Source organism: Mucilaginibacter sp. A5337 (assembly GCF_059690695.1).
This window is the reverse complement of record NZ_JCAWEC010000002.1, coordinates 749,730-807,400: the sequence shown is the minus strand read 5'-3', so window position 1 is coordinate 807,400 and position 57,671 is coordinate 749,730. Positions and strand designations below refer to the sequence as shown.

General features: G+C 42.7%; 55 protein-coding genes and 1 tRNA gene (1 of these 56 only partly in view). 36 read left to right on the top strand and 20 right to left on the bottom strand.

All coding sequences use genetic code 11. From position 1 onward, the window contains the following. Together AC59JO_RS08265 and AC59JO_RS08260 are read right to left on the bottom strand one after the other, a co-directional pair. A protein-coding gene (locus AC59JO_RS08265) for a response regulator transcription factor (protein ID WP_497304624.1) crosses the window boundary here: on the bottom strand, window positions 1-95 show its 5' portion. 280 nt of this gene lie to the left of the window's left edge; the window shows 95 of its 375 coding nt (coding positions 1-95); its start codon is at window positions 93-95; its stop codon lies beyond the left edge, outside the window. 241 nt (window positions 96-336) lie between these two features. Continuing rightward, window positions 337-1,005: a BON domain-containing protein gene (locus AC59JO_RS08260; RefSeq protein WP_413667939.1), complete on the bottom strand. Its 669-nt coding sequence runs from the start codon at window positions 1,003-1,005 to the stop codon at window positions 337-339. Window positions 1,006-1,233: 228 nt separating this feature from the next. On the opposite strand from AC59JO_RS08260, the gene AC59JO_RS08255 reads away from it, so the two are divergent. Continuing rightward, window positions 1,234-1,746, top strand: coding sequence for a flavodoxin domain-containing protein (locus AC59JO_RS08255; RefSeq protein WP_413667940.1), 513 nt, complete (start codon window positions 1,234-1,236; stop codon window positions 1,744-1,746). A gap of 51 nt (window positions 1,747-1,797) precedes the next feature. Here the strand turns inward: AC59JO_RS08255 and AC59JO_RS08250 are convergent, their stop codons facing one another. Together AC59JO_RS08250 and glgP are read right to left on the bottom strand one after the other, a co-directional pair. Further along, window positions 1,798-2,811: a zinc-dependent alcohol dehydrogenase family protein gene (locus AC59JO_RS08250; RefSeq protein ID WP_497304621.1), complete on the bottom strand. Its 1,014-nt coding sequence runs from the start codon at window positions 2,809-2,811 to the stop codon at window positions 1,798-1,800. A gap of 73 nt (window positions 2,812-2,884) precedes the next feature. Beyond that, the gene (glgP, locus tag AC59JO_RS08245; RefSeq protein WP_497304619.1) at window positions 2,885-4,537 is read right to left on the bottom strand and encodes an alpha-glucan family phosphorylase; all 1,653 of its coding nucleotides are present in this window, start codon (window positions 4,535-4,537) and stop codon (window positions 2,885-2,887) included. Between the two features lie 264 nt (window positions 4,538-4,801). Between glgP and AC59JO_RS08240 the strand changes: the two genes are divergently transcribed. Together AC59JO_RS08240 and AC59JO_RS08235 are read left to right on the top strand one after the other, a co-directional pair. Then, window positions 4,802-5,185, top strand: a complete 384-nt coding sequence (locus AC59JO_RS08240; protein ID WP_413667943.1) for a hypothetical protein — start codon at window positions 4,802-4,804, stop codon at window positions 5,183-5,185. A 264-nt stretch (window positions 5,186-5,449) separates the two neighbouring features. Continuing rightward, complete coding sequence (locus AC59JO_RS08235; RefSeq protein ID WP_497304617.1) at window positions 5,450-7,951, top strand: cation-translocating P-type ATPase; 2,502 nt, start codon at window positions 5,450-5,452, stop codon at window positions 7,949-7,951. 136 nt (window positions 7,952-8,087) lie between these two features. On the opposite strand, the gene AC59JO_RS08230 is transcribed toward AC59JO_RS08235, so the two are convergent. Together AC59JO_RS08230 and AC59JO_RS08225 are read right to left on the bottom strand one after the other, a co-directional pair. Then, on the bottom strand, window positions 8,088-8,540 hold the full coding sequence (locus AC59JO_RS08230) for a pyridoxamine 5'-phosphate oxidase family protein (RefSeq protein ID WP_413667945.1): 453 nt from the start codon (window positions 8,538-8,540) through the stop codon (window positions 8,088-8,090). Between the two features lie 137 nt (window positions 8,541-8,677). After that, the gene (locus tag AC59JO_RS08225) at window positions 8,678-8,947 is read right to left on the bottom strand and encodes a hypothetical protein (protein WP_413667946.1); all 270 of its coding nucleotides are present in this window, start codon (window positions 8,945-8,947) and stop codon (window positions 8,678-8,680) included. Between the two features lie 310 nt (window positions 8,948-9,257). Here AC59JO_RS08225 and AC59JO_RS08220 point away from each other — a divergent pair, with 310 nt between their 5' ends. From AC59JO_RS08220 to AC59JO_RS08195, 6 genes are read left to right on the top strand one after another with little or no spacing between them, the layout of a single operon-like run. After that, window positions 9,258-9,683: a QcrA and Rieske domain-containing protein gene (locus tag AC59JO_RS08220; protein ID WP_413667947.1), complete on the top strand. Its 426-nt coding sequence runs from the start codon at window positions 9,258-9,260 to the stop codon at window positions 9,681-9,683. An 11-nt stretch (window positions 9,684-9,694) separates the two neighbouring features. Continuing rightward, window positions 9,695-10,132 (top strand): thioredoxin family protein, encoded by a 438-nt coding sequence (locus tag AC59JO_RS08215; protein WP_497304614.1) that lies wholly within the window; start codon window positions 9,695-9,697, stop codon window positions 10,130-10,132. After that, window positions 10,119-11,066: an FAD:protein FMN transferase gene (locus AC59JO_RS08210; protein WP_497304612.1), complete on the top strand. Its 948-nt coding sequence runs from the start codon at window positions 10,119-10,121 to the stop codon at window positions 11,064-11,066. The genes AC59JO_RS08215 and AC59JO_RS08210 overlap by 14 nt, the downstream gene beginning before the upstream one ends. 3 nt (window positions 11,067-11,069) lie before the next feature. Beyond that, the gene (locus tag AC59JO_RS08205) at window positions 11,070-11,297 is read left to right on the top strand and encodes a DUF4266 domain-containing protein (protein WP_413667950.1); all 228 of its coding nucleotides are present in this window, start codon (window positions 11,070-11,072) and stop codon (window positions 11,295-11,297) included. Window positions 11,298-11,311: 14 nt separating this feature from the next. Next, window positions 11,312-12,535 carry a DUF3570 domain-containing protein gene (locus tag AC59JO_RS08200; RefSeq protein WP_497304610.1) on the top strand — a complete coding sequence of 408 codons (1,224 nt, stop codon included), beginning with the start codon at window positions 11,312-11,314 and terminating at the stop codon, window positions 12,533-12,535. Between the two features lie 6 nt (window positions 12,536-12,541). After that, window positions 12,542-13,231 carry a VIT1/CCC1 transporter family protein gene (locus tag AC59JO_RS08195; RefSeq protein WP_497304608.1) on the top strand — a complete coding sequence of 230 codons (690 nt, stop codon included), beginning with the start codon at window positions 12,542-12,544 and terminating at the stop codon, window positions 13,229-13,231. 3 nt (window positions 13,232-13,234) lie between these two features. On the opposite strand, the gene AC59JO_RS08190 is transcribed toward AC59JO_RS08195, so the two are convergent. Next, the gene (locus tag AC59JO_RS08190; protein ID WP_413667953.1) at window positions 13,235-13,897 is read right to left on the bottom strand and encodes a cytochrome b/b6 domain-containing protein; all 663 of its coding nucleotides are present in this window, start codon (window positions 13,895-13,897) and stop codon (window positions 13,235-13,237) included. Between the two features lie 138 nt (window positions 13,898-14,035). Between AC59JO_RS08190 and AC59JO_RS08185 the strand changes: the two genes are divergently transcribed. From AC59JO_RS08185 to mgtA, 3 genes are all read left to right on the top strand, one after another. After that, the gene (locus tag AC59JO_RS08185; RefSeq protein WP_413667954.1) at window positions 14,036-14,710 is read left to right on the top strand and encodes a response regulator transcription factor; all 675 of its coding nucleotides are present in this window, start codon (window positions 14,036-14,038) and stop codon (window positions 14,708-14,710) included. Continuing rightward, window positions 14,710-15,960: a sensor histidine kinase gene (locus AC59JO_RS08180; protein WP_497304605.1), complete on the top strand. Its 1,251-nt coding sequence runs from the start codon at window positions 14,710-14,712 to the stop codon at window positions 15,958-15,960. The genes AC59JO_RS08185 and AC59JO_RS08180 overlap by 1 nt, the downstream gene beginning before the upstream one ends. 211 nt (window positions 15,961-16,171) lie before the next feature. Beyond that, on the top strand, window positions 16,172-18,709 hold the full coding sequence (gene mgtA / locus AC59JO_RS08175; RefSeq protein ID WP_497304603.1) for a magnesium-translocating P-type ATPase: 2,538 nt from the start codon (window positions 16,172-16,174) through the stop codon (window positions 18,707-18,709). Window positions 18,710-18,802: 93 nt separating this feature from the next. On the opposite strand, the gene AC59JO_RS08170 is transcribed toward mgtA, so the two are convergent. Continuing rightward, entirely contained in the window at window positions 18,803-19,678 is an 876-nt protein-coding gene (locus AC59JO_RS08170; protein ID WP_497304601.1) for a universal stress protein, read from the bottom strand. 152 nt (window positions 19,679-19,830) lie between these two features. On the opposite strand from AC59JO_RS08170, the gene AC59JO_RS08165 reads away from it, so the two are divergent. The 5 genes from AC59JO_RS08165 to AC59JO_RS08145 all read left to right on the top strand — a co-directional run bounded on the left by AC59JO_RS08165 (window position 19,831) and on the right by AC59JO_RS08145 (window position 25,097). Beyond that, window positions 19,831-20,655, top strand: a complete 825-nt coding sequence (locus tag AC59JO_RS08165) for a universal stress protein (protein ID WP_497304599.1) — start codon at window positions 19,831-19,833, stop codon at window positions 20,653-20,655. A gap of 111 nt (window positions 20,656-20,766) precedes the next feature. Continuing rightward, a complete protein-coding gene (locus tag AC59JO_RS08160; protein WP_413667959.1) occupies window positions 20,767-22,110 on the top strand; it encodes a L,D-transpeptidase scaffold domain-containing protein in 1,344 nt (447 codons plus the stop codon). A 25-nt stretch (window positions 22,111-22,135) separates the two neighbouring features. Next, on the top strand, window positions 22,136-23,014 hold the full coding sequence (locus tag AC59JO_RS08155; protein ID WP_497304597.1) for a universal stress protein: 879 nt from the start codon (window positions 22,136-22,138) through the stop codon (window positions 23,012-23,014). Between the two features lie 13 nt (window positions 23,015-23,027). Further along, window positions 23,028-24,287: a glutamyl-tRNA reductase gene (gene hemA, locus AC59JO_RS08150; protein ID WP_497304595.1), complete on the top strand. Its 1,260-nt coding sequence runs from the start codon at window positions 23,028-23,030 to the stop codon at window positions 24,285-24,287. A 78-nt stretch (window positions 24,288-24,365) separates the two neighbouring features. Continuing rightward, complete coding sequence (locus AC59JO_RS08145) at window positions 24,366-25,097, top strand: LOG family protein (protein WP_497304593.1); 732 nt, start codon at window positions 24,366-24,368, stop codon at window positions 25,095-25,097. Between the two features lie 296 nt (window positions 25,098-25,393). Here AC59JO_RS08145 and AC59JO_RS08140 read toward each other — a convergent pair whose 3' ends face one another. Beyond that, window positions 25,394-26,254 (bottom strand): universal stress protein, encoded by an 861-nt coding sequence (locus tag AC59JO_RS08140; RefSeq protein ID WP_413667962.1) that lies wholly within the window; start codon window positions 26,252-26,254, stop codon window positions 25,394-25,396. Window positions 26,255-26,476: 222 nt separating this feature from the next. Here AC59JO_RS08140 and AC59JO_RS08135 point away from each other — a divergent pair, with 222 nt between their 5' ends. The 4 genes from AC59JO_RS08135 to AC59JO_RS08120 all read left to right on the top strand — a co-directional run bounded on the left by AC59JO_RS08135 (window position 26,477) and on the right by AC59JO_RS08120 (window position 31,257). After that, entirely contained in the window at window positions 26,477-26,908 is a 432-nt protein-coding gene (locus AC59JO_RS08135; RefSeq protein ID WP_413667963.1) for an Hsp20/alpha crystallin family protein, read from the top strand. 75 nt (window positions 26,909-26,983) lie between these two features. Beyond that, window positions 26,984-27,562 carry an HdeD family acid-resistance protein gene (locus AC59JO_RS08130; RefSeq protein WP_497304590.1) on the top strand — a complete coding sequence of 193 codons (579 nt, stop codon included), beginning with the start codon at window positions 26,984-26,986 and terminating at the stop codon, window positions 27,560-27,562. 95 nt (window positions 27,563-27,657) lie between these two features. Next, entirely contained in the window at window positions 27,658-28,845 is a 1,188-nt protein-coding gene (locus AC59JO_RS08125; protein WP_497304588.1) for an acetate/propionate family kinase, read from the top strand. Window positions 28,846-28,863: 18 nt separating this feature from the next. Next, a complete protein-coding gene (locus AC59JO_RS08120) occupies window positions 28,864-31,257 on the top strand; it encodes a phosphoketolase family protein (protein WP_497304586.1) in 2,394 nt (797 codons plus the stop codon). A 534-nt stretch (window positions 31,258-31,791) separates the two neighbouring features. On the opposite strand, the gene AC59JO_RS08115 is transcribed toward AC59JO_RS08120, so the two are convergent. Then, a complete protein-coding gene (locus AC59JO_RS08115) occupies window positions 31,792-32,076 on the bottom strand; it encodes a tyrosine-type recombinase/integrase (RefSeq protein ID WP_497305039.1) in 285 nt (94 codons plus the stop codon). Between the two features lie 162 nt (window positions 32,077-32,238). On the opposite strand from AC59JO_RS08115, the gene AC59JO_RS08110 reads away from it, so the two are divergent. Genes AC59JO_RS08110 through AC59JO_RS08080 form a run of 7 tightly spaced genes read left to right on the top strand, consistent with a single transcriptional unit; the run spans window position 32,239 to window position 39,195 of the window. After that, the gene (locus AC59JO_RS08110; protein ID WP_413667969.1) at window positions 32,239-32,601 is read left to right on the top strand and encodes a transmembrane 220 family protein; all 363 of its coding nucleotides are present in this window, start codon (window positions 32,239-32,241) and stop codon (window positions 32,599-32,601) included. Between the two features lie 36 nt (window positions 32,602-32,637). Further along, window positions 32,638-33,510: an EboA domain-containing protein gene (locus AC59JO_RS08105; RefSeq protein WP_497304584.1), complete on the top strand. Its 873-nt coding sequence runs from the start codon at window positions 32,638-32,640 to the stop codon at window positions 33,508-33,510. A 9-nt stretch (window positions 33,511-33,519) separates the two neighbouring features. Next, a complete protein-coding gene (locus AC59JO_RS08100) occupies window positions 33,520-34,506 on the top strand; it encodes a TatD family hydrolase (protein WP_497304582.1) in 987 nt (328 codons plus the stop codon). A gap of 38 nt (window positions 34,507-34,544) precedes the next feature. After that, window positions 34,545-35,399 carry a UbiA-like protein EboC gene (eboC, locus tag AC59JO_RS08095; RefSeq protein WP_413667972.1) on the top strand — a complete coding sequence of 285 codons (855 nt, stop codon included), beginning with the start codon at window positions 34,545-34,547 and terminating at the stop codon, window positions 35,397-35,399. A gap of 30 nt (window positions 35,400-35,429) precedes the next feature. Further along, complete coding sequence (locus tag AC59JO_RS08090; RefSeq protein ID WP_413667973.1) at window positions 35,430-36,602, top strand: 3-dehydroquinate synthase; 1,173 nt, start codon at window positions 35,430-35,432, stop codon at window positions 36,600-36,602. A 17-nt stretch (window positions 36,603-36,619) separates the two neighbouring features. Next, window positions 36,620-37,846 (top strand): metabolite traffic protein EboE, encoded by a 1,227-nt coding sequence (gene eboE, locus AC59JO_RS08085; protein ID WP_497304579.1) that lies wholly within the window; start codon window positions 36,620-36,622, stop codon window positions 37,844-37,846. Then, entirely contained in the window at window positions 37,843-39,195 is a 1,353-nt protein-coding gene (locus AC59JO_RS08080) for an alkaline phosphatase family protein (RefSeq protein WP_413667975.1), read from the top strand. Before eboE ends, AC59JO_RS08080 begins: the two co-directional genes overlap by 4 nt. Before the next feature lie 410 nt (window positions 39,196-39,605). Here the strand turns inward: AC59JO_RS08080 and AC59JO_RS08075 are convergent, their stop codons facing one another. The 7 genes from AC59JO_RS08075 to AC59JO_RS08045 all read right to left on the bottom strand — a co-directional run bounded on the left by AC59JO_RS08075 (window position 39,606) and on the right by AC59JO_RS08045 (window position 44,810). Next, entirely contained in the window at window positions 39,606-40,817 is a 1,212-nt protein-coding gene (locus tag AC59JO_RS08075) for a site-specific integrase (RefSeq protein ID WP_497304577.1), read from the bottom strand. A 244-nt stretch (window positions 40,818-41,061) separates the two neighbouring features. After that, window positions 41,062-41,151: transfer RNA gene (locus AC59JO_RS08070), tRNA-Ser, on the bottom strand. Window positions 41,152-41,249: 98 nt separating this feature from the next. After that, on the bottom strand, window positions 41,250-42,230 hold the full coding sequence (locus AC59JO_RS08065) for a YihY/virulence factor BrkB family protein (protein WP_413668180.1): 981 nt from the start codon (window positions 42,228-42,230) through the stop codon (window positions 41,250-41,252). A gap of 11 nt (window positions 42,231-42,241) precedes the next feature. Further along, the gene (locus AC59JO_RS08060) at window positions 42,242-42,649 is read right to left on the bottom strand and encodes an acyl-CoA thioesterase (RefSeq protein ID WP_413668179.1); all 408 of its coding nucleotides are present in this window, start codon (window positions 42,647-42,649) and stop codon (window positions 42,242-42,244) included. Beyond that, window positions 42,649-43,701, bottom strand: coding sequence for an endolytic transglycosylase MltG (mltG, locus tag AC59JO_RS08055; protein ID WP_497304575.1), 1,053 nt, complete (start codon window positions 43,699-43,701; stop codon window positions 42,649-42,651). The genes AC59JO_RS08060 and mltG overlap by 1 nt, the downstream gene beginning before the upstream one ends. Before the next feature lie 28 nt (window positions 43,702-43,729). Then, window positions 43,730-44,038 carry a rhodanese-like domain-containing protein gene (locus AC59JO_RS08050; protein ID WP_413668177.1) on the bottom strand — a complete coding sequence of 103 codons (309 nt, stop codon included), beginning with the start codon at window positions 44,036-44,038 and terminating at the stop codon, window positions 43,730-43,732. Beyond that, on the bottom strand, window positions 44,016-44,810 hold the full coding sequence (locus tag AC59JO_RS08045; RefSeq protein WP_413668176.1) for a PASTA domain-containing protein: 795 nt from the start codon (window positions 44,808-44,810) through the stop codon (window positions 44,016-44,018). Before AC59JO_RS08045 ends, AC59JO_RS08050 begins: the two co-directional genes overlap by 23 nt. Before the next feature lie 254 nt (window positions 44,811-45,064). On the opposite strand from AC59JO_RS08045, the gene AC59JO_RS08040 reads away from it, so the two are divergent. The 3 genes from AC59JO_RS08040 (at window position 45,065) to AC59JO_RS08030 (ending at window position 47,908) form a co-directional block, all read left to right on the top strand. Next, window positions 45,065-46,054: a D-alanine--D-alanine ligase gene (locus AC59JO_RS08040; protein ID WP_413668175.1), complete on the top strand. Its 990-nt coding sequence runs from the start codon at window positions 45,065-45,067 to the stop codon at window positions 46,052-46,054. A 109-nt stretch (window positions 46,055-46,163) separates the two neighbouring features. Further along, complete coding sequence (locus AC59JO_RS08035) at window positions 46,164-46,799, top strand: ABC transporter ATP-binding protein (protein ID WP_497304572.1); 636 nt, start codon at window positions 46,164-46,166, stop codon at window positions 46,797-46,799. After that, window positions 46,799-47,908, top strand: coding sequence for a hypothetical protein (locus tag AC59JO_RS08030; protein WP_497304570.1), 1,110 nt, complete (start codon window positions 46,799-46,801; stop codon window positions 47,906-47,908). Before AC59JO_RS08035 ends, AC59JO_RS08030 begins: the two co-directional genes overlap by 1 nt. A gap of 2 nt (window positions 47,909-47,910) precedes the next feature. Here AC59JO_RS08030 and prmC read toward each other — a convergent pair whose 3' ends face one another. After that, entirely contained in the window at window positions 47,911-48,774 is an 864-nt protein-coding gene (gene prmC / locus AC59JO_RS08025) for a peptide chain release factor N(5)-glutamine methyltransferase (RefSeq protein WP_497304568.1), read from the bottom strand. A gap of 33 nt (window positions 48,775-48,807) precedes the next feature. Between prmC and ribD the strand changes: the two genes are divergently transcribed. The 5 genes from ribD to bioB all read left to right on the top strand — a co-directional run bounded on the left by ribD (window position 48,808) and on the right by bioB (window position 53,972). After that, window positions 48,808-49,863 (top strand): bifunctional diaminohydroxyphosphoribosylaminopyrimidine deaminase/5-amino-6-(5-phosphoribosylamino)uracil reductase RibD, encoded by a 1,056-nt coding sequence (gene ribD / locus AC59JO_RS08020; RefSeq protein WP_413668171.1) that lies wholly within the window; start codon window positions 48,808-48,810, stop codon window positions 49,861-49,863. After that, window positions 49,864-50,742 (top strand): EamA family transporter, encoded by an 879-nt coding sequence (locus tag AC59JO_RS08015; RefSeq protein WP_413668170.1) that lies wholly within the window; start codon window positions 49,864-49,866, stop codon window positions 50,740-50,742. Between the two features lie 9 nt (window positions 50,743-50,751). Next, entirely contained in the window at window positions 50,752-51,366 is a 615-nt protein-coding gene (locus AC59JO_RS08010) for an IMPACT family protein (RefSeq protein WP_413668169.1), read from the top strand. Window positions 51,367-51,458: 92 nt separating this feature from the next. After that, window positions 51,459-52,814, top strand: a complete 1,356-nt coding sequence (gene mgtE, locus AC59JO_RS08005) for a magnesium transporter (protein WP_413668168.1) — start codon at window positions 51,459-51,461, stop codon at window positions 52,812-52,814. Window positions 52,815-52,964: 150 nt separating this feature from the next. After that, entirely contained in the window at window positions 52,965-53,972 is a 1,008-nt protein-coding gene (bioB, locus tag AC59JO_RS08000) for a biotin synthase BioB (protein WP_413668167.1), read from the top strand. Window positions 53,973-54,062: 90 nt separating this feature from the next. Here the strand turns inward: bioB and AC59JO_RS07995 are convergent, their stop codons facing one another. Both AC59JO_RS07995 and AC59JO_RS07990 read right to left on the bottom strand, forming a co-directional pair. Then, entirely contained in the window at window positions 54,063-55,574 is a 1,512-nt protein-coding gene (locus AC59JO_RS07995) for an MBL fold metallo-hydrolase (protein ID WP_413668166.1), read from the bottom strand. A 7-nt stretch (window positions 55,575-55,581) separates the two neighbouring features. Beyond that, window positions 55,582-57,642 carry a hypothetical protein gene (locus AC59JO_RS07990; RefSeq protein WP_497304564.1) on the bottom strand — a complete coding sequence of 687 codons (2,061 nt, stop codon included), beginning with the start codon at window positions 57,640-57,642 and terminating at the stop codon, window positions 55,582-55,584. Between the last annotated feature and the right edge of the window lie 29 nt (window positions 57,643-57,671).

The window sequence follows — 57,671 nt, the reverse complement described above, 5'->3', positions numbered from 1 at the left end:
CCAGCCGTCAGTACCTCGTAACCTTCCAGTTCCAATAACTCACTTGTATTTTCCCGGATATCCTGATTATCTTCAATTACCAAGACTTTTTTCATAGCGCCTCATCTTGTGGTCTTAGTGCCGCAAACAGAGTTTCAATAATAAAGATATAAAAGATTTCTTAAATACTCCTGTGAGTTGTGAGCTGGTATCAGCTGAGCTGCCTCGTTATTGGAAACGCCATTTTTAATAATCCTAAATAGTTATAATCATAATGTGAAGAGGATATAGCTGTGCCAAACTGACAACCCTATTCAATTAAATTAAGCGCTGCCATAAAGCGACAGCGCCTTCCTGTTAAAAAGCAAATTCAGCTTCTCCGATATCCAGTTTGTTTTTTACATGGAATATGCCGGGCGCGGCCCATGCTGCATTCTCGGCGTCGTCTTTCTCCGCAAGGGAGCGTACCCTGCCGGTCAGCGTTACGGTGTTTCCATCGATCTCCGCATGAACCTTCGCTGCATCTATACCGGCGCTTCTGTGAAAAGCCGCGCTAATTTTTTGCTCCAGTTCGTAAGGAGATAGCCTGGGTTTCAGCGCAATCCGGTTGATTACCGATTTTATACCCGTGAGGTTTTGAATAGCTGTTACTGCGCCGGCGCGCTGATATTCCCATTCCAATTCGCCCTCAAGTGTGACAACGCCGCTTTCTACCTTGATTTTGATCTTATCGTTGGGGATCGCTGAATGCCATTGCAGGGTGTTTAATATTGCCTCGGCGATTTCAGTATCGGTTCTGCGGTAGATTGGGGAAATCCCTATTTGGATGTCTTCGGCTACAGCCTTTACGCCGGCCACCTTTTTTACTGCCTTTTCCGCATCAACCTTTTTAGAAAATGTGTCTACGGTACCCGACAGCGTAACAATGCCGTTTTTAACGGCAACTCCAATTGTGGATGAGTTTAGGAATGGTTGCCATTTAAGTTCATCCATCACGTCTTTCTGAATTTCATGGTCTGTTTTCATAATTAATTATTAAATAATAGAGTTGTGTTAATTGATATTCAAATGACCTCATTTTCAGTAGAAAACAACATGACGGTGGACAGTACCCCGGATGATTGTTGTCACGATAATAACCCATACAAAAAAGGTAGGGAACAGCGATAGTTTGGACCATTTTCGAACATGACCCAGGTCATTTTTGTATTGGTATTTGCCAGGTAACTTGCCCGTACAAAATCGACAATTGCCATGAAAGGAATCATCATTTACGGGAGTAAATACGGCGCGACTAAACAATATGCGCATTGGCTGGCCAATATCTTGCAAATGCCGGTATCAAAAGCCGAGAGTGTAACTCCCGACTTGCTGGCTCTTTATGATATGATTGTAATTGGTAGCCCAGTTTATATTGGCAAGTTAGTGCTGCGTGATTGGCTGAGGAAAAATATCAATAGTCTAAAACACAAAAAGCTTTTTATATTCATCGTTAGTAGCACCAATGGTGAGGATATTGCCCAGCGCCAGACGCTGATAAAAAACAACCTCGACCACAACATCAGCAAAGTAGCCAAAATCTTTTTCCTCTCAGGAAGATGCGTTGTCGCTAAACTTTCGTGGAAAGACCGGTTATTATTAAAGATGGGCGCGTGGCTGGAAAAGGATCCGGAGAAAAAATTAGTTATGAAAAAGGGATTTAACTATATAGACCGCCACCACCTTGATGATATCATTGCGCAAATTCAGCGTTTAGCTGACGATTAGCGCGAGCTTTTTTGTGCAGATGTCAAACAGTTCAGAATAGCAGCTTTTAGATCAGGCTTCATCCATAACCAGCACTGCGGCGCCGCTGATTTTCCCTGATCTTAACATCGAGATTGCTTCATTAGCTTCGGCCAGTTTGAATACCTGGGTTTGCGTATGTACCGCAACATCTTTTAATACCGAAAAGAAGTTCAAACCATCCTGATGGGTTAAATTGGCGACTGATTTTACCGAGCGTTCGCCCCAAAGCAAATCGTATGAAAAGGCCGGGATATCGGTCATGTGAATGCCCCCGCAAATCACCTGCCCGCCTTTGCCCACCTCTTTTAAAGCTTTCGGAATTAATTCGCCGGCGGATGCAAAAATAATAGCGGCATCAAGTAACTCAGGAGCTGTTTCTGAACTGCCGCCTGACCAATATGCGCCCATTGTTTTTGCAAACTGTTTTGCCTGGTGGTCATTGTCGCGAACGAACGCGAACACTTTCTTATTTTGGGCTATAGCTATCTGGATAAGGATATGAGCCGCTGCCCCGAAGCCATACATGCCTATATTTTGGGCTGATGCCGTAATCATCTGATAAGAACGAAAACCTATAAGGCCGGCACAAAGCAAAGGGGCTGAAGATGGGCTGCGATACGGCTCATCTAATACAAAACAAAAGCGGGAATCTGCCACTGTATACTCGGCATAGCCCCCATCTATGGTATAGCCGGTAAATAACGGGGTATCGCAAAGGTTTTCCATTCCTTGCAGGCAAAACTTACAATGCCCGCAGGTACTCCCCAGCCACGGTATACCTACAAGCTGGCCAGCAACTGGTTCTTTGACCGCCTTTCCGGTTTCGATTACTGTTCCTAAGATCTCGTGCCCGGGGATTAGCGGAAGTTTGGGTTTATTAAGTTCGCCATCCATTATATGCAGGTCGGTACGGCAAATGCCGCAAGCCAATACTTTAACAAGCACCTGGTTATCAGAAGGCCGGGGGATCGGCAGCTTTTTGCAGATGAGCGGGTTGCCGGCTTTTTCCAGCACCATGGCGCGCATCGTATCGGGGTATATCATGAGTATTTCGGTTTTATTTATTAAGCATCGAAACAGCCGACGTCAAAATATAATTTATTGCATCGCTGATAGTTTATGAACTGTACATTTTCATGTAGTATTCATCAGCCATCCTTGCCGATTCAAAGGCTGGGAATATATCTTTTGCTGCTTGCTTCATGAAAGATAGCCATTGATCCTGGTTGCGATAATACATGGGCATTATTACGTTTTCTAACAAGTCCATCAGGTTCCGGTTTTCCAGAATATCTTTTTCTTCTTCTGATATCGTACCAGGCGCGGGCCTGATCAGGAAACAATTATTCATTTCACGGGCAAATTCGGGAACCCAGCCATCAGGCATCGAAAGGTTTATACTTCCGTTCATGGCCGCCGTCATACCGCTTGTGCCTGATGCTTCATGATAAAGTTTCGGGTTATTCAGCCACACATCCGATCCTTTTTTTAACATAGCCGATAGCGCAAGCTCATAGCCTGTCAACACCGCGCAGCACTTAAAAGGCTTGGTTTTAACCATGATCTGGTTAAATTGATCTATGGAATCCTTATCTTCGGGATAAGGTTTACCTGCCCAGATCAACTGTACAGGGTAATCGCTTTGTTCGAGCAAATGTGTAAAACGTTCCCAGTCTTTCATGATGAGGCCAGCCCGTTTATAGCCTGCAAAACGTCGCGCCCAAACAATGGTTAGTATGTTTTCGTCAAAAAGTTTACCGCATTGATCGGCTACGGCTTTGAACATGCTTCTTTTCATTTCTTTTTTCCAGGCTATGATGCGGTCATCATTATTATCAGCAAAGGCCGCGTTAAGATCAGTGTCGCTCCAGTAAGCCTTGTTTTGCGCGTTGGTAATAGAAGTGATTTCACAGATGCCTGGGTTTTTACCCCACATTTGCCTGGCGACTTCGCCGTGAAGCTTTGAAACTCCGTTGGCTTTTCCGGAAAATTTAAGTGCTGCTAATGTATAATTTAACTGATCGCCTTCCATGCCCAGCATTGCCCTTACCTCGGTGCCCTGTAATTGATAAAAGAACGACATTTCTTTTAACAGTGCATAGCTATGTGATTCGTTACCGGCCATTTCGGGGGTATGGGTTGTAAATACCACTCGTTTTTTTATCTCTGCAAGGCTTTTAAATTTATCAAACAGGTAAAAGTTGAGGGGTAGGGAATGCCCCTCATTCATGTGGTAAATATCCGGTTCAAACCCTAAAAGGTCCAGTAAAGCAGCTCCACCAATGCCCAATATGATACTTTGCGCAATGCGGGTTGCTTCATTCGGGTCATACAGGCAATGAGTGATGGATCGCGAAAGCTCATCATTTTCGTCAATATCGGTGCTAAGCAGGATTAATGGGGCTGTTCCGAACGTTTCAGGCGGCAGTAAATAAGCTTTAACATGTACCGGGGCGTCATGAACGGATACCTGGAAAACAATGCATAAGTCTTTCAGAAAAGCATATTCTTTCCGGATAAATTCTGCTTTCATCAAACCTTCACTATCTCTTACCTGGTCATAATAACCATATTTCCATAAAATACCTATCCCAATCAGGTTTTGCTTTAACTCATAGGCGCTACGCAAATGCGAACCTGATAAAAAGCCCAACCCTCCGCTGTAAATCTTCAGCGCCTGGTCAACAGCAAATTCCATAGAAAAATAGGCTACGTTGGTTTGATATTTTTTATCGGGCGTATAGCCGAAAATCTCGTCTTTGGTTATCATAAATAGTCGATTGGTGGCTTATTCTATAACAGGTGGCGCTATTGTTTGTGTTATCTGGTGCCGGGTATGAGTTTGCCTTAATTACTATGCTTAGGTTCAACAAAGTTAGGTTGTTGCTTCGCCCGCGAAATGATCGTTTCTCCTCAAATAAATGATATTGGTCATTTATTTGGTAAACAGTTGTTTAGTAATACATGATGAGTATCACCCTTGCAGCTGTTTGTAGTCATTCCGGCCATGGGCAGCGCGTTGCAATTTTGTATCATGAAAAATCATATCAATATCAAATACGTTAAAAACCTCAATAACGACGCTTTACGGGGCATTGTTTTTTATACACAGGAATTGGGTATCCTTCAGGAGAGGTTACAGGAAATAGCAGCAGATAATACCGCGCGAGAAGTGCAGGAAAAGGTTGAACATTTTCAAAATCAGTTCAGCATCCACCGGGATTATCTGACAAAGTTAAGGCAGGATATTCAAATCAATGATAAGGCAATCGAGGCCCAATTACTGGCTACCGATGCCGTGATCTCTGAAAGGACTGCAGCTGAGCATGCCGACATACATGAGAACTACATCACTGAGGAGAATATTTTTAACAACCTGCGACACGAATTTAACCGCTTCGCCGCACAATGGATGTAATCTAAGGAAATAAGAAGAAATAGGTGCAAACCTTGGTTTTTAAAAGGCATTTAAGGTTCTCCAAATGACGAGGATCACAAACAAAACTGATCATTGTCCTGTCCGGTCTTCAATATAGTAGATAGTTTTGTTATAACCGATGGATGGAATTTATTCCTGTTTCGGTAAATGATCCACGTCATGGGTTCAATACCGGTGACGGCGGCATTACGGAACCGGAGGTACCGGTTCCGTTTTTTTATTAAATACCCCCCCGCGTTGTCAATGACTAAAAATAATTTCCATATCCAGGGTTTGAGCCGGTTGGACGTTGCCGTTGCGCGGGAAAAATATGGTATTAATCGCCTTTCAATAGAAAAGAATAATGTTTTTTTTGCTGTTCTGAAAGACCTCGTGGCAGAGCCAATGGTTGTTTTACTATTGGCAACAGCCGTTATATATTTAATTAGAGGTCAGAACGGCGATGCAATATTTTTAGCGGTAGCCGTGATTTTGGTAGCCGGAATTTCTATTTTCCAAAACTCCAGGAGCAAGGCCGCCCTAAATAAATTAAAAGACTTTACACAGCCAAAGTGCAGGGTGGTTCGGGAAGGTTTGGTAACTGATATAAATAGCGACGAGCTTGTTGTAGGCGATAGCCTTATAGTCGAAGAAGGTATGTCTATCGCAGCAGATGGAAGGATCGTGCATTCCAATGATTTTTCTGTTAATGAAAGCACACTGACAGGAGAATCCCTTCCGGTTTTTAAGGATCCATTGTCTGTTGAACCCATCGTATTTCAGGGTACAACAGTAGTAAGCGGCCTTGCAGTGGTTTCTGTTTCTGCTGTAGGTGATCGGACCCAGCTTGGTAAAATTGGAAGGGGGCTGGAAGCAATCACGGTAGAAAAAACGCCGTTGGAATTACAGATCAACAATTTCGTAAAAAAGATGGTCATCATTGGCGTAATTGTTTTTGCGATTGTTTGGGCTATCAATTTTTTCCGCTCTGCTGATTGGCTGGCCAGCCTTACTAAAGCACTTACCCTGGCTATGAGCATTTTGCCGGAAGAAATCCCGGTTGCATTTACCACTTTCATGGCTTTGGGGGCCTGGCGATTGATGCAGATGGGAGTGGTGGTCAAAGAAATCAAAACCGTAGAAACCTTAGGCAGCGCATCGGTAATATGCACCGATAAAACAGGTACTCTTACTGAAAACAGGATGAGTCTTGCCAAATTATATTTAAGAGGGTCCAGGCAATTTTATGACGCCGTAGAGTTGACGGATGAAAAAAAAGTAAGGCAGTTGGTAGTATTGGCAATGTGGGCAAGCGAACCTATTCCTTTTGATCCGATGGAAGTGGCTTTACATGAAAACTATCAGAAAACCTGTGATATAGATGAGCGCCCCGGTTATCATATGGTTTATGAATATCCATTGGCTGGTAAGCCGCCAATGATGACACATATTTTTGAAAATAAAAGCGGCCACCGGATCATTGCGGCAAAAGGCGCGCCGGAGGCTTTGTTAGCGGTATCAGGATTAAATATTGAAGAAAAAAAAGTTATTGAAAGTGCGATCAGGAAACTATCGGCAGAAGGTTACCGGGTATTAGGCGTAGGGCGGGGACTTCTTGATGGCAATCAGTTTCCGCCTGTGCAGCAGGAAATCCAATTTGACTTTATTGGCCTGGTGGCTTTTTATGATCCACCAAAAAAGAACATAAAGGATGTACTGGAAGCTTTTTACAAGGCAGGCATCGTTGTGAAAATTATAACAGGCGATAATCCTTTCACCACCCAGGCAATTGCAAAGGAAATAGGTTTCCGCAACGGCAATGAAACCATCTCCGGCGACGCGTTACTCGCCTTGCCCGAAAAAGAGTTCGGGGAGAAGATAAAGCATGTCAATATTTTTAGCAGGATGTTCCCCGATGCAAAACTGAAGATTGTCAACACGTTAAAAGCCGCAGGCGAAATTGTTGCTATGACCGGCGATGGTGTTAATGACGGGCCCGCACTCAAGGCAGCGCATATTGGTATAGCCATGGGCACTAAAGGCACGGAAATAGCCAAAGATGCCGCTTCGCTGGTGCTTGTAAAAGATGATTTGTCAAAAATGGTTGACGCGATAGCCATGGGCCGGCGTATTTATACTAACCTTAAAAAGGCAATACAGTATATTATTTCAATTCATATACCTATCATTCTTACTGTATTTATTCCTTTAGCGTTTGGATGGATCTACCCTAATATGTTTTCCCCGGTTCATATTATATTTCTGGAACTGATTATGGGGCCGACATGTTCTATTGTTTACGAGAATGAGCCTATTGAAAAGAACACCATGCTTCGGCCTCCAAGACCTCTGGTCTCGACATTTTTCAATTGGAATGAGTTAGTGACCAGTGTTATTCAAGGATTAGTGATCACCGGGGTGACCTTGCTTATTTACCAATATGCAGTAAACGCAGGGTTTAGTGAGCAACTGACACGTACCATGGTTTTTAGTTGCCTGCTCTCCGCCAATATTTTCCTGACGCTGGTTAACCGTTCATTTTACTACTCGCTGTGGGTTACAATAAAGTATAAGAACCAGCTGATGTTTCCGATGCTTGGTTTTACCTTGCTGCTTGGGTTGGCGTTGCTTTATATCAGGCCATTAGCAATGTTCTTTGAATTTAAGTCTCCTTCTGCATTTCAGCTTGCAGTAAGTGCCGGCGCAGGTTCTCTTTCCGCCGGATGGTTTGAGGCATTGAAATGGGTTAAGAGAAAACGAGATTAGCGCGTCAATAGTTATGTGCTAATGATTTTGGGGATACTCCTGATCGGAGCAAATTAGGTTTTATTGACCATGAAAGAAACTATAAACAGTTACAATCAGCACGTATCTGCTCTTTATTTCGCACCCAACCGGATGATTAATTGTGCTCAAACCGACCGGTTGTTTTGTCAATTATTATTTTATAAACTATAAGGTCAATTTTATCTCCCAGGTCGTATTCACTTTCGGTGATCCCATGGGAGGGATGGCCAGAAGGCTGTTCAACCAATGGCATGATCCGGTGAATTAGCGCCTGCATAGCTCGTTCCTGTTCTCCAATTTCGGTAATCTCTTCAAATTTTCCCCAGGCGATGACACTTTTCCAGCTAAAGATGTTTTTTATTTCGTCCACCTCAAAACAAACTTCAGGGTTTTGCCGCATCATCTCGATCTTTTTTCCCGGCCCTGAGTGCGCATAGATAACGCCGTTTTTATATACGTAATTAACAGGCACAATATAGGTAGTACCGTTGGCGTGGCATCCCAGGCGGCCTGTAATTTGCCGGCTGAGCAAAGCTTCGATTTCCGGCTGTTCCAATTTTCCTAACATAGCTAAGAGCATTAAGTTTATCAAAACTAAACAAGCAGGGATTTAAATAAGATGTTCTTTGTCAGCGGGAGATATGATCTATATCACTCTTGTTGAATTGTTGCTGATATCAATTTTTTAACCGGTGCTTTGCCGCTCTAAGTTTTTGCGCGATACAGATACTTGTTATATCCGAATGAGATTTTTTCGATGAGGCCGGCCTCCACCAGTTTCTTCAACTTATTATTGAATGAGCTGTGTGAGATATCGAGCCCGATAGCTCGAACATCCAACCAGATAGATTCGGCATCCTTGCTTTCTTTTGATGTTAACATGTGATTGATAATGTAGCCATTTATCAACTGCATTTGTTCCTGCGGTTTAGTAAGCCGTGACTTTGATGACCTGAAGGGATATTGGATACTCATTGTTTTATATACTCAATGATTTATAGGTTAGTTCCAGTAAGCCAAAATAGCTTTCAAATTTGAAGCAAATCTGTACCTGGCTTTAATAACCGTTTTTTAAGGGCTTCAAATTGTTAAATTCTGTTAAACAATACGCATTTCATCTCAACTACAGAATGTTGCAATATTCTTGTTGAAAAAAGAAGAATGCAGATAACTATGCTACGTTGTTTACCGACACAAAATAGCCGTTTGTCCGCACATTGTTTGAAATACCTAATTGCTAATTAAATTTAAAGGAAACTTATTTATATACCCCGATCTTAAATTTATGGACAGAAAAGAATTTCTTTCAACGATTGGAATTACGGCCGCTTCATTTGCGTTGATCAATTGCATCGGATGCAGTAAAAAATCAGATAGCGCATCCGGCAGTATTACCGGGCCGACGGGCGTTGATTTTACACTTGATCTCAGCCTTTCGGCAAATTCGGCTTTACTGAGCAATGGTGGTTACCTCGCTTCAAACGGCGTAATTGTAGCAAAGACTACGGCCGGCGCTTACATTGCTGTTCAGCAATCCTGCACGCACGAAAGTTACCCACTCATTTATCAGGGTAGTAGTCAGCAGTTTTATTGTAATAACCATGGCTCCGCGTTTACTGAGGCCGGAGTGGTTAAAAATTCGCCGGCAAACCGTAACCTAACTGTTTATAAAACAACTCTAACAGGTACATCTTTGAGGGTATTCTCTTAAAAAACGTTAAAATGAAATTACTGATTTTTACATTTTTTTTATTTGTGGCTAAGCCGGTTACCTGGCTTGGCGATTTCAGCAAGGCCCAGGCCGAAGCTTCTGCATCACATAAACTGATTGTTATAAACTTTTCCGGTTCGGACTGGTGCGGCCCCTGTATCCGGTTACGAAAAGAGATACTGGAATCGGATAAATTCAATGATTTTGCCGCTGATAAACTTGTTTTGGTAAGGGCTGATTTTCCACGGCAAAAGAAAAACCAACTGAGTAAAGAGCAGGTGAAACTGAACGAGGCACTTGCCGACAAATACAACCCCGATGGTAAATTTCCGTTTACACTGCTTGTTGATGAGCATGGTAAAGTGTTAACAGAGTGGGACGGGTATCCAAATGAATCCACCGATCAGTTTATTGACCAGATCAAAGCCTTTACAAATGATAGCCATTGAAATTGCGCCAACCGTTTACAAACGCGTTCTGAAATTGATGGGCAACCGCTTTGAAATAAGCGTAGTAAGCGATGATGAGAACTGGGCGTCAGGTCGTATCGATTTGGCTGTAGCAGAAATAAGCCGGATAGAAAAATTACTCACCACCTTTAGCGACGATAGCCAAACCAACCAGATTAATGCTGCTGCCGGCATAAAGCCGGTAAAAGTGGATCAGGAGGTTTTTCAGCTTATTCAACGCTCGCTCAAAATATCCGCGCTTACGCAGGGGGCATTTGATATTACCTACGGATCAATTGATAAAAGCCTTTGGAACTTTGATGTAAACATGAAAAGTTTGCCTGATGCTGAAACCGCGCGTAATGCTGTTCGATTGATCAATTACAAAAACGTGATCATGGATCCTGAACACCTGACAGTTATGCTCAAAGAAAAAGGTATGCGCATAGGTTTTGGCGGGATAGGAAAGGGATATGCTGCCGACCGGGCAAAAGCCATTTTACAGCAAAACGACGTAAACAGTGGCATAGTAAATGCAGCCGGCGACCTAACCACCTGGGGAACACAGCCCAACGGCAAGCCATGGACTATAGCTATAGCCGATCCAAACAGGCAATTGACCCCGTTTTCAACACTTAATATTAGCGATATGGCTATCGCTACATCCGGCAACTATGAAAAATATGCAGTTATAGGGGGTAAAAAATATTCCCATACCATCGATCCTAAAACGGGCTTGCCTGTAAGCGGGATTAAAAGTGTGAGCATTATTTGCCCAAGCGCGGAATTTGCCGATGCTATGGCCACACCGGTAACCGTAATGGGTATCAGGGTAGGACTTGATTTGGTAAATCAACTACAGCAACTTGCTTGTGTGATCATCGACGACAATAACCGCCTTTACACCTCCAGGAATATCAACGTTAAAAATTAATACATGAAAAAAATACCCCTGATTAAATTAATGCTGGTGAGTAGCTTGCCGGCGCTTTGTCTGTCATCTTGTATGTCGGTAAAGGCTTATCAGAAAAATCGCCTTAATGATGCGGAGATGGAACTGTCAGCCCGTAAATCTCAGAAGTTTGAGCAAAGTTTTCAATTATACCGTGAAGGCGGCTCAGGAGCAAATGGCGGTAAAAGCGGCGGTGGCTGCGGATGTAATTAAAACGGCGGCCGGAAATGAGAAAAATATATTTATGCGTTGCCGCTTTGTATTTAGGAATAGTTGCCGCGCATGCGCAAACTAAAACCTTACCCGTTAAAGATAGCAGCAATTACAAGGCACGTAAGCTTAAAATTGATGAAATTAACATCGTATCAGCTTATTACCACCAGGATGGCAACAACTCTGCTGTTACAGGCGGTATTGGTACCGAAAAGCTGACTGATTTTGCTAATACCTTTGATCTGCAATTATCAAAATATGGTGTAGGAGGAAGTAAGCACACTTTTACTTTTGAACTGGGTGTTGACCATTATACGTCGGCCTCTTCAGATAAGATCGATCCTTATAGCGTTTCTTCGGCGTCCAGGCAGGACACCCGTGTTTATCCCTCACTAAATTGGACGGTATCCAACGATAAAACGGGAAACGCATTTGGCTTAACCGGATCTTATTCACATGAGTTTGATTACCAGTCTTTCGGCGGAGGGATTAACCTAACCCGAGTATCAAAAGATAAAAACACGCAGTTTGATTTTAAGGGACAGGTGTTCCTTGATACCTGGAAAGTTATATTGCCGGTTGAGTTACGACCGCCGGGATATGGGTCAGGGTCAGATAGGGATGGACGGGGTAACGTGGACCATAGTCCCCGCAATTCATTTAGTACATCATTTTCAATTTCGCAGGTGCTGAGCACGCGTTTACAGGCTTTGTTTATTATCGAGCCGTCCTACCAGCATGGTTTATTGGCAACAAAATATCAACGTGATTATTTTACCGATGGATCTGAAAGGGTTGAAAACCTGCCGGGCAGCCGTTATAAACTTCCCATTGCGGTAAGGTTCAATTATTTCCTGGACGACCATTTTGTGATCAGAACGTTTTACAGATATTACATGGACAATTGGGGGATCCAGGCGCACACAGCCGAATTGGAGATACCCATAAAGCTAACCTCTTTTGTGTCGGTAAGTCCCTATTACCGGTATAATAATCAGCAGGGTACACGCTATTTTGCACCTTATGGGCAACATGATCCAACTGCTGTATATTATACCAGCGATTACGACCTGTCAACACTCCATAGTAATTTTGTTGGCGCCAATATCAGGTTATCACCGCCAACTGGTGTATTTGGATGGCAGCATTTCAATTCGCTGGAAATCAGGGCAGGACATTACATGCGCTCAACCGGCTTAAATTCAAATATTGTAACTTTAGCAATGAAGTTTAAATAAAGTTTTATGCATCGTGAGCATCATGTAACAAGTTCAGAAGCCATCAGGGATATCGTTATCGGTATGTCTGATGGTTTAACCGTGCCCTTTGCGCTTGCAGCCGGGCTAAGTGGGGCTGTAAGTTCGTCAACCCTGGTGGTTACTGCCGGTATTGCCGAAATAGTGGCCGGATCTATTGCCATGGGTTTGGGCGGATATCTTGCCGGGCGAACAGAAGTTGACCACTATCAATCTGAGTTGAAGCGCGAATATGATGAAGTTGAGCGTGTGCCCGACGAGGAGAAGGCAGAAGTAAAGAAAGTATTTGCAAGCTTCGGTCTTTCAAAGCATCTTCAGGATGAGATTGCAGATGAACTGGCGAAAGATAAGACCCAATGGGTTGAATTTATGATGCGTTATGAACTGGGCCTGGAAGAACCTGATGCAAACCGCGCTACACAAAGCGCCATTACTATAGGCATTTCCTATATCGTAGGTGGCATCATCCCGCTTTCACCCTATTTTATTATTCATGAAGCACAAGAGGCACTTTATTACTCATGTGGGGTAACGATAATTTGCTTATTTATTTTTGGCTATTTTAAAAGTAAAATGACCGGCCAGCCTGCGTTAAACGGCGCATTAAAAGTAGTAATTATTGGGGCTCTTGCCGCGGGGGCCGCATTTATTATGGCAAAGCTAATCACCGGAAAATAATGTTTATTTATTATTACCGCCATTTATCATGTCTGAAACAATGCCCTTGTCATCTTTCCTTTCAGCTAAAAATACGCCAGCCAAATGCACAAGTATAAATGCGATAATCAGGTACATGCAAAATCCGTGAACTTCTTTAACACTATGCCTGATAGATTTAAATGGTGCTAAAAGGTCTTCAAATGCCAGGAATAAACCCGTTAGGGCCATTATAATAAGTAAGATATAGAATAACGCATAAATGGCTTTCACTGTAAGCTCATGTTTGGCAAGTTCACGCTCTTTTTTGGTGGAATGAAACTGACGGTAAAGTTCTTTTATCCGGCGGATGAATTTTTGATCAGCTAGTTGAAAAAACTCCAGAATAAGCCTGAACAGCAATAGGCTGACTAATACATAACCAAACCAGGTATGTATGCTCCAAACGCTATCTCCGAGAGCGTGCGCAACTGAGCCCGACTGCTCGTCGGTTATGGTAGCTCCACCGGCCTTAAGCTGTGTTTTAATTATGTTTGATACAGTCCTTCTATCGGTAATAGTGGAATTGATCAAAACAGTAATTAATGAACCGCTGATAACGATTGTGTTTGCCCAATGCCAAAAGCGCAAAGGGGCCGAGTATACCCGATGGATAAGGCTCTCATGATTAGGTTGGATTATTGCCATAGTTTTTTGACTGAAACAGGATTTGTTATGTCCTCACTTAAAATGTTTGTAAATTAACTGATGATTTTGAAGCAAGTCTGTAGTTTGTGACACTTCAGCTTCTCTTCAGTTTCCATATTTAAATTTGATCAAAAAGCTTTGAAAATCCTGGTAATAGAAGACGAGCAAGGTTTACGCGAAAACATCACAAGTTATTTGAATGTAGATGGCAATATCTGTGAAAGCTGTAGCACATTAACTACGTCACTGCAAAAACTTTCTGACTATGACTATGACTGTGTTTTGCTCGATATTGGCTTGCCCGATGGAGAAGGGTTTGGCGTGCTTGAATACCTGAGCATCAAACAAAAAACCGAAGCTGTTTTGATCATCTCGGCCCGAAACTCGCTCGATGATAAATTAAAAGGGCTTAATATAGGCGCCGACGACTATCTTACAAAACCCTTTCATTTGGCGGAGTTAAAAGCCCGGTTGATGGCTGTGTACCGCCGAAAAGCTTTCAATACAAGTAATAAATTGGTTTTCAATGAAATTTCTGTTGATATGCAGGGACGCACAGTTGAAATTAATCAAACTCCAATTGTCCTGACCAGGAAAGAGTATGATATGTTACTTTATTTTATGGCCAATAAAGGAAAAGTTATCTCCAAAAATGCCATTGCCGAACACCTTTGGGGAGATGAAATGGATATGTACGATAGTTTTGATTTTATATACACGCATATAAAAAATCTCAGACGGAAAATTCTGGAGGCTGGCGGGAAGGATTATTTGACATCTATATACGGTATGGGTTATAAATTTACTGATTGATGAAGCTGGCGCAGCATTATACCAGGACGAGCGTTTACGTCACCCTGACTGTTTTAGTGATAGGAGCAGTTATTTACTACTTTGCCATAAATTACATTGGCACACAGCAACTTGACCGGGCGCTTCAGCAACAGCTAACTGAGGCAGAAGAGTATATCAGGAGCAATAATGGTAACCCACAGCAATATGACGTTGACCGTGATCATGCTGTGTTTGTTAAAACTAATAGACAACTGTTACTAAAGCGCTTTTTTGATACAACGTATTTTAATCCAAAAGAACAACGAAGCGAAGCAGGCAGGGCGGTAGAAGACCTGGTAAAACAAAAAGACAGTAACTACAAGGTTGTGATCACTGTTTCGCGGGCAGGGCAAAAAAATCTTATCGAGCTTATTTCTATCATTACGCTTGTATTGCTGGCTGGTTTACTTGCAGTACTTTTTGTCATCAATAAATACATGTTAAATGGTCTTTGGAAACCCTTTCAACTCACCCTAAATGAAATCAAAAAGTTTAATATCGCCGACGTTGACCAATTTAAAGGCAAACCAAGTAAAGTTGACGAGTTTACAGAGCTTAATGAAGCTATAAGGGAGATGTCTCTAAGGGTAACCCACGATTATCTTAATCTGAAACAATTCACCGAAAACGCATCACATGAAATGATGACCCCGCTGGCTGTTGTTACTACTAAACTGGATACCCTCATACAGGATGAAACATTAAGTGCAGATCAGTTGGGACAAATAGCAGACATTTACAGTTCGATAAATAAGTCCAGTCGGCTTAATCAGTCGTTATTGCTATTGGCCAAATTGGAAAATAAACTGGTTACTGAAGAGGAACCAATTAAACTTGAAATGATAATTGAAACTAAAATACTCCAGTTTCAGGAGCTTATTGAAAAAAAAGAACTTACCATCCGGTATACCCTGCACCACAAGCAGATAGTAGCCAGTAAATACCTGGTTGATATTTTGTTGAATAACCTTTTAAGCAATGCCATCCGGCACAACGTGCCGGGTGGATCTATAATAATTGATCTTAATTCCGATCAGCTATCTATAAGAAATACCGGGACAGCAAATACATTAAGCGGGCTGCAAATTTTTGAACGTTTTCAAAAAGGGAAGGACTCACAGGGTACCGGATTAGGCTTAACATTGGTTAAAAATATCTGCCAGTTATATGGCTATACTATTCAGTATGAGTACGAGCCCGGCTGGCATAAATTTGCCGTTTCTTTTTAAGCCTGTCGCTGTTTTGTCACGTTTTTTATACACAGGGATCAACTACAATTTTGCTTCAGGTTATCGTAATAGCTTAGCACGAATACAATTTGTATACGAGTTGATCAAATAATGACGCAGATCATTTGTTGTGTTGATGCGGGTCAACATAATATCCGGCGATATGGGCTTAATTTGACAGGTATTTCCAAAATCTCTTCGGCCAAAACCAATGGAACATAAAAACAATCAATTAAATACCTTCTGGCAGCTTACGCAAGATGACGCATTGCACTTGCTTGACACTACAGTTACAGGGCTTAGTTCATCGCAAGCTATTGAAAGGCTTAAACAACACGGTGCCAATACATTAAAAAAAGCAAGCAAATTCAACAATCTGGTATTGTTACTCTCTCAATTTAAAAGCCCTGTAACATTATTACTTATAGCCGCAGCATTACTGTCTGCCGGTTTAGGTGACATGGCCGATACTTTAATTATCATGGGTATAGTGCTTGTTAGCAGTATTTTGGGGTTTTGGCAGGAGAGGGGGGCTGCCGGCGCTGTTAATGAATTGTTGAAAATGGTTCAATTACATTGCACCGTACTGCGTGATGGCAAAAAAACAGAGCTTGAAGTAACTGGTGTAGTTCCGGGGGATGTTATCTGTCTGTCGGCCGGGGATATTGTGCCTGCAGATTGCCTGATCATTGAATCAGATGCCCTGTTTGTTGATGAAGCAGCATTTACCGGCGAAACCTATCCGGTTGAAAAAAATCCTGGTATTGAACGCGCTAACACACCTTTAGCCAGGCGCAACAATTGTCTTTTCATGGGCTCGAGTGTAGTGAGCGGCATCGGAAAAGCGCTAATAGTACAAACAGGGCGAAATACAGAATTTGGGAAAATATCAAATGATTTGTTATTGAAAGCGCCAGAAACCGATTTTGAAAGAGGGATAAGAAAATTTGGTTATATGCTAATGGAGATTACTCTTTTATTGGTGTTGGTGATCTTTGCGATAAACGTATTACTGCATAAACCGGTGCTTGATTCCTTTTTATTTTCGCTTGCTTTGGCTGTTGGACTTACCCCGCAGCTTCTACCTGCAATTATTACCGTTAATCTTTCATCAGGCGCCCGAATGATGGCCAAACAAGAGGTAATCGTAAAGCGCCTTAGCGCTATAGAAAATTTTGGCAGCATGAATATATTATGCTCTGATAAAACCGGCACTATTACCGAGGGAAAAGTTAATTTAAAAGATACACTTGATTTTAAGGGCGATCATAACGATAAAGTGTTTACCTATGCCTGGCTTAATGCCAGATCCCAGCAGGGTTTTGTAAACCACATAGATGTTGCTATTTGCTCAGCCGGTACCGGACAAAAAGACTTAGAACCCTTTTCTGTAATTACTGAAATTCCATATGATTTTATCCGTAAGCGGCTCACCGTACAATTGAAAAGCCAGGCTGCTAACCTGGCTATCACCAAGGGTGCGTTAAGTGTAATTCTTGATATCTGTAACCGGGTTGAAGTGTCCGAAGGTGTTATTGAAGATATAGGAGATCGTAAACAGGCGATGTTAGATCTTTATCACAAATTAAGCGATTTGGGGCTTCGAACGCTGGGGGTTGCCTATAAAGAAGTGGCCGATGACCAGGTTTTTACGAGGGATAATGAAAATAATATGGTATTCCTTGGATTTGTAACGCTGTTTGACCCACCCCGGGTGGGCATGCTTCAAACAATTGAAAAGTTGCAAAACCTTGGTATAAAGCTAAAAATAATTACGGGTGATAATGCGCCGGTGGCCCTTAATCTCGCGCAGCAAATCGGCTTTCAATCAGTTCGGATACTTACAGGTCAGCAAATGCGCAATATGAGTAATTCCGCACTCCGGCATAGCGCACCACTTACCGATATTTTTGCGGAGGTTGAACCAAGCCAAAAAGAGCGGATTATAAGCATACTAAAAAAAGCAGGGAATGTTGTTGGTTTTATGGGCGACGGAATAAATGACGCCCCCGCGCTGCATACTGCTGACGTAGGTATTTCTGTAAATTCTGCTGTTGACGTAGCTAAGGAGGCGGCCGACATAGTACTGTTGAACCAGGACCTCAATGTATTAATCAATGGTGTTACGGAAGGCCGTAAAACATTCACCAATACCATGAAGTATATTTTTATGGCTACCAGTGCCAATTTTGGCAATATGTTCAGTATGGCCGGTGCATCGTTGTTTTTACCATTTTTGCCATTGTTGCCAAAACAAATATTGCTCACTAATCTGTTAACCGATTTTCCTGAAATGACTATTTCTTCGGACAAGGTGGACGATATTAATGTTAAAACACCTCAACGCTGGGACCTACGCTTTATTCAGCGTTTCATGATTGTTTTTGGTTTACTGAGTTCGGTTTTTGATTACCTCACTTTTGCGGTGCTCATTTTTGTGCTGCACGCCAATGAAAAGGTTTTTCAAACCGGTTGGTTCACCGAATCGGTGATTTCAGCTATTTTGATTGTATTGGTAGTGCGTACACGTTTGTCATTTATGAAAAGCCTGCCGGGTAAATATTTATCATTGGTAACTACCGGCATAATGTTCCTGGTATTGGCTATTCCATTTTCACCCTTTGCAGCAATGTTTGGTTTTATAACACTATCATGGAAGTATTATGTGTTGATGATGGGCACAGTAATAGCGTACATCTTATCAGCGGAACTTGCGAAGCAATGGTTTTATAAACGAATTGCTAAGTAGATATTTGCATACCCCGTAGTTTTAAGCAGAAACAACTAAATTATTGGGCTGGCAGCGTTTAAAAGTATGCTGCCAGCTTACCCGATGATATAGTTAATTTACCCGGGCATTGAATATTAATATGGGCACATTTACATTTTTAGTCATTTCAAGCGTGTGGCTGCCCTTAAATAAACGTTTTATAAAACCCAAATGATGATGCACCATAGCCAACATACCCACATGCTCTTCTACGCAAAGTGTTGCAAGCTCATTTTCAATTTCTTTAGATCTCAGAATTTTGGTGCTCAATAAATCGTTTTTGTTTTTTAATGCCATGGTGTTCAATATTTCCTGCATAAATCGTTCATTGAGAGCGAAGTAATTATCGTGCTCGTCAACTGTTGTTAATAGTATTTCGGCATTAAGCGGTTCTATTAGTTTGTTTAATGATTCAATAGCCTCAATATCGTCTTTAGTTGATGTCAGATCGGTCGCGAACGCTATCCGCCTGATATCGTCAAACCCCGCGGCGGGAGGAACAAGCAACAGGGGAAGGTCCAGATTATTCACCATGCTTTTCATGTTGTTACCCTGCAAAAAGGTATTTAATCGGTCTTTATCATGCGTGCCTGCCACAACCATAGCAACATCATTGGTTGATGAAAGGAATTTTATTACGCTGCACAAATTGCCAAAAGAACTATTAACAGATATTTGAGGGCTAAACCCATTGTCTGTATTAAGAGTCTCCCGCCAGGTTTCCAATTGGCTTTTCAAAAGGTTTAGCATGTTGGTGCTTTCTTCGCTTAACATATCATATTCTTCAACCGGCCAGCCAACGGTGTAAGGACTTGGAATTTCTGAAGGCAACAGATAAGCGTTGCACAATAGTAAATTGGCTTTTAGGCTCATTGCAAGTTTTAATGCAAAATGTGCCGCGTGTGTTGCATTGGGGGAGAAATCGGTGAGTGCTATAACAGTTTTCATGATCCGGTAATTTTTAAGGTAAAAATGCGATACCCGCGGCAGGAAAAGCATGATGAAAATCATATAAATGATTGATAGTCATCAGTGAATGAGGTTTTGCAGATAGCTTATTTTGCTGATGTTACCCGGTTATTAACCTAAAATGCATTATTATGAAAACGATCCTTGTAATTGACGATGGTTCCGCATCAGCAAAACATGCGGCTCATTTTGCCCTTAGCATGGCTCAGCAGGCAGAAGCAAGTTTGGTGTTGGCACATGTTTATCCATTAAAACGGCCTGCGGCATCCAGAAAACTCCAGTTGGCCGGCCAAAATATACCCGAATATGATATTACTGAACCAACGCAAGATCTTTCGGCTCAACTCAAATTGGTAGCAACAGGTGCTTTTGTGCCCCCAATTGATGAATTTGACGCATTGCTTGATACTGAAGCTCAATTAATCTCTTACATCAATAAAAATAATATCTGGCTGGTAATAAAAGGGGGGACGAAACCTGAACCTTTTGACGCGGAAATAAAAATTCAGTCGGTTTTAAATAGGATCACATGCCCGTTGATGCTAATCCCTGAAAAATATGACAGGCAGGGTTTTAAACAAGTTATTTATATCGCTGACTTAAGGTATTGCCGGTTAAGTGTGCTGCATTACCTTGCGGCGCTGGCCCGGCCATATAAAGCCAATTTGTTGCTCACACATCTGTCGGCAAAAGGATTGCCCCATATTGAACAAAACTATGCGCTCAGCCTATTCAATGATGAAATAAGTACAAGGATTAATTACGAACAATTGCATTTTAATAATACGAAAGAACGTGATGTTACCCGGGCAGTTGACGTTATGGCACACACTATGAATGCCGATCTGCTGGCCGTTGTTCATCATCGTTTTCATTGCGAAGAATTGGCTGCAGAAAGCAAAGGTAGTTCTGTGCCTGTTCAGGTAACTATTCCGGTTATAATCTTTCCTTATTGAATTTCAGTTGGTTATGGTTTATCCGGGTGTTGAGGATCAATCAGATAAGTGACGGCTGTCACTAATTTAACAATTGGTGCGTTGCAACTTTACATTATAAAAAAAGATGTTATGAAAACAGGTGAGATGAATAACGCGGTTATTAACAGAGTTGTAATTTTTCTTTTTATCTCATGCGTTCTTACTGCTGCCAATGTTCAGGCCAGGGGCTTAGCAATTTTAAAAACCGATACTTCGGTAAAAGCGGAGATAACCAGGCAACTGAATGACAGGGCGGTAAATAGCGTGTTATATTTCCCTTTGTCAACAAAGCGTTTTTATCTTAAGCGTAATTTTGCACCTGTTTGGACATTAGAGCAAAAAGACCAGAATAAAACCTGGGCCGCCATGCTGCTGGTTGATTGTGTATTACAGTTTGGTTTAAGGCACGAGGATTATCACCCTAAAGACCTATTGTACCCACTACTTCACAAAATACTTGAACAGCCCGAAAAAATAAGTAACAGCCAAAAAGCCAGGTTTGAAATACTGCTTACAGATGCCATGCTTACCTTCATGAATAACCTGCATTTCGGCAAGTTAAACCCATATTATTCACCTGCAAAAATTGATAGGGAAACTGTAAATGGTTTCAATGGCAGCGATATTTTAGCTAACGCGCTCAACCAACCTGCCTTTATGGACGCGATAGTAAAAGTGCAGCCAGCTAATGAAGATTATAAGATTTTTCAGCATCAGTTACACATGATAAAAGGGGTTTATGAAGGCGATTGCTATGAAACACCTGAAGCCGACGTGAGGAAAATAGCCGTCAATATGGAAAGGCTGCGATGGGCCGAGATTAATGACAGTACTTATATCCAGATCAACATTCCAACTTATTCATTAAGACTGGTACGGCCGGATACGACAATTAACTTTAGAGTTATTGTGGGAAAACGTGCGACACCAACTCCATTAATGGTTAGCATGCTTACAGATTTTGCAACTTCGGCAGGACCTCGGATTATAAAAAGCGAGAGCCGGGATAAATTTAATTCCGGAGATTTTTCATTCAAAGCCGCAGCACCTAACGAAGGAAAAGGGGCATATATATACTTTATGCCAGGCAATAAAGCAGGTATTGAACTACAGGGAGTATCAGATAAAAGTTTATTCGGCAAAGGGGGAAGGGCAGCAAGTGACGGAGGTATAAAGATTGAGCGAGGGGAGGAGCTTGCAAAGCAATTACTAATAACAGGCGGTGATAAAAATGATATAAAATCAGTTCATCGCGCTTTGATGAACCGTGAAGTTAAGGTTTTCTCATTAAAAAAGCCCATCCCAATCAGGATCACCTACATTACGGCGGCTATTGTAAACGGCCAGATTGTTAAATACAATGACGTTTACAATTTGGACAGCACGTTTGAAAACATGCTTTATGATATTAAGCCTAACAATAAAACTAAATGATCATATTATTAATAGTTGTTAAGTTATGAAAACGATCTTAGTACCAACCGATTTTTCAGCTCCTGCTCACAATGCGGCAAGCTATGCTTTAAACCTTGCAAAAAATATAAGGGCCGGGGTAACGTTGTGCCATGCTATTAAAGTGCCATCGGAAGCCCCCATGGCGGCGCAGGTTGCCTGGCCGCTGGAAGATTATGCCTCTTTGAAGGAAGATGCGGACCAGGAACTGAAGCACTTGTCGGTAACTTTACGACATGAAGTCCCTTTTGAGAAAATTGCCTCTGGTCGCGAATTTATCGGCACCCATAGCGCTACCGGTGAAGTAATGGATGTGATAAGAAACGCCGTTGAAGAACAAAAATGTGTAATGGTAGTAATGGGAATGTCGGGAGAAGGGGCTGTAAGCAGGTTTTTTTTAGGGAGTAATACCCAGGAGATCATTAATAAAGCAACATTCCCCGTACTGCTAATCCCGGCGGAGGCCCGTTTTCGTCCGATATTTAAAATAGCGTTTGCTACTGATTTGAGTAGGGGAGATATCGAACTGATTCATTCGGTAGCCAGCCTGGCTTACTATTTCAACGCCGAGTTGTTAATAGCCCATATTACCGACGACAAATTTGAAAAAGGTGATGATAAACGAAAAGTTGATGAATTTTTAAAAGAGGTTACCTGTAAAGCCAATTATCCCAAAATCTATTATAAGCACATAAAAAGTATAGATGTAATGCACGGGCTCGACTGGCTTAGCGAACACGGTGTAATTGATATGCTGGTTATGGTACACCGGAGGCTAAGCCCCCTCGGACAGCTTTTAGGTTTTAGTTACACTCAAAAGCTTTCACATCATATTGAAATACCCCTGCTAATGCTGCCTGAAGGCCTGCCTGCCGTACACTTTTAACTGAGCGAATATTTTGAAAACAATTAACAGCATGGCGGATATCCGTAATTTTTATGTCATTGGGATAAGTTACAAAAAAACAGACGCCGATAACAGGGGTAAATTTGCGATAAGCAGCGGGCAATATGAAGCTTTATTAAAAAGGGCAAATAGCTATGGTATCAATTCGGTATTTGTTCTGTCAACATGTAACCGTACCGAAATTTATGGGTTAACAGACAATGCAAACAAGCTTATTGATTTATTATGTGGTGTTGCCGTTGGCAAAAAGAATGAATTTACCGCTTATTGTTATGTGAAAGAGAACGTGAATGCAGTTAGGCATTTATTTAATGTTGCGGCAGGTTTAGACTCACAGATACTGGGTGATTATGAAATTGTAGGGCAGTTAAAACAAGCTGTTAAATTTGCCAAAGAACGTGCCTTTATCGATAGTTTTTTAGAGAAGCTTTACAACACCGCTTTGCAGGCATCGAAGCAGGTTAAAAATCAAACCGGCTTGAGTAAGGGAACTACATCCGTTTCTTTCGCAACCGCTCAACTCATAAAAAAACATAGCCTTTTTAATATTGATAGTAAAATATTGCTCGTGGGCGCCGGAAAAATGGCGCGGCTAACATGTAAGAATCTGACCGAATACCTGGGGAGGGTTAGTATTACTGTGGTTAACCGTTCTGTAGATAAGGCAAGCGAAATTGCAGGTGAAATGAATACTGATTACGCAGCCATTGACGATTTGAATAGCCTGATAAGATCTTCTGATATTATCATCGTGGCTACAGGGGCACCTTATCCCATTGTTTTAAAAGGAGACCTTGAATGCCCGGGTAAAAAACTGGTTATAGATTTGTCCATGCCCTATAATGTTGACCCGGAAGCAGCAAAATTGCCTCATATTGATTTAGTTAATATTGATGAGGTATCGCTGATTAATAGTAAAACGTTACAAAAAAGACAAGGGGACGTATGCGCCGCCCAAAAGATCAATGAATACTTTATTGACAAGTTTATGGAGTGGTGTGAAATTCGTAGAAGCCTTTTATTGGTAAATACTATTAAAGGAAAACTAACCTCCATTTGTATAAGTCAATCATTGCTTGCCCATGGTACAGGTAGCCCTATTGTTTTTGAAGAGCAACAAAGGATACAGCAAATTTTGAATGAAACAGCCACAAAAATGAAAAGCTCAAATCAAGCCGGCTGCCATTATCTTGAAGCTTTAAATGATTTTATGTCACCTCAGTTTTCGGTGCAAAAAACCGCTCTGATATGATATCTGTCAAATAAGTTATTGACTAAGATCATTTCAAAATTCTGTTTTAATCAACAGATTTGATTAAAACAACCTGTTATGGCTAACGGTATAAATAAATCAGAGATCGTATTCCTGGAAGGCCCCCACTCCAGGTTCAAGGAGTTGCGTTTTACTTTAGAAACCATGTGGGAATTTATAAAGGGTTTCCGTGCTTTGCATTTTATCGGCCCTTGTATTACCGTTTTCGGTTCTGCCAGGTTTAATGAAGACCACCCTTATTATGAACTTACCAGAAAAGCCGCGGCCGAATTTGCTAAACTTGGGTTTACTATAATGACCGGAGGGGGGCCGGGACTTATGGAAGCGGCCAATCGTGGCGCTAAGGATGTTGGCGGTAAATCGGTAGCTTGTAATATTCAGCTACCAGTGGAGCAGAAACCCAATCGTTACCTCGATAAGTGGGTTTATATGAAGCATTTTTTTATCAGGAAAGTATTGCTGGTCAAATATTCTTTTGCCTTTGTAGTAATGCCGGGCGGTTACGGTACCATGGACGAGTACTTTGAAGCGCTTACCCTGATTCAAACCCATAAAATAGAAAACTTTCCCGTTATTATTTTCGGCAAAGCTTATCACAGGGAGCTTGTGGAACATATCAACCTGATGAAGGCGAATGGAACCATTGGGCCCAACGACACGAAATTATACCTGATTACCGATGATATACAAGAAGCAGTTAGCCTGATAGCAGAGAAGAGCATCAAAGCTTTCGGTTTAAAACCCGCTAACCCCATAAAGCCAATGAAATGGCTGCTCGAGCACATTTAAATTATCTGCTGATATTTAACGGGATCAACAGGGACGATTTACCGGCTTAAACCGCAATATTGTTGAGCGTTATCTCGAATTAGTACAGAATACCATCAATATTGAAAGCCAAGTTGAGCCTGGTGCTATTTTTTTAATTAACTCTCTCACCACACAGTCAGTCGCCCATTGCCGAAAATTGTTTTTTCTGATATCTGCTTGTAATAAAGGCTTACAGCATTGGAAAGCCAGTTAAGTGTTCTAATGTTATAAGCCCTTATTAGTAAATAACAGATCATTAATAATGCCGGTACGCGTTATACAGTTGCAGGAAAAATGAATAATGGTAGTTTTAAATCTTCAAGAGCATCTTTAGTTGTGCTGTGCTCAAAATAGCGTCTGAAGAACGAATGCTGATGATGAACTACAGCAAGAATATCCGGTTTTACCTCAGCACAATGACGGTGCAGCCTGTCTGCAACATCATGACCTCCAAGGTTTCTGAACGAGATTTTATCATACCCAAATCTGGCTATGTGCTTTTGGAATGCCGCTTCCTTTTCAATCTGTTGCTGCTTGTCCTTAACCGGTTGATTTACGTGTACCACTTCGATGCTAAAATGAAAGGTTTTGCCAAGGTTTATTAAATAGTGCAGGGCCTGGATGTCGGGTTCATCAAAAGTTGTGGCGAATACTACATTTTTAATATCTGCTAAAGCACCATTGGCAGGTATAACAAGTACGGGTTTTTGAGCATGCCTTATTATTTTATTCGTTTCACTGCCAAAAAACAAATGGTCGATTGATGTACCTGATGGTGCGCCCATAGTTATAAATTCGATTTGGTTTTCATCAATTACCTGTTTGAGGTTGTCTTCCAGGTTTCCGTCACCACTCAAACCTTTGAGTGTTGGTTTACGATAGCTTTTATCAATGTCATCGGCAATGTATTGAAGGGTGTTTAGCTGGTGGTCAAGCTTTTTCTTTGTTTCAGTGGTAGCTAAAAAAAACTCTTCATCTACGTAAGGGCCGCCTGAGAAAGTAGAAGCTACAGCTATCGTTTCATAATTATGATACAACAGCATGTTGGCATGTAATTTACCCGCAAGCAACACAGCTGAGTTAGCCGCGTTTACTGAATTATCAGAAAAATCGGTAAGTGCAAGGATAGTTTTCATGATGACAAATTGGTTTAATGTTATTGAAATTGTTTATACAAATTTTTGCATAATAAGCCCCGCTGCAAATGATCGTGATCATCAGGAATACTGATATCGGACATCGATTATTCAGCCACTGCAACACTTTGATGTTGAATGTCATACCTTATTGTGACGGCCGTCATGTTACGTTAAATGGTTTGTTCCCAATTTTGGACTATAAACTTAATACATACCGCTATGTCAACATTAGTAAAATCAAACAACGCGCCTTCATTACGTTCAATGATGGAAGATTTTTGGAACAACGACAGTTTTTTCACGTTCCCTTTATTTAATCAGGAATTATTGCCCGCGGTAAACATTCGTGATACTAAGGATAATTATGAGCTTGAAGTTGCCGCTCCGGGTTTTAAAAAAGATGATTTTAATATCAGTACCGAAAATGGCTTGTTAAATATAAGTGCGGAAACCAGCGAGGAGCATAACGAAGAAAAGAAAAATTATACCCGTAAGGAGTTTTCTAATACTTCGTTTACCCGCACTTTTCGCTTGCCGGACAATGTGGACAACGAGCATATCAAAGCAAACTACAATCACGGATTACTGACTATTGATATCCGCAAAACAAAGCAGGACACAACGGAGAAAAAGAAAATCAATATTGACTGATCAAACCACGTTGCACCTGTGCCTGGTTGCACCGGTGCAACTTTTTCTTTGATCTAAAGCGAAAAAAATCAAGCGATGGAAGTAGTGGTTTATAAAAGTGCCAGAGTGCCCTCAAGATATTGGGTGTTGATGCTATTGTCAGGGATTTTACTTTCTGTACTTGGCATATGGGTCATTTTATCGCCGCTGCAGTCCTACCTATCGCTCAGCCTTACGTTTGCGATAGGTATAATAGTGACTGGTTTTTTTGAAGCTGCTGTATCCCTGATGAGCATCAGGCACATCGAGCGCTGGGGATGGCTTTTGGCAAGCGGACTTGTTGATATCGCTATCGGGAGCTACCTGTTTAGCTATCCTTCGATAACCATGATGCTGCTTCCGATCATTATTGGCTTTTGGCTGCTGGTTAGGGGTATAATGGGGATTGGAAGCGCTATCGACATGCGTGCCTACGGTATTTCAAGTTGGGGCTGGATCTTATTTAACAGCCTTGTTATTGTTTTTTTCTCGGTAGGGATACTGGCCTATCCTGCTTTTGGAATAGCAAATCTGATCATTTGGACCGGGCTGGCTTTTTTAGGGGCCGGAATATTCAGGATCCTTATTTCAATAAAGATAAAGGAAATAAGCCGGCGTATATCCGGCCATAGGTGACATTGTCATTAGTTTTCTTTCAATAATCAGTAGCCCGGTTTCATTTAACGAATATTGGGCGTTTAGTATTTGTTACAGTATTTAAATGTCTGAAAATGAACCCAGAAGTTCCAACCCCGGCAGCATTACTTGCAATTAATGCAGGTTCATCAAGTATCAAATTCTCTTTATTCCGCCTAAGTGATAATGTTCAGAAAATAGGAGACGGACGGATAGTCCGCATTGGCTTACCCGGAATGTCATTTGAACTTACAAGAAATCAGTTCTCCGAAATTGAACCACTCCCTAATGATGTTAGTGATTATGTATCGGCGATAAAATTCATTGTTGACTGGTTGGAATGCCAACCGTCATTCACCCAGGTTAAAGTTATAGTGCACAGGATGGTACATGGCATGGAGGATTGCTCACCCGCTATTGTTGATGACCGCATGTTATCCTCTTTAAAACGGGAGGCCGGTGATGATCCGGAGCATCTGCCAAACGAAATTAAGCTGATCGAAGCTTTCAGGTATCGTTATCCGCAATTGCCTCAATACGTTTGTTTCGATTCATATTTCCATCAGGATATGCCAGCCGTAGCCAAATTACTGCCATTGCCAAGGCGCTTTACACAATCTGGAATAAGGCGTTACGGTTTCCACGGCCTCTCGTATCAATATATCATGCAAAAGTTAAAGGCAGAGGGCAACGGGGAAGCCAAAATTATCATTGCGCACTTAGGTAATGGTTCGAGCCTGGCGGCGGTGAAGGACGGCAAAAGCGTGGATACCACCATGGGTTTTACCCCAGCTTCGGGGTTGCCAATGAGCACCCGGTCGGGAGATATTGACCCTGGCGTGGCCTGGCACATTATGAAGCATGAACGGCTTACTGCCGATCAATTTATCCACATGACCAACCATGAGTCGGGACTTTTGGGTGTCTCCGGAAGCAGCAGCGATATGCATGACCTGCTTTCGCGGGACGCAACGGATTATTTTGCAGTAGAAGCGGTAGATCTGTTCTGCTATTATGTTAAGAAATCTGTTGGAGCCTTCACTGCCGCTTTAGGTGGCATTGATACCTTGGTTTTCACAGGTGGAATAGGGGAAAATGCAGCAGTGATACGAAAAAAGGTATGCACGGGGCTTGAATTTTTAGGAATCGAGCTTGATTACGAAGCAAACCAAAAAAACGAAAATGTCATATCAGTAGCTGAAGCGGGGGTTAAAGTTTATGTAATGCCAACCGATGAAGAGCTAATGATGGCTGAGACGATTAGTGAATTAATGAACATTTAAATTTTTAAAAGTTAAGAAATGAAAATGATAACGGATATTACCCAAAACGAGAATGCACCGTTAACCGATGATTGTTTAACAAAATTGGATGCATATTGGCGTGCGGCAAATTATTTATCTGTTGGCCAGCTTTACTTGTGCGATAATCCGCTGCTGGATGAGCCTTTAAAGATAGAGCATATAAAAAAGATGCAATTGGGGCACTGGGGAACCACACCCGGTCAAAACTTTATATACACACACCTCAACAGGCTTATTAACAGGTACGACCTAAACATGCTTTATATTTCCGGTCCCGGGCACGGGGGGCCTGCTGTAGTTGCAGGCACCTACCTTGAGGGTACTTATAGTGAAATATATCCCGAAGTTAGCCAGGATAAGGCTGGGATGAGAAAACTATTCAAACAGTTTTCATTTCCCGGTGGTATCTCCAGCCACGCCTCGCCCCAAACACCGGGATCAATGCACGAAGGAGGAGAGCTGGGTTATTCGCTAAGTCACGCGTTTGGCGCGGTGCTTGATAACCCAGACTTGATAGTTGCGTGCGTCGTTGGCGACGGTGAGGCCGAAACCGGGCCGCTTGCAACTGCCTGGCACTCTAACAAATTTCTAAATCCGCTTACCGATGGTGCCGTATTGCCCATTTTGCATCTCAACGGCTATAAAATATCTAACCCAACCGTATTAGCCCGTTTACCTCACGATGAGCTGGAACAGCTATTTTATGGTTATGGTTATAGCCCGATATTTGTTGAAGGATCAGATCCTGAATTTATGCACCAGGCTATGGCGGCAGCCTTGGAGCAATCGATTCATTACCTTAAGCAAATTAAATATAATGCCGCCGAACACCCTGGAATGGAGAGGCCAAAATGGCCGATGGTTATTCTGCGGTCACCCAAAGGCTGGACAGGACCTAAAGTTGTTGACGGAAAACAAATAGAGGGTACGTTCCGCTCTCATCAAATCCCGCTTACAGTGTCACCAGCTTCCGAAAGCCATTTGCAAATGCTTGAGAGCTGGATGAAAAGCTATCGGCCTGAAGAATTATTTGATATCGACGGCAGCTTGAAAAAAGAGATAGCGGAGATAGCACCGAAAGGGAACCGCCGGATGGGGGCGAATTCTCATGCTAACGGCGGGCTATTATTGAAAGAACTCCGCCTTCCGGATTTCCAGCAATACACCGTAAATGTACCTGCCCCTGGTGTTGCGGGGGAGGGTGATGTACACGTATCCGGACGTTTTTTACGGGACGTTATATCCCTTAATCCCCAAAATTTTCGCGTTTTTGGTCCGGATGAAACGGTTTCGAATAAACTGGAAGCTGTTTTTGAAGTAACCAACAGGCAATGGAATGCCGATGTTGATTCAAATGATGAATACTTGGCTGCAACCGGAAGGGTAATGGAAATGTTGAGTGAACATCAATGCGAAGGCTGGCTGGAAGGATACCTGCTTACCGGCAGGCATGGCCTGTTCAACTGCTATGAAGCGTTTATTCATATTGTAGATTCGATGTTTAATCAGCATGCCAAATGGCTCAAAATGACCAGCGAGATCCCATGGCGAAGAAAGATAGCTTCATTAAATATACTGCTAACATCTACCGTTTGGCGGCAGGATCATAACGGTTTTACCCACCAGGACCCGGGTTTTATAGATCATGTGATCAACAAAAAATCAGAGATTGTGAGAGTTTATTTACCGCCCGATTCTAATTGCCTCTTATCTGTAATGGATCATTGCCTGCGGAGCAGTCATTATGTAAATGTTATGGTGGCTGGAAAACATCCTTCCCCACAATGGTTGAATATGAAAGATGCTGTAGATCATTGTACAAGAGGAATAGGGATTTGGGACTGGGCGAGTAATGATCAGGACTGTGATCCGGATGTAGTAATGGCGTGTTGCGGAGATATCCCTACACTGGAAACCCTTGCTGCGGTATCCATTCTAAGGGAACACCTGCCGGATTTAAAAATAAGGGTTGTAAATGTAGTTGACCTTTTGAAGCTCGAAAGGCAATCCGGGCATCCTCATGGCTTGAATGATCATGATTTTGACGCGCTATTTACTGCCAATAAGCCTGTGATTTTTGCTTTTCATGGATATCCATGGCTTATTCACCGGCTTACCTATAACCGCACCAATAATAATATTCACGTAAGGGGATACAAGGAAGAAGGTACAATTACCACCTCATTTGATATGACTGTTTTAAATGAAATGGACAGGTTTCATCTAACTATCGATGTTATAGATCGCGTGGCTACACTTGGCAGTAGGGGCACATATTTAAAACAGAAATTAATGGATAAGTTAGTTGAGCATAAACAATTTATCTGCGCTCATGGGGAAGATATGCCTGAGATAAGGAATTGGCAATGGAAAGTGGGAAGTAAATCATAAAAAACTACAAAATGTTTTCGCGAAGGTATTTTGCAGGAAAAATTACTTGATTCAGTACGGGTAATATGAAGGTGGGAGGAGCGCCGCTTGCTAATTTTGAGTCTGTTCAATCATTTTTCACTGGGCTATCCTGAAGCGCTGAAATCAGGCAGAATGGTAAGACGAAAGAAGCCGCAACGCTCCTTGAGTATACCCCAGGCTCAAGCCCGCTGAGTACACTTTGACCGATTTTCTTTTTTGACAGGAGCGGATGGCCATGCGGCTGCGGCAGGCGGCTGCATTACACCACGCGCTTCGCTCCAGGTTCCATTACGCTGCCAGCCTCGCCGCCGCTTATGCAGGAATGTATTCGTTCCTCATACACATCTGCCTTTCCCGCGCACGAACTGTCGGTTAGTCACAGCACCACAGTCACAAAGTTAGCTACGCATGAAAACAGTCAAGGCTATATAAACCGGCTATCGCCGGGCTTTGACAGTTTTCATGCTAACAGCTCCGGTTGTTTAAGCGGTGATATGACGGGGTGTGCGCAGATCAAAAGTCGAGAATTATCCGGTTCGCTGCTTCCTTTCTTGCCTTGTCTATAACACGGGTATACCGTTGCGTGGTTTTAAGGTGCCGGTGTCCTAAAAGTTTTGATATGCTATAAATATCTGTTCCGTGATCAAGCTGTAAAGTAGCATAGGTGTGCCGGAGACAATTGAAGGTTAGATGCTTATTTATACCGGCTTCTTTGGGCCAGGCTTTTAAAAGGGCCCTGGTGTAATTATAGTTGACCTTAGAAAAGACAAATGTACAAGGATCGCCTCGTTCACCCAGTAGATCGAATGCTTTGTTCGGAATGTAGACATATCAGCTCCCGATAAGCAATTATATACTGAAGGGTTCGGAATGTAAAGGACATATTGGTGAAAATATATATTGCGTTATGCGCACCACATTGCGATACATTTATTAATTTGTCAGCCCCAGTTGCCCATTATGATTATTATAATAAACGTTATTTTTTGCCTTTCTTTTTTGGTCTTCGCTTATCTTAACCTGAATGATATCGACCCCTGGCTTTGGGTGCCAATATACCTTAGCGCGGCAATTTGCTGCGGACTGGTAGTATTCCATCTGGTATACCCGCGGGTATATTTGTACCTAATTGCAATCTACCTAATTCATGCTACCACTATTTATTTTTCCAAAGATGGTGTACATGACTGGATCACGAAGTACAACAGGCCAAGCCTGGTGGAAACTATGCAGGCCGAAAAACCATATATTGAAAAAACAAGGGAGTTCTTCGGACTTTTGATTATTGCCGGCGCATTGCTGATCAATTATTTAGCGGCCTGAACAACTTGGATCAATTATTCTTAATTAATTGAATATATGTTCACTTATGAAATTGAAAAATTCAAACCCTTGCTTACTGAACTCATAGTAAGGAACATAAACGCGGAGGATGCAAACTGGCTGTTGGCACAAGGTGTCAATAGTGTATCGGCAACAGCATTTAACAGCGCCTTTGCTGCTTTACCACGCAGGACCGGAAAGAAGCCGGTTAATGCCAGTACTGAAATTGAAATTGGTTTATCGGCTATACGTAAAGGTTTCTCTACCATAGGATGGTCCGTTGATCGGCTATCACGTGTTTGGTTGTTATTAACAATTGACCCTTCAGAACAGGGGCGTTATTTACGAACAATTGAGAACCTGTATTTGGCTGCTGAAATGAACGAGTTGGTCGCCTTATATTCGGCCTTACCCTTGCTTGCCTACCCGGAGGCATGGGTAAACAGATGTACGGAAGGTAACCGTAGTAATTTAGGCGTGGTTCTCGAAGCGATCATGTATAATAACCCTTATCCTTCGGAAAATTTGCCCGAGTCCGCGTGGAATCAATTGGTACTGAAGGCTTTATTTACTGAAAAACGGCTGGAGTTGATCACAGGGATAGACGAACGTGCCAATGCCGCGCTTGCCCATGCACTGATCGATTACACCCTTGAGCGCCTGGCCGCAGGCCGCAATACCGATCCAATGTTGTGGCGCTTGATTGGCCGTTTTATTGATGATGGTATCCTGCACGATATCAGGGGCATGTTACCCCGTTTAGGTTTACCTGAAAAAGGGGCTGTGGCACTGGCGATCCGCGAAAGCGGGTTCCTGCCTGCCAAGGAATTGCTGGAAACCGCTCCATTACAAGCAATAGCCGGAAAGAAAACGAGTTGGAACAAATTTATCAACGATACAAAAAAATAAATTTAGGATATGTGTTGCAGTCATTTTGAGAACAGAGAGCAAGTAAGCGGCGAAAAGGCCGCATCTTTTGATTTGGCGTCGGTAAAAGGCATGCGTTTCTTTGACCCGCATGTGCATATGACCTCGCGTACTACTGATGATTATCAGGCTATGGCAGACGCTGGTGTGGTGGGATTGATCGAACCAGCCTTTTGGCTTGGACAGCCCCGAACTGGTATCGACAGCTTCCGGGATTACTACAGCAGCCTGATCGGCTGGGAAAGGTTTCGCTCATCACAATTTGGGATCAAGCATTACTGTACTATAGGGCTTAATTCAAGAGAGGCGAATAATGAAAGCCTTGCCGAACAGGTAATGGAGATTCTTCCGCTGTTTGTTTATAAAGAAGGTGTGGTCGGGATCGGCGAAATAGGTTTTGATGATCAGACAGCCGCTGAGGAAAAATACTATCGCCTGCAACTGGAATTGGCCAAAGAAGCCGGCCTCCCGGTACAGGTTCATACGCCGCACCGCGACAAAAAAAATGGCACGCGCCGCAGCATGGATATCGCGATAGAACATGGCATTGATCCGTCAAAAGTTATTATAGATCATAACAACGAAGAAACCGTTAAAGAGGTTCTTGATCGGGGATTCTGGGCCGCGTTTACCATTTATCCCTTTACCAAAATGGGGAATGAGCGTATGGTTGAGATAGCCCGGGAATACGGCGCTGACCGCATTATGGTCAACTCGGCTGCCGATTGGGGAATCAGCGACCCTTTGGCGGTACCCAAAACTGCCGCGCTGATGAAATTGCGCGGCATCAGCGAAGAAGCTATCCAACTGATCACCTACGGCAACGCTATTGCCGCCTTTGCACAAAGCGACCAGATCGATGAGGCGGATTTCACATCGGTCCTCAGTGTAGATCAGAGCGCGAAATTTGAAGGCAACAGTATATTGCGTGGTGGCCAGCAGCCCAGGATCGATAAATCATCTATTATTATCAGCTAACATTGGGCTACAGTAAACCATATCTTTATCTGCAGCTTATGAGGCCGGCCAATATTGTTACCTCTGTAGCTGATATTCTGGCAGGTATCGCCATTGTAAGCGTTCCGGTCAGCTCAATAAGAGCATTCTCGCCGGTAATACTGTTACTTTGCCTGTCAACAGCCTGTCTTTACGGGGGAGGTATTGTCTTCAATGACGTTTTCGATGTGGAGCTGGATAAGATCGAACGGCCAGAGCGTGCGATCCCATCGGGCAAGGTAAGCTTAAAGGAAGCCTTCATACTTGGCACGATACTGCTATGCGCAGGCGTCTTATCAGCCCTTTTCGTTTCGGTTGTATCAGGTATGATCGCAGCAGCTATCGCACTTTGTGCTTTACTTTACGATAAGTTTGGTAAACACCACCCATTTTTCGGACCGCTTAATATGGGTATGTGCAGGGGATTGAACCTGTTGCTGGGTATCAGTATAATTCCGATAGCGCTCATTAACTGGTTTTTGCTGGCCTTGGTGCCGGTGGCCTATATATTTTCCATCACACTCACCAGCCGCGGTGAAGTACATGGCGGCAGTAAAATCAGCCTATATACAGCGGCAACTTTGTATGCAGGGGTCATTGGCTTCATCAGTTATTTTTCCTATGCAAATAACCGTTTGCTATGGTCGCTTTTGTTCCTCATTCCCTTCACCTGGATGATATTCCGCCCGTTGCTTAAAGCGATCAGGGAGCCTATCGGTAAAAATATTGGTAAAGCCGTCAAGGCCGGGGTAATCTCCTTAATATTGATGGACGCCTCCTGGTCTGCCACATTCGGCTCGCTTACCTTCGCCGTGCTGATCGCTTGCCTGTTACCGCTCTCAATCTGGTTTTCAAAAACCTTCGCGGTTACTTAATAATTTTAATTAAAACAGACCTTCCCCCGCATGGAACATTTACAACAAAACTTCAGCGTCAAATATAGTTACAACGTTTTTTTTACTTCAAGCTTATTCAAAGCCAACAACCCGCTATTGAACCGGTTTTTAACAAACGCTGCCACCTCAGGAGCGTTAAAGAAGATTCTTTTCGTGGTTGACCAGGGAGTTGCGGACGCCCATGAGCATTTATGCTCGGAGATCAATGCCTATTTTCGGGTTCATACCGCCGTTGAGCTGGTACCTGAGATATTGATCATCCCCGGCGGCGAACAGGTGAAGAATGATGAGCGCTATTTTGAGCTGATCCTTGAAGCGGTCAATAATTACAGTATTGACAGACACTCCTACATAGCCGCTTTGGGCGGAGGTGCCCTTTTAGATATGGCAGGGTACGCAGCAGCTGTAGCGCACCGCGGTGTGAAACTTATCCGGATACCAACAACCGTACTTTCACAGAACGACTCAGGTATCGGCGTTAAAAATAGTATCAATTATTTTGGAAAGAAGAATTTCCTGGGCACTTTCGCGCCGCCTGCAGCTGTATTTAACGATGATCGTTTTTTGACCACGCTTTCCGAACGTGACTGGCGCTCCGGCATATCCGAGGCGATTAAAGTCGCGCTGATCAAAGATCAAATGTTTTTTGACTGGATAGAGGAGAATGCTCCTGCCCTTGTAAGCCGGGATGCGGCAGCTATGAACTACCTCATTTGGCGTTGTGCACAGCTGCACATGGAACATATTGCCGGTGCCGATCCCTTTGAAAGCGGTTCTTCACGCCCTTTAGACTTTGGGCATTGGAGCGCACACAAACTGGAGTACCTCAGCAATTTTGACATCCGGCATGGTGAGGCAGTCGCCATGGGCATTGCCCTTGACACAGTCTATTCCTTCCTTGCAGGCCGTTTAACAGCTTTGGAAAGTGAACGTGTAGTAAACCTGATCCAAAACCTGGGTTTTGATATCAGCCATGAACTTTTAAGGTTCAGCGGAGAGAACGATCCTTTACTAATGGGACTGGAAGAGTTTCGCGAGCATCTGGGCGGAGAGCTCACGATCACGCTGCTGGACGGGGTCGGCAAAGGTACAGAGGTTCATGAAATTGATACGCGGCTACTGAAACAGGCAAGCCTCGCGCTGTACAACAGGCAACGCGAACTTCAGCAATCAAAATTTTAATCAAAACAACTGCTGTCATGAAAATTAATACCGCGTACCTTACCTATTGTACGAATATCCATCCCGGGGAAACCTGGCCGGAAACATTTCAGGCGTTAAAAAAACATTTCCCGGAAATCAGGGCCTCCGTAGCCGGAGACGAGCCAATGGGTATTGGCCTGCGCCTTTCGAATTTAGCAAGCTTAGGGCTGCTGGCCAACGAATATAAATTAACAGAATTCGGCCGATGGCTTTCTGATAATCATGCATATGTTTTTACAATGAATGGCTTCCCCTACGGCGGATTCCACGATACCATTGTGAAGGACCAGGTACATGCGCCGGACTGGACAAGTCCCGACCGCTTGGAATACACCTTAAGGTTGTTTGATATATTGTCCAAATTACTGCCGGATGGCTTGCAGGGGGGCATATCAACATCACCTTTAAGCTATAAGCCATGGCATACCGCCGGCGAAGCCAGGAATACAGCGAAGGCTATCGCCACAAAAAATATTTTAGCGGTTGCTGAAGCCCTTTTCAAAAAACACCGCTCGACCGGAATACTCATGCACCTGGATATTGAACCCGAGCCAGACGGGTTCCTGGAATCGGGCCCGGAATTTATCGATTGGTTTGAGAAAGATCTTCTGCCGCAAGGTATTTTATCGCTGAGGGAAAAGTTTAACCTATCCCCAGCCGATGCCGAAGCAGCTATCAAACGTCATATTAACCTGTGTTATGATGTTTGCCATTTTGCAATAGGTTATGAAGAGCATGAGCGCGTTATCGACGAGTTACTGGCTAAGGAAATCCGGGTTGGCAAGATACAGATCAGTGCTGCCTTAAAGGCATTCCTTCCCGAGAAAATGACATTGATGGAGGAAGTGACCAACGCGCTTGCCAGGTTTAATGAGCCTACCTACCTGCACCAGGTGATCGCCAAAACAGGAAATGGTAATTTGATCCGCTATCCTGATTTGCCGGAAGCTCTGGCAGATAGCCGGAACAATGCGGTGAGGGAATGGCGGTCACATTTCCATGTACCTATTTTTGTGGAAGATATGGGACCCGTGCAATCCACGCAAGCCGATATTGTCAGGGTGCTCAATAAATTCAAGAATATGCCTTTCACCCAACACCTGGAGGTGGAAACGTATACCTGGACCGTGTTACCTGAAGAACTGAAAGCCCCATTATCACAATCGATCATCCGGGAGTTGAATTGGGTCAAGGAACAACTTTGTAAAGGAGAGAAAATATGAATAAAACGGTAGTCATCGACGTGGTGGGGTTATCTTCCTCTCTGATCGGCAAGCATACGCCATTCCTTGAAACGTATATTAACGAAAGGCATCTGGCGCATATTAAACCGGTGTTGCCTGCTGTCACAACATCCATGCAGTCGGCCTATCTCACCGGTAAATTTCCGGCCGGGAACGGTATTGTTGGTAACGGTTGGTACGACCGTATTGATTGTGAAGTGAAATTCTGGAAGCAATCAAACAAACTTGTGGATGGGCAGAAAATATGGGAAAAAGCCAAAAGTGAAGATCCATCGTTTACCAGTTCGGTAATGTTTTGGTGGTATAATATGTATTCCTCCGCGGATTACTCTGTGACCCCAAGGCCTAATTACCTTGCAGATGGGCGAAAAATGCCGGATTGTTATTCGGAGCCGGCCGACCTGCGCGACCATCTTCAGGCCAAGCTCGGCCAGTTTCCACTTTTTCAATTTTGGGGGCCTGGTGCAAATATCAAGTCAACCCGTTGGATAGCGGACGCGGCCATGGAAACTGATAGATTGCATAACCCGACACTTACACTGATATATCTGCCGCATCTGGATTATTGCCTGCAAAAATCCGGTCCGGATTTGGAGCTTATTGCCAATGATCTCAGGGAAATTGACAAAGTGATCGAGGATCTGGTGCGTTTTTACCAGCAAAAAGGTGCGAAGGTGATCATTCTTTCTGAATATGGTATATCTCCGGTGGATCGCCCGGTACATTTGAACCGGGTATTGAGGCAAAACGACCTGTTAGGCATCAGGATCGAGCGGGGGCTCGAATTGCTGGACCCGGGAGCTTCAAAAGCTTTCGCGGTAGCCGACCACCAACTGGCACACGTGTACATCAACGATGAAAGTATAAAGGAAAAAGTCAAAGCGCTGCTTGAAGCTGTTCCGGGTGTTGAACGGGTCCTTAACCGTGAAGAGCAGGCGGAATATCACATCAACCATCCAAGGGCTGGCGACCTCGTCCTGATCGCTGATGAAAAAAGCTGGTTCACTTATTATTTTTGGCTGGATGACGCGCTTGCTCCTGATTATGCACGTGTAGTTGATATTCATAAAAAGCCTGGTTATGACCCTGTTGAGATGTTTATGAGCTCGAAACTGCGTGCCGGCTATAAATTGCTGCGCAAAAAAGCCGGATTCAGGTATGTAATGGATGTGATTCCGCTCGACGCCAACTTGATCAAGGGTTCACATGGCCGTGTGGATGTGGCGCGGTGTTACCAGCCGGTTATCATCACCGAAAAAACTTTAGATAAACGGGAGATCATCGCTACCGATGTTCACGATATCATATGGAGTCATCTTAAATGGTGAATATTTGATTAAGCATTACTGTGGGTTGATCAGGAAGGTGGCTAATCCCGAACGTTGATTGAGAACACTACGTGACATCCAATTCAAATCTTAGACAAAACTAAACCTATCAACAAGCCATTGTAAATAGTAATATTCTAATAACCGGAGGCACACAACTGACAGTAATTGATTATAATTCAACAATTAGATAAAAGCTTTATTATGACACTTACCGCTTTCTTAGATGCCGCAGTTTGATGCTTTAAAGCCGTTAGTTTGCCTGTTTCACAGCTTCAGTTGATGCCAGACATTACTGCATTCTGCCTTGGGCGGTATAAGAAAGTTGGTCACAATGCATTCCTGAAAACTATAATAGATTGTCAACATAGAGCCATATATAGCTCTATGTTGATCAAATAGATAACCTATTAATAAAGCTGTCTCAGCTTAGACATGTCTTGCGCTACTTTCATATCAAGGATTTTCGCGTAATGTTGGGTTGTTTTGATGTTCGTATGACCGAGCATCTTAGATACACTTTCGATAGAAACGCCATTTGCAAGTGTTACGGTCGTTGCAAAAGTATGGCGGGCTATGTGGTAAGTCAGTTCTTTATTGATGCTACAGGCATCAGCTATTTCCTTCAAATAGCTATTCATCTTTTGATTGCTCAATACAGGAAGCAATAAACCATCATTTACGCATTGTGGATGCTCTTTGTATTTTGCCATTAGCTCCATCGCCTGTGGAAGTAAAGGAATTCGGGAAGAAGTATCTGTTTTCTGACGACTTGTGTAAACCCATTTTTGCCCGTCGATTCCGGTTACGATCTCCGTACGTTTTAACTTCTTTACATCTGCATAAGCCAAACCTGTGTAGCAGCTGAAAAGAAAAATATCCCTCACCTGTGATACCCGGTCGCTGACAAGTTTTTTATTTGCTATCACCTCCAGTTCTTCCGCGTTTAAGAAGTCTCGTTTAACCTCTTTAACTTTGGGTTTATATTTGACAAAAGGATCTTTATCAAGCCACCCGTTTGCTATACAAATGAGTATTATCTTTTTAAAGTTCTTCAAATATTTGACCGTTGAATTATTGTTACAGCTTCTTTCTGAACGCAGGTAAAAATCATAGGCCATGATAAACTCGTGATCAATTGCCCGGATATCAATATCAGATGAATTAAATTTCCATTGCAGAAACGCCTGTGTATGTTTGAGGCTTGTTTCGTACCGATCAAGCGTCCCCTTTGCATATTCTTTGCCAATAAGCACAGCAACCTGACGGTTATGTTCCTGGAATATCGGCACCAGCATTTTTCCGGGCGAGGGTTTTCCGCCGAGAAGTCTGTCTTTTAAGTTTGGAGAAGTGATCTGTAACTTACGTTCTATCATATCCCGGTGAACATCATACACCTGGTGTTCTAATGTTTTCAGGTAGGCATTGACGCTTTTTGTATCCTCATTGTTCCCGGTTAACTTTTGGCCGTTTGTACTCCATTTGTCGGGATTGACATAGCGTTTAGAGGAGATTTCGATACGCACACCATCAATAGTGATACGCAGGTAAACAGGGGCGAGGCCTTCGGCATTTGTTTTTGATCTCTTTACGTAAAAGAGGAGGTTAAAAGATTTGTTCATCGCTGAAGCTTTAAGTGAATAAAATTAGTTACATATCCTTCTGTAATCAAGATGTTTAAATACTAAACCAGCTCAATAACAGTAACTTATAAGCATTCCGGTGACCTGCAAAAGTACCTTGAAAAAGGTCACCGGCAGGTCACTGGAGCAAAGCGATTCATTGGTTTATTTTGGTGTGGGCTAAAAACAGAAAGCGCCGTAAATGATTTATTTACAGCGCTTTTGATCCTAATTGAATAATACTTGGCGGAGAGTTAGGGATTCGAACCCCAGGAACCTTTCACAGTTCAACAGTTTTCAAGACTGCCGCAATCGACCACTCTGCCAACTCTCCGGCGACAAAAGTACAAATCTGAACCGAATTGCCAAATTTGAATTGTACTTTTTTTAATTTAGTTAAATAATCTATATAAATCACTGATTAACAAAAAGTTAATTTTTAGATTGATCGGTTTTTTTTGCCCGAAAAGTATTGAATCTGGGTTTTACGATTCGGATTGTGCGCTTGGAAAGTTCTACGGATGCATTTAATTCAAACCCGATGATCAAAATTAATGAGTTTATATACATCCAGATCATCACAACAATGAGCGTACCGATAGACCCGTAAACTTTGTTATACGATGAAAAATTGTTGATGTAGTAAGAGAACCCCAGCGAGGTTAAAACTGCCAGCGCTGTAGCCAGTATGGATCCGGGATTTACAAAATTCCATTTCTTTTTATGCGCGGGGGCGTAACGGTAAAGGCAACCGATAGTTACAAAAATAATCACGACAATAATCACCCATCTGAACAACATTACGGGGTAAACCCAAAAGTGATTTGTGGATGCTACATGCGATTGGATAAAATGGATGATAGATTGCCCCAGGATAAGTATGGCAATTGCCAGCAGTAACGCAAAGCTTATGGCTACTGTAATCCCCGTGGCCACCAGGCGGCGTTTAAGCCAGCTCCGTTTATCTTCAATTAATGAAGATTTATTAAAAGCTTTCATCAGGTTGATAACCCCGTTGGTTGCAAAATATAAAGTTGACAGGAAACCAAATGAAAGCAATTTGCCATTTTGGTTGCTTACGATATCAAAAAGAGTTTCCCTGAAGGCCATATAGGCGTTTGTAGGCATTACAGAGGCCAGCACCATCATCAGGTTACCCCTGAAATGTTTAATGGGTACGTAAGGGATAAGCGTAAACAAGAAGATGGTAGCCGGAAAAATGGCCAGCATAAAGCTGTAGGCTAAAGCATAAGCACGGTTAATAAGGGAGTTGTTGGTGATCTCCTTAACAAAAAAATCAATAACGGTATATAGCGGCAACGGCCTGAAACCCGGAATGATAACAGACTTTGTCCACTCAATGATGTACCTGTAAAACGTAAACCGTAATAAAAAGCGGTGCAGCCATTTCATTTACACCAAATCTACTTAAAAAAGGGCATTAATCTATCAGTAAAATCCTGTGGTGGCAGGCATGGGCGGTTGGCCTTCATGTTGATAAAAACCAATAGTGTTTCGCCGGTATTAATAAGTTCACCTTTGGGGTTTGTAAGCTCATATTTGAAATGGATGCGGATACCGGGCAGTTTATCCATGATTACCCTAATGCTGATCTCCTCGTCATACAAAGCCGGTTTAAGGTACTTACATTTAAGTTCAAGAACAGGCATCATAATACCTGATTCTTCCATGCCTTTATACGTAAGGCCAAGACTACGGAGCATCTCAACACGGCCAACTTCATAAAACTCGGCATAGTTGCCGTAGTACATATAACCCATTTGGTCGGTTTCGCCGTAGCGCACCCTTATTTTGGTAGTGTGCTCAAACATTACCTGCGGATGTTACGCTCGTTAAGGGCTTGCTGAAATTTATGTGCATTCACCAAATGGTCGGCCACATTGGTTGCAAATGCATGATAGCCCGAAAAATCGGCTTTGGCACACATGTATATGTAATCGCTTTTTTGATAGTTCAATACTGCTTTTACAGCGTTAACAGATGGCATCATGATAGGGCCCGGAGGCAAACCAGTATGCAGGTAAGTATTGTATGGTGAATTATATGAAAGGTAACGGGTAAGCACGCGTTTAATGGTGAAATCATTCAGCGCGAAGATCACAGTAGGGTCAGCTTCCAGTTTCATGCCTTTTTTAAGGCGATTCAGGTATAAGCCTGCAACTGCCGGCATTTCATCGTCATGCAGCGCTTCTGCATCCACTATGGATGCCAGGATGGATACTTCCTGCGGAGTCAGATTAATAGCAGCCGCCAGTTGTTTACGTTCTGGTGTCCAAAAGGCTTCATAATGATCATACATCCTTTTAAAGAACTTTTCCGGGCTCGTATTCCAATACATCTGGTACGAGTCGGGCATGATCACAGTATAAACATTATCAGTAGTAAAACCGTACTTGCCTACAAAGCTTGCCGAATCAAGCAGCCTGATGATGGCCATTGAATCAGGTTCGATTTTTTTTGAGATAAACCCTGCAAATTGTTCTTTTAGCCTTAAGCCGTGAAATTCAACCTTAACAGGTTCCTGTGTTCCTGAGGCCAGCATATTGATAAGCTTACGGTTACCTAATCCTTGGTGAAGGCGATATTTACCCGGTTTAACACGGGTGGTATAATTCATGTTACGGGCTGCCCACGCAAACGAAGCAGTATCCTTAACAATGCCCTCATCCTGAATGGTTTTAAAAACATCGCTGAAAGTAGCACCTGTGTGGATGTATAAATACTCCTGCTTGTCGGTAACGTTAGGGCCAAAGTATTTAAGATAATAATTAAACCCTGTAAAACCCAAAAGTACTACGATAACGACTACAAGCGCTATGATAAATTTCTTGAATATGCCTGATCCTTGTTTTCCCGCGGTCATGATATTGAATAGATGATATTTGTTGTATTTATTTTAATTTTTGAACAGCTATTAGTCCGCCGCTTAAATTCCTCACGTTGGTATAGCCGTGTTCTTCTAATATAGCTCGTGCGGTTTCGCTTCTTAAACCAACCTTGCAGATAACGATTATCTCATCGGTTTTGTTGTAGCGTAAACTGTTAAGTGCACTCTCCAGATTCGACAGCGGGATATTATCACCTCCTATATTATAGGTGTGGTACTCAATAACCTCGCGCACGTCTACCAGGTTCAGGTTTTCGCCTTTCCCTAAACGCTCAAGCAATTCAGTAGCTTTAATTTGCCGGTGGGACTGCATCTGTTTTGGTACCTTGTGAAACAGTAAGGTTAATACGCGTACCAATACTTGTTTTGCTTAACGAGTCGGTTTTCATTGGATATTGCGAAACTACAACTACGTTGGTCGAATCAGTAATAGTCCCCTGGTAAGTTATAATACCTACAGTTAAACCGGCACCTTTTATTGCAAAACGGGCGGCATCAAGATCAAGGTTTACCAGTTCAGGGATTTCCACTTCGCTCGCACCCTCGCCATCGCCCAAAACCAAATCTATTTTCGATCCCTTAGGGAGCTTGGTTCCCGGTTTTATGATCTGGCCGCCAAAACGCACTTCGAGGATCCTGTCGCGGGCGATATCCGAACGATAGGTGGTGTCACCCACTTTTAAACCGTAATTTGATATGGTAGCGATAGCTTCGCGGTAATTACTTTGTTCAAGATCGGGCAGGCTCACGGGCGGTGCCTGAAGCGTTACCATGGTGAGGTAAATTACCCGGTTTTCTTTAACGTTGGTTCCCGGATCTGGATCTTGTTCAACAATAGTGCCGGGGGGCACATCCTGCACGTAAACGGAATCTATCTTATAGCCAAAGCCCTGTTCTTTTAAAATATCCATAGCCTTATCAATAGTGAGGCCTTTAAGCTTTGGTACCGGTATGCCCGATCCATGGCGGGTGTAATAACCAAGACTGAAAAATGCTATTAAAACAACGGCTATTACGGTTACAATAGCCATCAATAAGTTATTCCGGAATGATTTTGATTTTAAGTAAGCCCCAAATTTGCTCATCAGTATATATAAGGATAAACCTTTTAATTAAGTATCAAACATAGGAATTATTTTGGATATGGGTGTTAGGATGTCGGATTTCGGATGTTCGATTTCGGAATTAATTATTGCAGAATTTCGGGAGTTTTAAACTCAAAATTTAAACTTTAGTATTACTTGCAATGATATTTATTCTAATTTCGACTTCGAAATCAGGTCGCTTTCATTGCTCCTGGAAATAAATTCGAAATCGAACATCCGAAATCCGAAATAAAATGAGTGTTAAAAATATTGCCCTTTTGGCCGGAGGCTTTACCGGCGAATATGAAGTATCCCTGAACAGTGCAAAAAATATAGCTGCAAACCTTGCATCAAACAGCAACTATAAAGTTTATACTATCCTGATCACCCGCGACAGGTGGTTTTTTGAAGCCGATGATACCACGGTTGATGTAGATAAAAACGATTTTACCATCATCTTAAACCAGGAAAAAATAAAGTTTGATTTTGCTTTCATCACTATTCACGGTACCCCTGGCGAGGATGGCAAGCTGCAGGGCTATTTTGATATGTTGAGTATCCCTTATAATACATGTGACGCCACAACTTCGGCCATTACCATGAACAAGGCTTATACCAAAGCCATTGTAAATGGGATCCACGGCTTGCACACTGCACATTCTATGCGTTTATTTGAGCGCGATGTGCATGATGTGGCTACCATTGCCGCTAATTTGAAGTTCCCGCTGTTTGTTAAGCCTAATAATGGCGGAAGCAGTGTTGGCATGAGCAAAGTGCAAAACATAGCTGGTTTGCCCGAAGCATTGAACAGGGCCTTTCAGGAAGACGCACAGGTACTCGTTGAAGAATTTATTAAAGGCCGCGAGTTTAGCATTGGCATAGCCCGCCTGCACGGCAAAATAAAAGTGCTGCCTGCTACAGAGATCATTACCTCAAAAGACTTTTTTGATTATGAGGCTAAATACACCTCCGGGGTAACACAGGAAATAACGCCGGCGGACCTGTCTGCCGAAAAAGTCCAGGAAATTGCCGGTATAGTTACCGAAGTATATACCCGCCTTAATTGCCGCGGCATGGCCAGGATCGACTTTATTTTATTAGAAGGCAGTAATGACTTTTATTTTATTGAGATCAATACCACACCGGGGCAATCGGCTGCCAGTTTGATTCCGCAACAGGTGAGGGCAGCAGGTATGGACGTTGGCGAGTTTTACAGCGCACTGATTGAAGGAGCTGCACTATAATTTCGGAATTGAGGTTTTCGATTTCGGATTTATTCGGATAATTAATTTAGAGACGCATTAGGCGTCTTTTTTTGTGTAACAACGGGTTCATTTTGTTATCAAACCAACGATGCTGCAATTTCAAAACTTTACAAAATCATACGGTACTTACCCGGCTTTAAAAATTGAAAACCTGCAATTACAGGCCGGAATCTACTGGATAAAAGGTGTAAACGGATCGGGTAAAAGTACTTTGCTAAAATCCATTGCCGGCATATTGGCTTTTGATGGTGACATATTGCTTGGGGATGGCATCAGCATCAAAAAGCAGCCAGTGGCTTACCGCAAGCTGGTGAACTTTGCTGAAGCCGAGCCTGTTTTTCCGGACTTTTTAACCGGGACTGAAATGATCAGGCTGTTTGCTGATGCCAAAGATGCCTCGGTAGGGCAGGAAGATAAGTACATTAAAAGCATGGGGATGCAAAGTTTTGTCGAGCGCCCTGTTGGTACTTACAGTAGTGGTATGATGAAAAAGCTTTCCTTATTACTTGCCTTTTTAGGTAAACCCAAATTGATCCTGTTAGATGAACCATTAATCACCATTGACACGGCATCCTTAGCAATACTCAATACCTGGATCAGGGAGAGATATGAGCAGGAGGGAACCAGTTTTTTATTATCATCGCACCAAATACTGGAAGACGGCTCACTGCCCGTATCAGGTGAACTCCTCGTTGAGGATCAAACCCTAAAGTTTATCAGCTAATGAAGCCGCTAACCAATGTATTGTTAAAGATATTCGCGGGCGGTTTTTTCCGAGTGCATGCGGGAATCCTGTTGTTCGTATTTTTAGCGATGGTTGGCGTTGTGCCTCCTCAATATTTAATCAGCTACCATAAAGCCTTAATGCTGGCTATGGATAGCAGTTCGGCGGTCATGATTCTTGTGTTTGCGACTTGGTTGATATACGCCATTAAAAGCTGGCATTATATATCCGGGCAGATCTTCGCCTCGGGTCAGCATTTTTTATTTTACAGCAGTAATGCCCTAAGTAAACAACAACAATTAAAAAGCTGGTTTTGGGCGCAGGCTGCTATATTATCGCCAATAATGGTATACGCCTTAATTACAATTGCTGTAGGTTTTGCCAACCATTATTATGTATTGCCAATTTGCATTCTGCTATATTTAATAGCGCTTGCTTATTTAAGCGCAGTAATCTACACAAATCAAATTGCCCGGCTTATAAATGGTAATGATCAATCGCTGCTATTAAAACTAAGCAGCAAATGGCGAAAACCTTATTTCAGCCTTTACATATATCATCTGTTTGATAAACGGAAAGTGCCTTATTTTATAACAAAAGCGCTGTCATGGCTTATTATTACAGGTGTGTTTTATGTATTTGCAGATGTTAAAACAGATTTGCGCGTAGCCGGCATTGCTATCCTCGCCGTAGTTACAGCACATATTGTTTTGATATTTGAGGAAAGAAAATTTGAAGAGAATGAACTTGGCTTCTCCCGCAATTTTCCATACAGCAGGCCGCAGCTTTTCCTGAACTTTGTTCTTGTCTATTTCTTTTTGCTCCTCCCCGAAGGTGTTTGGCTTTTCAGCAGGTTTAACCCTTTAATGGCTGCAGAGCTGTTGCTTGTAACTATAAGTATCGCAATGTTGTTTCATTGCCTGCTTTATTGGTTCGGACTTAATATGGATAAGTACCTGCAATGGATCCTGGGTTTATTTATAATACTATTCTGGATCATTATGTTCAAGTTGGTTTGGATGCTTATCCCGTTAAATTTAAGTATAGCTTACTGGTTATTTTACAGCAACCATTACAAGTTTGAAGGCGTAGTAAGCGATAAGCTTTAGTTTTATAGCTGTGCTTTAATCATTCTATCCCTGCCGCTCATATCTTTTCTCAACTCAATGTTTTTAAAGCCTTTATCAGCCAACAGTTGAACAGTTTCGTTGCCGAGGTTTTCATTGATCTCAAAATAAAGCAGACCATTATCCATTAGGCTCTTTAACGCGAAATTGGCTATAGCCCGGTAAAATACCAGCGGGTCATGCTCGGGGACAAACAATGCGGTATGCGGCTCAAAATCCGTAACATTACTATGCATTTGCTTTTTATCCTCAAGCGTAACATAAGGAGGGTTGCTCACAATGATGTTATATTTCGTAATTCCATTTCCTGGTTCGATATTCAGAATATCGGCATGAATGAAATTAACCTCAACTTTATTTAGTAGCGCATTTTCCTTAGCAGTTTGCAAAGCTCCCTCAGATATATCTATTGCGGATACGTCAGCATTAGATAAATTCTTTTTCAGGCTGATAGCTATACAACCGCTCCCGGTGCCTATATCCAACACAGAAAACCTTTCGCCTTTCACCTTTAACCTTTCACCTTCAATGATCCATTCAACCAGTTCCTCTGTTTCCGGCCGCGGGATAAGCACATAATGGTTCACCTTAAATGGTAAGCCATAAAATTCAGTAACACCGAAAATATATTGAATGGGTTTACCTGTTTTTAGCTCTGTGAGGATGTTTTTGATCTGGGCAGCCTGTTCTGCAACTAACTCCTTTTCGGGAAATGCTTTTATGGAAGCTCTCGACAAGCCGGTAACTTCGGCAACAACAAGCAATGTAACAGCTTCTGTTTCATTGGTATCGTAAACGCCATTTATCTGCTGCCTGTAATCTTCAAAAACATCCTTAATCGTAATCATGCAACAAAGTAACATAAAAGCTACTTTTGCAGCATGCTTGAATATGAAAAATATATGCGCCGCTGTCTGGAGCTTGCCCAACTAGGAGCAGGTTATGTTAGCCCGAATCCCATGGTTGGTGCGGTTGTGGTTCACGATGGCAAAATAATAGGAGAGGGCTATCACCAGAAATATGGCCAGGCCCATGCCGAGGTTAATGCCATTGCACAGGTTACCCAAAAGTTTGATAACCATGCCGAACTGCTCAAAAATTCAATTATATATGTTTCGTTAGAGCCTTGTGCACATTATGGCAAAACACCGCCCTGTGCCGATCTGATCATCAAGCACCAGATCCCAAAGGTTGTAGTTGGCTGCCGCGACCCTTTTGCCCAGGTTGACGGTAAAGGCATTGAAAAACTACAAGCTGCCGGTATTGAAGTAATAACCGGAGTATTGGAGCAAGAATGTCAATGGCTCAACCGTCGTTTCTTCACTAAAGTACAAAAACACCGTCCTTATATTATCCTGAAATGGGCGCAAACGCAGGATAGCTTTTTTGCTCCTGCCGATGGTAGCCAATTTTGGATCACCGGCCCCGAATCAAAAAAACTGGTTCACAAATGGCGCAGCGAGGAAGACGCCATACTGGTTGGTAAAAACACGGTATTAAGTGATAACCCGCAATTAAATACCCGTTATTGGGATGGCCCTTCGCCTAAGCGGGTGGTGATTGACAGGAAACTAGAATTAAATAAAGGGTTGAATATATTTGATCAATCTTCCGAAACGTTGATATTTAACGAGGTTAAGTTTGATGTGGACGGTAAAAACAGGTATATAGCGCTTGAAGATTTTGAGCGTTTTGTACCTCAGTATATTTTGTACCAGTTATATCTTCAGGATATTCAATCAGTTATTATTGAAGGTGGTGCGCGAACGCTCGAATCATTTATTGAAGCCGGCCTTTGGGATGAGGCCCGGGTGTTTACCGGCAATAAAGTTTTAGGGAAAGGTATAAAAGCGCCGCAAATAACCGGTATACTTGCCGAAGAATATCCTGTAGGCGCCGACCGCTTACAAATGTTATACAATAAGCCAGTTATATAAATGCTGTTCGTTTTTTTAAGTATTTGCTGTAGTGTTATCGTATCTATTTTGCTAAAACTGGCAAAACGTTACCATGTAGATGTTTACCAGGCCATCACCTGGAATTACTCCATGGCTATTTTGCTCACCTGGTTCTTTTTCAAACCTCAATTGAGCATCATTCAGAACGGGCCCGTTTATAACTATTTGGCTTTAGGTATCCTGTTTCCGGCGGTGTTTGTAATTATGGCTACATCGGTACGCAAGGCTGGTATTGTACGAACAGATGTGGCCCAGCGGTTATCCCTGTTTATTCCAATATTAGCAGCCTTTGTTTTATTTGGCGAAGCAACAGGTACAGTAAAAGCCATTGGCATTATACTGGCTTTCATTGCTATTATCTGTTCTGTCCCGTGGCAAAAATCGGCTGGTAATAAAGTTGAAAAAGGTTCATGGATTTATCTTTTAATAGTTTTCCTCGGTTTTGGCGTTATTGATGTACTATTAAAACAACTTACCAAGGTTAGCAATGTGCCTTTTACCACGGCCATATTTGTGATTTTTATTATTGCATTTGTATTAACCTTTGCAGGTTTAATTTACCAGGTATCCATTAAAAAAACTAAGTTCTCCCTGCCGCAGATTGTTATAGGCTGGATCCTTGGGATTGCTAATTTTGGTAATATCCTGTTTTATTTAAAGGCACACCAGGCTTTGGCTAATAATCCATCCACGGTATTTTCATCAGTAAACATTGGCGTTATTGTGGTTGGCACGCTGGTGGGCATTTTTGTATTTAAAGAAAAACTAAGCTTGCTCAATAAAATAGGTATAGCCGTAGCGTTGTTGGCTATTGTTATTATTTATTTTCCGCAAACGTTGGGCTTCCTGCACTTGTAATATTTTTGAATGCTTTTTGACGATACTTATAAAACTATAGAAAATCCTGCCGAAGGTATTTTCCGCGACCGGGGCAGCAAATTCCTGGCCTATGCTTTCCCTATCAATTCTGAAAATGATATCAAGGCTCTTGTTGCCCAATTAAAATCCGAACATCCAAAGGCCAATCATCACTGCTGGGCCATGCGCTTAACTATCGACCGTTCGGTGTTCAGGGTTAATGATGATGGGGAGCCTTCGGGTACCGCGGGCAGACCAATCTTAAATACACTTTTATCTAAAGATCTAACCAATATATTGGTTGTAGTGGTTCGGTATTTCGGAGGTACGCTATTGGGTGTCCCCGGTTTAATTAACGCCTATAAAGTAGCAACTGAAGAGGCGATAAACCAGGCTGTTGTCATTTCAAAAACAGTGAATGACGTTTACACTGTTTCGTTTGATTACCTGCAGATGAATGATGTAATGCGCATTATTAAAGATGAGAATCTTATTGTACTTAACCAGGCTTTTGATAATGACTGCAATATCCAGCTTTCCATCCGTAAAACACAGGTTGAACAGGCGCTTTATAAGCTAAGTAAAGTTAATGGCACTAAGATTAAATACAACCACAGCATCTAACGGTTGCGTTGCATTATTTTACTACTTCAGGCACTGTTTTTGTGCCGATTTAATTCCTTAATTGTGGTGTAATTGTCTTAATTTAGTCGGGTATGCAATCTTTTGATTTAGATAAAACCGACCTGCTCCGCATTAAAACAGCGCTCGAAGCCGATGATGCTGAGTTAGAGACTGTTCTGAAGGAATACCACGCTTCGGAGATTGCCATACTATTTGAAAAACTTCAGCAGGAGGAAAAAGAAAGGATCATCAATATCCTTCCGGCCGACGTTGCTTCGGAAGTCTTATCCGAGATGGATGAAGAACACGGCCCCGCCGAGTTACTTGTAAACCTCGATCCCGAGAAACGTACCGAGATAGTTGAAGAGCTTGACTACGATGATGCTACCGACATCATATCCCAGCTTGATGAAGAAGATCAGCAGGAGATTTTAGAGGATCTTGACCATGAAGATGCCAGCAGCATCCGTGCCCTGATGACCTACGCCGAAGATACCGCCGGCGGTTTGATGAACTCTGAGATCATCAAGGTAAACATCAATCATGATAAGAAGGATGCGCTTGAGGAGATTATCCGTCAATCTGAAGAGATGGAAGAGTTTTACACCATCTGCGTGGTTGATAACGATGATATCCTAAAAGGGATCCTCTCCATCAAATCCGTTATCAAAGCCCGCGCCGATGCACGGATCAGCGATCTGGTAACTACCGATTTTGTTTATGTAAAAGCTGATCTTGACCAGGAAGCAGTAGCTCGCCTGATCAAGCAATATAACCTGACCAGTATCCCGGTTGTTGATGACGACATGAAACTGCTTGGTCGTGTTACGGTAGATGATATCATCGACGTAATGGAGGAGGAAAACACAGAGGACATCCTGAAGATCTCCGGTGTATCTGAAGACGAAGAACTAAGCGGTAACTGGGTAGAAGCCGTCAAAAGCCGTTTACCATGGCTAGTGATCAACCTTGGTACCGCATTCCTGGCGGCGTCTATTATCCGTACATTCGATGATACAGTTGCCAAACTTTCAATTATCTCTGCTTACATGACCATTATAGCCGGTATGGGCGGTAATGCGGCCACGCAGGCTTTGGCAGTAACCGTAAGACGTATTTCACTGAGTGACCTTTCAGATAAACAAGCTTATAACACCGTATTGAAGGAGTTTTTGGTTGGCATGATCAACGGCGCTGCAAACGGGCTTATTGTTTTTATAGTAGCTTTCTTTTACGACGCAAACCCGATGCTTGGTTTGGTGCTGTTTTTGGCCATGACAGGTAACCTTATTATAGCAGGCTTAACAGGGGCCTCGATTCCGCTGATCTTAAAAAGGGTAGGGATTGATCCCGCTGTAGCATCATCGATCATCATCACAACTTTTACTGATTGTATTGGCTTTCTATTACCATTATATCTTGCCACCAAATTGCTTTTGAAGCAGTAAAGCTAAAACCGAAGAATATTTAAAGCCTTGTTATATAGCAAGTTTCTTTTGCTGGGATATCAAAAGTATTATATTTATAAATAATCTTTGAATATTTGCGTGTTTACAATAACTTAATAACACTGTTGGGACGAATTTAATCTGAAACTGATGACTGAAGTTAGACATAACTGGACTAAAGAAGAGATAGCCGAAATATACCATACGCCTTTGCTTGATCTGATATACAAGGCAGCTACCATACACCGCGAAAATAAAGATTATGCAGAAGTGCAGATCAGTTCCCTGATCTCGATAAAAACCGGTGGATGCTCTGAAGATTGCGCTTATTGCCCGCAGGCGGCACGTTACAATACAGGTGTGAATGTGCATGCGATAATGCCGAAAGATGAGGTGATTGCAGCTGCCGAAAAAGCAAAAGCCGGTGGTGCTTCACGTTTATGCATGGGCGCTGCCTGGCGCGAAGTACGTGATAATCGCGATTTCGATAAGGTAATTGATATGGTAAAAGCTGTTAATGAGCTTGATATGGAAGTTTGCTGTACCCTGGGTATGCTTACCGAAAGCCAGGCCCAGCGTTTAGCCGATGCCGGCTTATATGCTTATAACCACAATCTGGATACTTCTGAAGAGGATTATAAACGTATTATTACTACCCGTACTTACGATGAGCGCCTGAAAACGCTTGAGCACGTGCGCAAAGCCAAGATCACCGTATGTAGCGGTGGCATCATAGGTTTGGGTGAAACTGTAGAAGACAGGGTATCGATGCTGAAAACATTATCGAACCTGCCTAAACATCCGGAATCGGTGCCTATTAATGCATTGGTGCCTGTGGCCGGAACCCCGCTGGCCGATCAGCCACGTGTTTCTGTTTGGGATATGGTACGTATGATTGCAACTACGCGTATCATTATGCCTAAAACTGTAGTCCGCTTATCTGCGGGCCGTACTGAAATGAGTACTGTTGAACAGGCTTTCTGCTTTATGGCGGGCGCTAACTCAATTTTTGCAGGCGAAAAATTGCTTACCACTCCAAATCCATCTTTTGATACTGATATGGCTATGTTTGAATTGCTTGGTTTATCGCCGCGTAAAGCATTTAAAAACGGTCGCCCTAATGAAGTTAAAAATCAGGAAGTTGAAGTAGCTGGTTAAAAAACGCTTTAAATAATAACAGAAGAAGCCTGGCATTTTTGCTACGGCTTCTTCTGTTTAAGAGCATCATGTTTAATATCTCAGTTGATGCTATTTTTGCTTCTTTCTGGCTTTTACTTCTTTTTTGCTTAGGCCATTAACTTTATACTCCAAATACAATGGCTCGGAGATAAAATTCTTGTCAAAATCTACCCGTTCTTTTTCCGTCATATTGGCCCTTGCATTAAGAATAACGTTGGTAAGTGTTTTTTTTGATGTTTTATCATACGGAATCCCGTCCTCATGCATGACCATTAACCTGCCTTTGGTCCGCTTCAGCAATTCGTCTATTAGCGCCCTGTTGGGCATTGTTGACTTCCAACCACTACTGATGATTTCATAATCCAGTGTTGCCATGGCAGCAAGGTCAGGGTGGCCCATCATTTCCAATCCCAACCGCTGGGCTGTTCCGTTATGACTAAGGTGGTGTGCAACCTTGTAAAAGACGGTACGGTTTAACAGATCTTTTGTAAAATCTTGTTGAGGCCAGGAAATGTTATGCCAGCTTTCCCAACTGCCATATTCAGCATCTCCGGGGAATAGCATCACCCGTCCGCTATCTTCAAACTCAATAGCCAGCGCCAGGCTAAGATTGTTGGTCATACTGTTAACCCTTAAGGCAAGTGCTCCGGCGCTGTTCAACCAATCATGGTCAATGTTACGCCATTGGTTTGCTTTGTCTTCATAATATTGGCGCTGGTCTTCGCTGTCTTTGCTTACATATTTCATGTCAAAGGGTAACAAGTTTTTAAAATCCTGTTTATCCTCGGCCAAAACTGCCATGGCAAATGCATCGCTGTGGGCCAATTCATTATTATGCGCATAACTCTCGCCGGCCCCGCCGCTTTCCTTTTTTACCTGCTCCCAGGCCAAAGGCGGGCCAAGTACATAAAACCGAACTCCTTCTGCGCCCGGCAGATTACTGATAATCTCTCCGGGATGGCAATACCTGATTTCAATTTTATTACCTTCAGCAATTTGCTTTTTAACTACTTCCATACCTTTCAGCATGCCGACGTAGTCTCCGTCCTTTAACGCGAATTGCAAATCGGCAAAAGAGTTTAACGCGCCGGCAAAATATTCCCGGGCTGCCTTTAGCTCATTGCCGCTTTTTTCATCTTTAAACTGGTTTACAAATTCAGGGTCTTGAAGGGCTTTGTTCATTTGGTTTGCCGCTTTCTTTAGCGCCTTTTTCTTATCGCCGAAATCCCTGAGCCATTGCTGCGCTTTTTCGTCGTCGTCGCTTTCCGTCCAGGCCATCCAGATGCTTTTGATATTAAAATCCTTTGTTAACAATTCTTCGCAGGCTTCAAAAACATAAACATGGTCTTTATGCTCATGGGTAACGATCAGGAGATCGATAGTATTGCCGACATGTTCTTTAAGATCGGTGATATAGGGAACCAGCTTTTCTTCTGCCCCCTGCCATGTGCCACAATCAATCATGATCTTATATTTTTCCTTTTCTCCGGCAAATAGTTTAATAATGAAACAATCGCCGGTACCCATGCGGTACATGCGTACATCTGCCCGGGTTATTTTTTCTGTTGATATTGTTGTCATGACAGGTTCAATGTTGGTGAAGAAATGCAAAAGGTTCTGTACTCCTGAACGCCGGGCCCGAAAATCCGTGTTGAAACCCATTACCTGTTCCCCCGTCGTTATTCAGAAAATTATACTGAGCCTTTAATCGCTGAAGGTTTAACTGGCATTTATCCATGTTGGTAAAACAGTCTACATCTATAAGGGGCTTGCTAATGGCGTATTTAAGTTGCAGGCTGTCAAGGTCAAAGATCAGCGTACAGCCGCCTTTGAAATCGAACGATGTTTCATCATCGGTTTTCTGGCTTGCGGGCAGGAAGACGTCATCTCTGCAAATCAACCTGCTGGTTTGAACGATAGAAAATATTACCTGATTAACTTGATTACCTTCAGGACCTACCCGGTTAACAAGTCTCAGGTTTTGAATCTGAAATGATGGGCCTGTATACCTTCCTGATTGCTTGATACCAAGGTCAATATATTCTTCCAAAAAGGCCAGTCCGGTAATTCGTGCAAATTCTTTGGAGGATGAGAATTTGATATTTAACCGGTCATGCAGGCCCAGGATTTGTATTTTTTTATTTTTTTTTGTTTTCCCGGCGATATATAAACGGGTGAGATCATATATCTCTTTTCTGTCCGATACGTATTTGATCGCGTCGCCATATTCCCTTAGAAAGGTGCCAATAATCAACAATAGTTGCCCGGTGTCATTTTGCGTTTTCTCCTGGTCGGATTGATCCTTAAAACTTAATTTTTTTCCAGTTGCCTTGAAAGCGATATCAATCATTGGTTGCTGCAAACTTTCAATACTCAGGGTTTTAATTCCCTGGGGATAAATACCGCGCCGCCTGAAAGCATCAATAAAGGCCAGCCTGTAGTCCCGGCTATCATCCGCAACCAGCTCAACATCTGCTGTGATAATTGCCCGCAGGTAATCGCCAAAGGTAATATCTACAGGAGGACAATAATCCAAGGCACGGATACACATATTGAGTACATGCCCGGCTGTTTTAGCGGCTTCGCCTGCCAGCCTGTTAACTAAATCCGGATGTAATTCACCTAAAGGCAAAATCCCGGTTCCGTTCGACGCAATCCTCAGCAGATCTGCGGCCCTGTTTTTATAAATATTAATGAATGCCTCAAAAACAGCTGCAACCAAAATACTGCCACGGGCATGTGGTTCCATAATGTTTCTGTAATCATCCGCATGAGGAATTGTTGGTACCCATTTGCCGGTTGCTTCATCTATATGTCCTAGTGCATCGCGCAGGCTGCCATATGATCCGATAGATGACCCAAATTGTTGCGCCAATTGGCCCAAAAGGTTTTGACTTGCCAAATCGCCACGTGTTTTAGCAATCTGGTGTTTCAATACATCCGGGAATGTAAAATGCTGAAAAAGCGCTACAATATCTGCGAAAGCTTCATGAAACGCCAGCACATCGGCGTTGCTGGGCTCATTGTAGTTGCGGTGCATGCCGTCAAGCAGAGCATGGGTTACCTCATGCGCAACAATATCATGGCTAAGGCAGGTAAATACAAGAGAATTAGGCATCTGCAGTGTCTCATCGGCGGGCATTGCCGAAAAGTATCCAAACAAAACAGCTTTTTTTACCGGGCTATAATAAGCGTTTGCATCTCTTAATGCGTGGGGATAAATCCGGAGTCGTTTAACATACGTTTCATAGCCTTTTCCTTCACTATAGTTTAACAGGCGCGATGCCCAAAGGATTTTTCTGCCAAGCGATTTTTCAAAATGGCGGATTGTTATCATAGCTACCGCATAAACCATTTGCTGGTGAAACTGGGGGTTACTTTCGCTCGGATCAAGACCATCCTGTGCAAGAACATAGGCATTATCTAAATTAACAGGTGTGTAATATTCCTTAGTTGTGGGGTCATAATCAAGTACTTCCAGGTATTCGCCTACGGGGCCGGGTTCCACGCTCTCCCAGGGAACTTTATAAACGAGATCATTAACAGCAGAAGTATCCAATTTAAGGGATAAACTGGGGTCGAAAGCGTACCCTCTCAGCTTCCGGAATGCCGGCAGTTTGGCTGATTGACTGGAATACAAATTATTCATAATGCAGGTTGATTAGGTATTAGCACAAA

Coding starts and splice junctions, on each gene's coding strand:
- AC59JO_RS08260 (WP_413667939.1), bottom strand. CDS start 1,005: ATGAAAACAGACCATGAAATTCAGAAAGACGTGATGGATGAACTTAAA.
- AC59JO_RS08255 (WP_413667940.1), top strand. CDS start 1,234: ATGAAAGGAATCATCATTTACGGGAGTAAATACGGCGCGACTAAACAA.
- AC59JO_RS08250 (WP_497304621.1), bottom strand. CDS start 2,811: ATGATATACCCCGATACGATGCGCGCCATGGTGCTGGAAAAAGCCGGC.
- glgP (WP_497304619.1), bottom strand. CDS start 4,537: ATGATAACCAAAGACGAGATTTTCGGCTATACGCCCGATAAAAAATAT.
- AC59JO_RS08240 (WP_413667943.1), top strand. CDS start 4,802: ATGAAAAATCATATCAATATCAAATACGTTAAAAACCTCAATAACGAC.
- AC59JO_RS08235 (WP_497304617.1), top strand. CDS start 5,450: ATGACTAAAAATAATTTCCATATCCAGGGTTTGAGCCGGTTGGACGTT.
- AC59JO_RS08230 (WP_413667945.1), bottom strand. CDS start 8,540: ATGTTAGGAAAATTGGAACAGCCGGAAATCGAAGCTTTGCTCAGCCGG.
- AC59JO_RS08225 (WP_413667946.1), bottom strand. CDS start 8,947: ATGAGTATCCAATATCCCTTCAGGTCATCAAAGTCACGGCTTACTAAA.
- AC59JO_RS08220 (WP_413667947.1), top strand. CDS start 9,258: ATGGACAGAAAAGAATTTCTTTCAACGATTGGAATTACGGCCGCTTCA.
- AC59JO_RS08215 (WP_497304614.1), top strand. CDS start 9,695: ATGAAATTACTGATTTTTACATTTTTTTTATTTGTGGCTAAGCCGGTT.
- AC59JO_RS08210 (WP_497304612.1), top strand. CDS start 10,119: ATGATAGCCATTGAAATTGCGCCAACCGTTTACAAACGCGTTCTGAAA.
- AC59JO_RS08205 (WP_413667950.1), top strand. CDS start 11,070: ATGAAAAAAATACCCCTGATTAAATTAATGCTGGTGAGTAGCTTGCCG.
- AC59JO_RS08200 (WP_497304610.1), top strand. CDS start 11,312: ATGAGAAAAATATATTTATGCGTTGCCGCTTTGTATTTAGGAATAGTT.
- AC59JO_RS08195 (WP_497304608.1), top strand. CDS start 12,542: ATGCATCGTGAGCATCATGTAACAAGTTCAGAAGCCATCAGGGATATC.
- AC59JO_RS08190 (WP_413667953.1), bottom strand. CDS start 13,897: ATGGCAATAATCCAACCTAATCATGAGAGCCTTATCCATCGGGTATAC.
- AC59JO_RS08180 (WP_497304605.1), top strand. CDS start 14,710: ATGAAGCTGGCGCAGCATTATACCAGGACGAGCGTTTACGTCACCCTG.
- mgtA (WP_497304603.1), top strand. CDS start 16,172: ATGGAACATAAAAACAATCAATTAAATACCTTCTGGCAGCTTACGCAA.
- AC59JO_RS08170 (WP_497304601.1), bottom strand. CDS start 19,678: ATGAAAACTGTTATAGCACTCACCGATTTCTCCCCCAATGCAACACAC.
- AC59JO_RS08165 (WP_497304599.1), top strand. CDS start 19,831: ATGAAAACGATCCTTGTAATTGACGATGGTTCCGCATCAGCAAAACAT.
- AC59JO_RS08160 (WP_413667959.1), top strand. CDS start 20,767: ATGAAAACAGGTGAGATGAATAACGCGGTTATTAACAGAGTTGTAATT.
- AC59JO_RS08155 (WP_497304597.1), top strand. CDS start 22,136: ATGAAAACGATCTTAGTACCAACCGATTTTTCAGCTCCTGCTCACAAT.
- AC59JO_RS08145 (WP_497304593.1), top strand. CDS start 24,366: ATGGCTAACGGTATAAATAAATCAGAGATCGTATTCCTGGAAGGCCCC.
- AC59JO_RS08140 (WP_413667962.1), bottom strand. CDS start 26,254: ATGAAAACTATCCTTGCACTTACCGATTTTTCTGATAATTCAGTAAAC.
- AC59JO_RS08135 (WP_413667963.1), top strand. CDS start 26,477: ATGTCAACATTAGTAAAATCAAACAACGCGCCTTCATTACGTTCAATG.
- AC59JO_RS08130 (WP_497304590.1), top strand. CDS start 26,984: ATGGAAGTAGTGGTTTATAAAAGTGCCAGAGTGCCCTCAAGATATTGG.
- AC59JO_RS08125 (WP_497304588.1), top strand. CDS start 27,658: ATGAACCCAGAAGTTCCAACCCCGGCAGCATTACTTGCAATTAATGCA.
- AC59JO_RS08120 (WP_497304586.1), top strand. CDS start 28,864: ATGAAAATGATAACGGATATTACCCAAAACGAGAATGCACCGTTAACC.
- AC59JO_RS08110 (WP_413667969.1), top strand. CDS start 32,239: ATGATTATTATAATAAACGTTATTTTTTGCCTTTCTTTTTTGGTCTTC.
- AC59JO_RS08105 (WP_497304584.1), top strand. CDS start 32,638: ATGTTCACTTATGAAATTGAAAAATTCAAACCCTTGCTTACTGAACTC.
- AC59JO_RS08100 (WP_497304582.1), top strand. CDS start 33,520: ATGTGTTGCAGTCATTTTGAGAACAGAGAGCAAGTAAGCGGCGAAAAG.
- eboC (WP_413667972.1), top strand. CDS start 34,545: ATGAGGCCGGCCAATATTGTTACCTCTGTAGCTGATATTCTGGCAGGT.
- AC59JO_RS08090 (WP_413667973.1), top strand. CDS start 35,430: ATGGAACATTTACAACAAAACTTCAGCGTCAAATATAGTTACAACGTT.
- eboE (WP_497304579.1), top strand. CDS start 36,620: ATGAAAATTAATACCGCGTACCTTACCTATTGTACGAATATCCATCCC.
- AC59JO_RS08080 (WP_413667975.1), top strand. CDS start 37,843: ATGAATAAAACGGTAGTCATCGACGTGGTGGGGTTATCTTCCTCTCTG.
- AC59JO_RS08075 (WP_497304577.1), bottom strand. CDS start 40,817: ATGAACAAATCTTTTAACCTCCTCTTTTACGTAAAGAGATCAAAAACA.
- AC59JO_RS08065 (WP_413668180.1), bottom strand. CDS start 42,230: ATGAAATGGCTGCACCGCTTTTTATTACGGTTTACGTTTTACAGGTAC.
- AC59JO_RS08060 (WP_413668179.1), bottom strand. CDS start 42,649: ATGTTTGAGCACACTACCAAAATAAGGGTGCGCTACGGCGAAACCGAC.
- mltG (WP_497304575.1), bottom strand. CDS start 43,701: ATGACCGCGGGAAAACAAGGATCAGGCATATTCAAGAAATTTATCATA.
- AC59JO_RS08050 (WP_413668177.1), bottom strand. CDS start 44,038: ATGCAGTCCCACCGGCAAATTAAAGCTACTGAATTGCTTGAGCGTTTA.
- AC59JO_RS08045 (WP_413668176.1), bottom strand. CDS start 44,810: ATGAGCAAATTTGGGGCTTACTTAAAATCAAAATCATTCCGGAATAAC.
- AC59JO_RS08040 (WP_413668175.1), top strand. CDS start 45,065: ATGAGTGTTAAAAATATTGCCCTTTTGGCCGGAGGCTTTACCGGCGAA.
- AC59JO_RS08035 (WP_497304572.1), top strand. CDS start 46,164: ATGCTGCAATTTCAAAACTTTACAAAATCATACGGTACTTACCCGGCT.
- AC59JO_RS08030 (WP_497304570.1), top strand. CDS start 46,799: ATGAAGCCGCTAACCAATGTATTGTTAAAGATATTCGCGGGCGGTTTT.
- prmC (WP_497304568.1), bottom strand. CDS start 48,774: ATGATTACGATTAAGGATGTTTTTGAAGATTACAGGCAGCAGATAAAT.
- ribD (WP_413668171.1), top strand. CDS start 48,808: ATGCTTGAATATGAAAAATATATGCGCCGCTGTCTGGAGCTTGCCCAA.
- AC59JO_RS08015 (WP_413668170.1), top strand. CDS start 49,864: ATGCTGTTCGTTTTTTTAAGTATTTGCTGTAGTGTTATCGTATCTATT.
- AC59JO_RS08010 (WP_413668169.1), top strand. CDS start 50,752: ATGCTTTTTGACGATACTTATAAAACTATAGAAAATCCTGCCGAAGGT.
- mgtE (WP_413668168.1), top strand. CDS start 51,459: ATGCAATCTTTTGATTTAGATAAAACCGACCTGCTCCGCATTAAAACA.
- bioB (WP_413668167.1), top strand. CDS start 52,965: ATGACTGAAGTTAGACATAACTGGACTAAAGAAGAGATAGCCGAAATA.
- AC59JO_RS07995 (WP_413668166.1), bottom strand. CDS start 55,574: ATGACAACAATATCAACAGAAAAAATAACCCGGGCAGATGTACGCATG.
- AC59JO_RS07990 (WP_497304564.1), bottom strand. CDS start 57,642: ATGAATAATTTGTATTCCAGTCAATCAGCCAAACTGCCGGCATTCCGG.